46 protein-coding genes and 4 rRNA genes (2 of these 50 cut by a window edge) are annotated in these 57,671 nt (G+C 56.5%); 26 read left to right on the top strand and 24 right to left on the bottom strand.

From position 1 onward, the window contains the following. A protein-coding gene (locus N7D90_RS24055; protein WP_261740299.1) for a cation:proton antiporter crosses the window boundary here: on the top strand, positions 1–1,309 show its 3' portion. Its footprint begins 452 nt before the window's first position; only the last 1,309 of its 1,761 coding nucleotides appear in the window; its start codon lies off the left edge, out of view; the stop codon is at positions 1,307–1,309. A 39-nt stretch (positions 1,310–1,348) separates the two neighbouring features. On the opposite strand, the gene N7D90_RS24050 is transcribed toward N7D90_RS24055, so the two are convergent. The 3 genes from N7D90_RS24050 to uvrD all read right to left on the bottom strand — a co-directional run bounded on the left by N7D90_RS24050 (position 1,349) and on the right by uvrD (position 5,111). Next, positions 1,349–1,756 carry an SMI1/KNR4 family protein gene (locus N7D90_RS24050; RefSeq protein WP_016782918.1) on the bottom strand — a complete coding sequence of 136 codons (408 nt, stop codon included), beginning with the start codon at positions 1,754–1,756 and terminating at the stop codon, positions 1,349–1,351. A gap of 134 nt (positions 1,757–1,890) precedes the next feature. After that, the gene (locus N7D90_RS24045; protein WP_261740298.1) at positions 1,891–2,745 is read right to left on the bottom strand and encodes a Tim44 domain-containing protein; all 855 of its coding nucleotides are present in this window, start codon (positions 2,743–2,745) and stop codon (positions 1,891–1,893) included. Between the two features lie 182 nt (positions 2,746–2,927). Then, complete coding sequence (uvrD, locus tag N7D90_RS24040; RefSeq protein ID WP_261740297.1) at positions 2,928–5,111, bottom strand: DNA helicase II; 2,184 nt, start codon at positions 5,109–5,111, stop codon at positions 2,928–2,930. Positions 5,112–5,324: 213 nt separating this feature from the next. Between uvrD and N7D90_RS24035 the strand changes: the two genes are divergently transcribed. The 3 genes from N7D90_RS24035 (at position 5,325) to N7D90_RS24025 (ending at position 8,327) form a co-directional block, all read left to right on the top strand. Next, positions 5,325–6,860 carry a putative bifunctional diguanylate cyclase/phosphodiesterase gene (locus N7D90_RS24035; RefSeq protein ID WP_261740296.1) on the top strand — a complete coding sequence of 512 codons (1,536 nt, stop codon included), beginning with the start codon at positions 5,325–5,327 and terminating at the stop codon, positions 6,858–6,860. Between the two features lie 157 nt (positions 6,861–7,017). Continuing rightward, entirely contained in the window at positions 7,018–7,884 is an 867-nt protein-coding gene (hexR, locus tag N7D90_RS24030) for a transcriptional regulator HexR (RefSeq protein ID WP_048362251.1), read from the top strand. A gap of 230 nt (positions 7,885–8,114) precedes the next feature. Further along, the gene (locus N7D90_RS24025) at positions 8,115–8,327 is read left to right on the top strand and encodes a PA3496 family putative envelope integrity protein (protein ID WP_261740295.1); all 213 of its coding nucleotides are present in this window, start codon (positions 8,115–8,117) and stop codon (positions 8,325–8,327) included. On the opposite strand, the gene N7D90_RS24020 is transcribed toward N7D90_RS24025, so the two are convergent. Then, entirely contained in the window at positions 8,284–9,231 is a 948-nt protein-coding gene (locus N7D90_RS24020; RefSeq protein ID WP_315968132.1) for a LysR family transcriptional regulator, read from the bottom strand. The two genes, N7D90_RS24025 and N7D90_RS24020, sit on opposite strands and share 44 nt — an antisense overlap. 190 nt (positions 9,232–9,421) lie before the next feature. On the opposite strand from N7D90_RS24020, the gene N7D90_RS24015 reads away from it, so the two are divergent. The 3 genes from N7D90_RS24015 to N7D90_RS24005 all read left to right on the top strand — a co-directional run bounded on the left by N7D90_RS24015 (position 9,422) and on the right by N7D90_RS24005 (position 13,098). Further along, positions 9,422–10,837, top strand: coding sequence for an acetyl-CoA carboxylase biotin carboxylase subunit (locus tag N7D90_RS24015; RefSeq protein ID WP_019826929.1), 1,416 nt, complete (start codon positions 9,422–9,424; stop codon positions 10,835–10,837). 11 nt (positions 10,838–10,848) lie between these two features. Then, positions 10,849–12,657, top strand: coding sequence for a sodium-extruding oxaloacetate decarboxylase subunit alpha (gene oadA, locus N7D90_RS24010; RefSeq protein ID WP_261740293.1), 1,809 nt, complete (start codon positions 10,849–10,851; stop codon positions 12,655–12,657). A 165-nt stretch (positions 12,658–12,822) separates the two neighbouring features. Further along, the gene (locus N7D90_RS24005) at positions 12,823–13,098 is read left to right on the top strand and encodes a helix-turn-helix domain-containing protein (protein WP_261740292.1); all 276 of its coding nucleotides are present in this window, start codon (positions 12,823–12,825) and stop codon (positions 13,096–13,098) included. A 55-nt stretch (positions 13,099–13,153) separates the two neighbouring features. On the opposite strand, the gene N7D90_RS24000 is transcribed toward N7D90_RS24005, so the two are convergent. Genes N7D90_RS24000 through N7D90_RS23990 form a run of 3 tightly spaced genes read right to left on the bottom strand, consistent with a single transcriptional unit; the run spans position 13,154 to position 14,934 of the window. Continuing rightward, on the bottom strand, positions 13,154–13,834 hold the full coding sequence (locus tag N7D90_RS24000) for a GNAT family N-acetyltransferase (protein ID WP_261740291.1): 681 nt from the start codon (positions 13,832–13,834) through the stop codon (positions 13,154–13,156). A gap of 14 nt (positions 13,835–13,848) precedes the next feature. Then, a complete protein-coding gene (locus N7D90_RS23995) occupies positions 13,849–14,298 on the bottom strand; it encodes a GNAT family N-acetyltransferase (RefSeq protein ID WP_261740290.1) in 450 nt (149 codons plus the stop codon). A 6-nt stretch (positions 14,299–14,304) separates the two neighbouring features. Next, the gene (locus N7D90_RS23990; RefSeq protein WP_261740289.1) at positions 14,305–14,934 is read right to left on the bottom strand and encodes an FMN-binding negative transcriptional regulator; all 630 of its coding nucleotides are present in this window, start codon (positions 14,932–14,934) and stop codon (positions 14,305–14,307) included. Positions 14,935–15,023: 89 nt separating this feature from the next. Between N7D90_RS23990 and N7D90_RS23985 the strand changes: the two genes are divergently transcribed. Next, on the top strand, positions 15,024–16,571 hold the full coding sequence (locus N7D90_RS23985; RefSeq protein WP_261740288.1) for a PLP-dependent aminotransferase family protein: 1,548 nt from the start codon (positions 15,024–15,026) through the stop codon (positions 16,569–16,571). 111 nt (positions 16,572–16,682) lie between these two features. On the opposite strand, the gene N7D90_RS23980 is transcribed toward N7D90_RS23985, so the two are convergent. The 5 genes from N7D90_RS23980 to aspA form a co-directional block, all read right to left on the bottom strand. After that, on the bottom strand, positions 16,683–17,720 hold the full coding sequence (locus tag N7D90_RS23980) for a histone deacetylase family protein (protein WP_261740287.1): 1,038 nt from the start codon (positions 17,718–17,720) through the stop codon (positions 16,683–16,685). Positions 17,721–17,845: 125 nt separating this feature from the next. After that, entirely contained in the window at positions 17,846–18,838 is a 993-nt protein-coding gene (locus N7D90_RS23975; RefSeq protein ID WP_261740286.1) for an AraC family transcriptional regulator, read from the bottom strand. A gap of 166 nt (positions 18,839–19,004) precedes the next feature. After that, a complete protein-coding gene (locus N7D90_RS23970; RefSeq protein ID WP_261740285.1) occupies positions 19,005–20,009 on the bottom strand; it encodes an asparaginase in 1,005 nt (334 codons plus the stop codon). A 57-nt stretch (positions 20,010–20,066) separates the two neighbouring features. Further along, on the bottom strand, positions 20,067–21,488 hold the full coding sequence (locus tag N7D90_RS23965; protein WP_261740284.1) for an alanine/glycine:cation symporter family protein: 1,422 nt from the start codon (positions 21,486–21,488) through the stop codon (positions 20,067–20,069). 543 nt (positions 21,489–22,031) lie between these two features. After that, positions 22,032–23,456 (bottom strand): aspartate ammonia-lyase, encoded by a 1,425-nt coding sequence (gene aspA, locus N7D90_RS23960; protein ID WP_261740283.1) that lies wholly within the window; start codon positions 23,454–23,456, stop codon positions 22,032–22,034. 180 nt (positions 23,457–23,636) lie between these two features. On the opposite strand from aspA, the gene N7D90_RS23955 reads away from it, so the two are divergent. From N7D90_RS23955 to N7D90_RS23935, 5 genes are all read left to right on the top strand, one after another. Next, positions 23,637–24,554, top strand: a complete 918-nt coding sequence (locus N7D90_RS23955) for a LysR substrate-binding domain-containing protein (RefSeq protein ID WP_261740282.1) — start codon at positions 23,637–23,639, stop codon at positions 24,552–24,554. A gap of 231 nt (positions 24,555–24,785) precedes the next feature. Beyond that, positions 24,786–25,277 carry a 5-(carboxyamino)imidazole ribonucleotide mutase gene (gene purE / locus N7D90_RS23950; protein WP_016782937.1) on the top strand — a complete coding sequence of 164 codons (492 nt, stop codon included), beginning with the start codon at positions 24,786–24,788 and terminating at the stop codon, positions 25,275–25,277. Between the two features lie 11 nt (positions 25,278–25,288). After that, a complete protein-coding gene (locus tag N7D90_RS23945; protein ID WP_261740281.1) occupies positions 25,289–26,374 on the top strand; it encodes a 5-(carboxyamino)imidazole ribonucleotide synthase in 1,086 nt (361 codons plus the stop codon). A 105-nt stretch (positions 26,375–26,479) separates the two neighbouring features. Further along, positions 26,480–26,728, top strand: a complete 249-nt coding sequence (locus tag N7D90_RS23940) for a GlsB/YeaQ/YmgE family stress response membrane protein (protein ID WP_261740280.1) — start codon at positions 26,480–26,482, stop codon at positions 26,726–26,728. Positions 26,729–26,809: 81 nt separating this feature from the next. Then, positions 26,810–27,346, top strand: a complete 537-nt coding sequence (locus N7D90_RS23935) for a DUF3299 domain-containing protein (protein WP_261740279.1) — start codon at positions 26,810–26,812, stop codon at positions 27,344–27,346. Positions 27,347–27,464: 118 nt separating this feature from the next. On the opposite strand, the gene N7D90_RS23930 is transcribed toward N7D90_RS23935, so the two are convergent. Both N7D90_RS23930 and N7D90_RS23925 read right to left on the bottom strand, forming a co-directional pair. Next, positions 27,465–28,364: a D-hexose-6-phosphate mutarotase gene (locus N7D90_RS23930; protein WP_261740278.1), complete on the bottom strand. Its 900-nt coding sequence runs from the start codon at positions 28,362–28,364 to the stop codon at positions 27,465–27,467. A 31-nt stretch (positions 28,365–28,395) separates the two neighbouring features. Further along, positions 28,396–28,797 (bottom strand): acyl-CoA thioesterase, encoded by a 402-nt coding sequence (locus N7D90_RS23925; protein ID WP_003438129.1) that lies wholly within the window; start codon positions 28,795–28,797, stop codon positions 28,396–28,398. 375 nt (positions 28,798–29,172) lie between these two features. Between N7D90_RS23925 and N7D90_RS23920 the strand changes: the two genes are divergently transcribed. The 7 genes from N7D90_RS23920 to N7D90_RS23890 all read left to right on the top strand — a co-directional run bounded on the left by N7D90_RS23920 (position 29,173) and on the right by N7D90_RS23890 (position 38,573). Beyond that, entirely contained in the window at positions 29,173–30,462 is a 1,290-nt protein-coding gene (locus tag N7D90_RS23920; RefSeq protein WP_261740277.1) for an MFS transporter, read from the top strand. A gap of 164 nt (positions 30,463–30,626) precedes the next feature. After that, entirely contained in the window at positions 30,627–31,613 is a 987-nt protein-coding gene (locus N7D90_RS23915) for a phosphate ABC transporter substrate-binding protein PstS (RefSeq protein ID WP_016782943.1), read from the top strand. Positions 31,614–31,831: 218 nt separating this feature from the next. After that, positions 31,832–34,117 carry an ABC transporter permease subunit gene (locus N7D90_RS23910; RefSeq protein WP_261740276.1) on the top strand — a complete coding sequence of 762 codons (2,286 nt, stop codon included), beginning with the start codon at positions 31,832–31,834 and terminating at the stop codon, positions 34,115–34,117. Positions 34,118–34,132: 15 nt separating this feature from the next. Further along, positions 34,133–35,803 carry a phosphate ABC transporter permease PstA gene (pstA, locus tag N7D90_RS23905; RefSeq protein ID WP_261740275.1) on the top strand — a complete coding sequence of 557 codons (1,671 nt, stop codon included), beginning with the start codon at positions 34,133–34,135 and terminating at the stop codon, positions 35,801–35,803. Between the two features lie 110 nt (positions 35,804–35,913). Beyond that, entirely contained in the window at positions 35,914–36,747 is an 834-nt protein-coding gene (pstB, locus tag N7D90_RS23900) for a phosphate ABC transporter ATP-binding protein PstB (RefSeq protein WP_261740273.1), read from the top strand. 111 nt (positions 36,748–36,858) lie between these two features. Then, on the top strand, positions 36,859–37,620 hold the full coding sequence (gene phoU / locus N7D90_RS23895; RefSeq protein WP_261740272.1) for a phosphate signaling complex protein PhoU: 762 nt from the start codon (positions 36,859–36,861) through the stop codon (positions 37,618–37,620). Between the two features lie 77 nt (positions 37,621–37,697). After that, the gene (locus N7D90_RS23890) at positions 37,698–38,573 is read left to right on the top strand and encodes a response regulator (protein WP_261740271.1); all 876 of its coding nucleotides are present in this window, start codon (positions 37,698–37,700) and stop codon (positions 38,571–38,573) included. A 175-nt stretch (positions 38,574–38,748) separates the two neighbouring features. On the opposite strand, the gene N7D90_RS23885 is transcribed toward N7D90_RS23890, so the two are convergent. From N7D90_RS23885 to N7D90_RS23840, 10 genes are all read right to left on the bottom strand, one after another. Then, the gene (locus tag N7D90_RS23885) at positions 38,749–40,710 is read right to left on the bottom strand and encodes a DUF4105 domain-containing protein (RefSeq protein WP_261740270.1); all 1,962 of its coding nucleotides are present in this window, start codon (positions 40,708–40,710) and stop codon (positions 38,749–38,751) included. Next, positions 40,707–41,027: a DUF2388 domain-containing protein gene (locus N7D90_RS23880; protein WP_019826982.1), complete on the bottom strand. Its 321-nt coding sequence runs from the start codon at positions 41,025–41,027 to the stop codon at positions 40,707–40,709. The genes N7D90_RS23885 and N7D90_RS23880 overlap by 4 nt, the downstream gene beginning before the upstream one ends. 26 nt (positions 41,028–41,053) lie before the next feature. Beyond that, positions 41,054–41,347 carry a DUF2388 domain-containing protein gene (locus N7D90_RS23875; RefSeq protein WP_261740269.1) on the bottom strand — a complete coding sequence of 98 codons (294 nt, stop codon included), beginning with the start codon at positions 41,345–41,347 and terminating at the stop codon, positions 41,054–41,056. A 128-nt stretch (positions 41,348–41,475) separates the two neighbouring features. Next, positions 41,476–41,793, bottom strand: a complete 318-nt coding sequence (locus N7D90_RS23870; protein ID WP_261740268.1) for a DUF2388 domain-containing protein — start codon at positions 41,791–41,793, stop codon at positions 41,476–41,478. A gap of 300 nt (positions 41,794–42,093) precedes the next feature. Then, complete coding sequence (locus N7D90_RS23865) at positions 42,094–42,309, bottom strand: DUF1127 domain-containing protein (protein WP_019826986.1); 216 nt, start codon at positions 42,307–42,309, stop codon at positions 42,094–42,096. Between the two features lie 317 nt (positions 42,310–42,626). After that, a complete protein-coding gene (locus N7D90_RS23860; protein WP_261740267.1) occupies positions 42,627–44,117 on the bottom strand; it encodes an acetyl-CoA hydrolase/transferase family protein in 1,491 nt (496 codons plus the stop codon). A gap of 181 nt (positions 44,118–44,298) precedes the next feature. Beyond that, the gene (locus tag N7D90_RS23855) at positions 44,299–45,735 is read right to left on the bottom strand and encodes an NAD(P)(+) transhydrogenase (Re/Si-specific) subunit beta (RefSeq protein WP_261740266.1); all 1,437 of its coding nucleotides are present in this window, start codon (positions 45,733–45,735) and stop codon (positions 44,299–44,301) included. Continuing rightward, a complete protein-coding gene (locus N7D90_RS23850) occupies positions 45,732–46,055 on the bottom strand; it encodes an NAD(P) transhydrogenase subunit alpha (protein ID WP_261740265.1) in 324 nt (107 codons plus the stop codon). The genes N7D90_RS23855 and N7D90_RS23850 overlap by 4 nt, the downstream gene beginning before the upstream one ends. 11 nt (positions 46,056–46,066) lie before the next feature. Further along, on the bottom strand, positions 46,067–47,188 hold the full coding sequence (locus N7D90_RS23845; protein WP_261740264.1) for a Re/Si-specific NAD(P)(+) transhydrogenase subunit alpha: 1,122 nt from the start codon (positions 47,186–47,188) through the stop codon (positions 46,067–46,069). Positions 47,189–47,624: 436 nt separating this feature from the next. After that, positions 47,625–48,521 carry a LysR family transcriptional regulator gene (locus N7D90_RS23840; RefSeq protein ID WP_261740263.1) on the bottom strand — a complete coding sequence of 299 codons (897 nt, stop codon included), beginning with the start codon at positions 48,519–48,521 and terminating at the stop codon, positions 47,625–47,627. Positions 48,522–48,679: 158 nt separating this feature from the next. On the opposite strand from N7D90_RS23840, the gene N7D90_RS23835 reads away from it, so the two are divergent. The 6 genes from N7D90_RS23835 to N7D90_RS23810 all read left to right on the top strand — a co-directional run. Continuing rightward, on the top strand, positions 48,680–49,861 hold the full coding sequence (locus tag N7D90_RS23835) for an acyl-CoA dehydrogenase (protein ID WP_261740262.1): 1,182 nt from the start codon (positions 48,680–48,682) through the stop codon (positions 49,859–49,861). 14 nt (positions 49,862–49,875) lie between these two features. Beyond that, on the top strand, positions 49,876–51,096 hold the full coding sequence (locus N7D90_RS23830; RefSeq protein WP_261740261.1) for a CaiB/BaiF CoA transferase family protein: 1,221 nt from the start codon (positions 49,876–49,878) through the stop codon (positions 51,094–51,096). Positions 51,097–51,646: 550 nt separating this feature from the next. Next, positions 51,647–53,183, top strand: a 16S ribosomal RNA gene (locus N7D90_RS23825). A 327-nt stretch (positions 53,184–53,510) separates the two neighbouring features. Next, positions 53,511–56,402: ribosomal RNA gene (locus tag N7D90_RS23820) — 23S ribosomal RNA — on the top strand. 161 nt (positions 56,403–56,563) lie between these two features. Next, a 5S ribosomal RNA gene (gene rrf / locus N7D90_RS23815) occupies positions 56,564–56,679 on the top strand. A gap of 470 nt (positions 56,680–57,149) precedes the next feature. Further along, positions 57,150–57,671: ribosomal RNA gene (locus tag N7D90_RS23810) — 16S ribosomal RNA — on the top strand (it continues 1,015 nt past the right edge of the window). The 16S, 23S and 5S rRNA genes sit together here, the layout of an rRNA operon.

Genomic DNA, 57,671 nt, shown 5'->3' with positions numbered 1-57,671 from the left:
TTTTGGTGTGCTGATCGTTGAAGATATTTTGGGTATCGGCATTATTGCCCTGCTGTCGAGTATCGCTGTCAGCGGCAGTGTCAGCCCCGAAGAGGTTTTTTCGACGGTCGGTAAATTATCGTTGTTCATGATTGTGGCGCTGGTCATCGGTATTTTGCTGGTGCCGCGGGTGCTGGCGTACGTAGCCAAATTCGAAAGCAATGAAATGCTGCTGATCACTGTGCTTGGGCTGTGTTTTGGCTTCTGCCTGCTGGTGGTCAAACTTGAATACAGCATGGTTCTGGGTGCGTTTTTGATCGGTGCGATCATGGCCGAGTCGCGGCAGTTACTGAAAATTGAGCGCCTGATTGAGCCTGTACGTGATCTGTTCAGCGCGATTTTCTTTGTCGCTATCGGGCTGATGCTGGACCCGGCCATCCTGCTGGAATATGCGCTGCCAATTGTGGTGATTACCGTCGCGGTAGTGCTTGGCAAGATGCTTTCCTGCGGGCTGGGAGCGTTTATCGCAGGCAATGACGGGCGCACTTCGTTGCGGGTCGGGATGGGGCTGTCTCAGATCGGGGAGTTTTCTTTCATCATCGCGGCGCTGGGTATGACATTACAGGTCACCAGCAGCTTCCTGTACCCCGTAGCGGTGGCTGTATCCGTATTGACCACCCTGATGACGCCTTACCTGATTCGCGCCGCAGACCCGCTCTCGCTCAAGCTGGCACAGGTAGTCCCTGATCGCCTGTCACGGGTCTTCGGGTTATATGGCGAATGGTTGCGTAACATTCAGCCACAGGGCGAAGGGGCGTTATTGGCGGCCATCATCCGAAAAATCTTGATGCAGGTTGGCGTCAATCTGGCTTTGGTTATCGCTATTTTCTTTGCGGGTGGGTATTTCGCCCCTCGGATCAGTCGTTATCTACAGGGCTGGATTCTGGAGCCTAGCTGGCAAAAAGGGATGATTTGGGGGGCTGCCTTGCTGCTGTCGCTACCATTCCTGATCGCGGCCTATCGCAAGCTCAAGGCACTGTCGATGCTCCTGGCCGAGATGGGGGTCAAGCCGGAAATGGCTGGGCGCCACACGCAGCGCGTGCGCCGAGTGATCTCTGAAGTGATTCCGATTCTGTCGCTGCTGGTGATTTTTCTGCTGTTGTCGGCATTGTCGGCGAGCATCTTGCCCACCAATGAATTGCTGGTGGTAATCGCAGTAGTGGCGGCGGGGGTGGCGGCGGTGTTGTGGCGCTGGTTTATCCGGATTCATACGCGCATGCAAGTTGCACTGCTGGAGACGCTGGATAATCACAAGGAGGCGGGGCATTGATAGCCCGCTGACCAATGGCTGGAAAGCGGGCGAGAGGTATCAGCTTTCCAGCCAGACGTCGCGCGCCCAGTGCCAGACCGATTCCCACGTTTCTTCGGTGACGAGTTCTTCTTCGCCGGACCACAGCACCACGGTGCCGTCTTCTTCGACGCAGTAGTAGTCGTCGCCGTCCTGGCAAATAGGGATCAAGCTGCGATCAACGCCGGCATCCCAGGCGTTGGCCGCTACTTCCGGCAGGTAGGTGTGCGATTGCGGATCGGTTACGGTGACCGGCTCCAGGCTGCCATACACCACGTCACTGACGGTCAGCAGAAACTCTCTGAAGACAAACGGGATATCAATGAACAGCTGTTCTTCGATTTCCACCAACTGGTCTTCTTCAGGCAGCTCCAAAGGAACTGGTACAGGCTCGTTTTTTTCGCGTAGCTCTTCGATGATCTCTTCCACGACCTCAATCCTCATGCTCTATGGCGCGGTTTATATGACGCGCTTTATACAGTAGCTCGTTATAAGTGCAATCGTGAAATGCAAAGCCCCGGACAAGTCCGGGGCTTTGGTTAACGCATGTGTTGCTCTCGGGATCAGCCGTTCTGGCGGATACCTGCAACCAGCCAAGGCTGGTTGTCACCTTGCTGACGTTCCATGTTCCAGCTTTCGCTGAAGGCTTCGCCCTGGTCAAAGCGCGAGTTTTTCGACACGCCGCTGAAGGTCAGGGTTGCGATGGTTTTGTCTGCGCGATCATCCAGGCCGTCCAGTTGTACGGTCAGGTTGTCGATGTAGGTGGACTGGAAGCCATCACCCAGCTCAGCGCGTTCACGCTTGAGGAAGTCGAGCATCTGCGGTGTTACGAACTCGGCAATCTTGTCCATTTCGTTGGCATCCCAATGCTGTTGCAGGGATTGGAAATGGTTGCGCGCAGCTTCAAGGAAGTTTTGTTCGTTGAACCAGGCCGGAGCATTGATCACCGGACGGGCTGCAGGTGCCGCCGAGCCACCACCGAAAATCGATGCGGTCGCTGGCTTGGCGTCGAAGCTTTCACGCTGCATTGGCGCGTGACCAGCTGGGGCCATCATGTCAGCTTGTTGCTTGCGACGACGGGCAGCAATGAAGCGGAAGATCAGGAAGGCGATGACCGCCATGATCAGAATGTCGAAGAACTGCATGCCCTGGAAGCCACCGCCCATGAACATGGACGCCAGCAGGCCGCCGGCTGCGAGGCCAGCCAGAGGGCCGAGCCAGCGCGAAGCACCACCGGCTTTAGCGGCTGCGCCTGCAGCACCGGCAGCCGCAGGGGCTGCGGCTGGAGCCGCCTGACGCGTTTGGTGGGTCGGTGCCGCACCAGCGCTTTTGCCGCCGCCGAAGCGCTTGGCGTTCGCGTCGAGGCTCATCGTCAAGCCGATGCACAACGCCATGGCGATGCTAAGAAAACGTTTCATAAGGGGTTCCCATTTGTGGATATCACGCGCGCCATGTTGCACAGGTGAGTTGTGACTGGCTAGCGGTGAAGTGTTTCGGGCTTTTGCCTGTTTTGCTGTAGGACTTGGATTTGTTTGGGGTAGGAGGCTCGCTCCCACAGGGAGCTGCCCCACCTTATCCCCAAAAAGCTGTCGGGTTGCTGTCAGACCGCTTCAAGTTTGGCGTAGCCCATCATCAGCCACTTGCTGCCTTCCGAGAAGTTGACCTGGACTCGCGCCTGCGCGCCCGCACCCTCGAAATTGAGGATAACGCCTTCACCGAAGACAGCGTGCTTGACCATCTGGCCGAGTTTGAATTCGGTTTCCGGAATCTCCGACCCCCCAAACAGGCTGCTGGCGCTCTGCTTTTGACCGCCGCCGAAAGGACGACTGACACTATTGGACAGTCGAACTTCCTGGATCAGGCCTTTTGGTACTTCGCGAACGAAGCGCGAAACCTTGTTGTAGGTTTCGCTGCCGTAAAGGCGTCGGGTTTCGGCGTAAGTCATGACCAGATTTTGCATTGCACGGGTAATGCCCACGTAAGCCAGGCGCCGCTCCTCTTCAAGGCGGCCGGGTTCTTCCAGGCTCATCTTGTGCGGGAACAAACCTTCTTCCATGCCGACCAGGAACACATACGGGAACTCCAGGCCCTTGGCGCTGTGCAGCGTCATCAGCTGAATACCGTCTTCATGCTCTTCGGCCTGGGTATCGCCTGCTTCCAGTGAGGCGTGACCAAGGAAGGCGGCCAATGGCGACAGTTCTTCGTCTTCGTCATTGTTTTCGAAGTTGCGCGCCGCGCTGACCAGTTCCTCAAGGTTTTCTACCCGAGCCTGGCCTTTTTCACCTTTTTCCGCCTGATGGTAGGCAATCAGCCCACTTTGCTCGATCACGGTTTGGGTCATCAGATGCAGTGGCATATCCATGACTTTTGCCGCGAGGTTTTCGATCAGCTCAATAAAACCGGCAATGGCGCCTGAAGCACGACCCGGCAGGGCTTTATTGGCGATCAGCTGGCGCATCGCTTCCCACATCGACACATCGCTGTGACGTGCGTGATCGCGAATGGCTTCGACAGTTTTTTCGCCGATGCCACGGGCTGGTACGTTAATGACCCGCTCCAGTGCCGCATCGTTGCCACGACCTTCGAGCAGGCGCATGTAAGCCATGGCATTTTTGATTTCAGCGCGTTCGAAGAAGCGCTGGCCACCATAAATACGGTACGGGATGCGCTCGCGCAGCAGGGCTTCTTCAAGCACTCGCGACTGGGCGTTGGAACGGTACAAAATAGCGATGTCGCTGTGGGCCAGCCCGGTTTTTAGCGCGCTCTCGATGGTCTCGACCACGTAGCGTGCTTCGTCGTGTTCGTTGAATGCGGCGTACAGGTTAATGGCTTCGCCTTCACCGCCGTCGGTCCACAGCTCTTTGCCCATGCGCCCGGTGTTGTTGGCAATCAGGGCATTGGCTGCCTTGAGGATACCTGCCGTGGAGCGATAGTTTTGCTCCAGGCGAATGGTTTCGGCGTCCGGGAAGTCGGTCGAATACTGATAAATATTCTCGATTTTCGCGCCGCGCCAGCCGTAGATCGACTGGTCGTCATCGCCCACCACCATCAGGCTGTCGCCACCCTGGGCCAGCAGTCGCAGCCAGGCATATTGAACGGCGTTGGTGTCCTGGAATTCGTCCACCAGAATGTGCCGGAAGCGTTTCTGGTAATGCGCCAGCAAGCCGGGATTGTCGCGCCACAGATCAAGGGCGCGCAGCAGCAGCTCGGAAAAGTCGATGACACCTGCGCGTTGGCACGCGACCTCGTAGGCCTCGTAAATGTTGCGCATGGTGGCCAGGAACAAGTCACCGCTGGCCTGGATATGTTTGGGACGCAAGCCTTCGTCTTTTTGGCCGTTGATAAACCACTGCGCCTGACGCACTGGCCAGCGTTGTTCATCGAGCCCAAGTTCGCGGATCACGCGCTTGACCAAGCGTTGCTGGTCATCGCTGTCGAGAATCTGGAAGGTCTGGCTCAGCCCGGCTTCCTGCCAGTGAGCCCGCAACAGACGGTGCGCCAGGCCGTGGAAGGTGCCAACCCACATGCCGGCCGGGTTGATACCCATCAGCTGTTCGATGCGATGGCGCATCTCGGCGGCGGCCTTGTTGGTGAATGTCACCGACAGGACTGAATGTGGTGACGCGTTCTCGACCTGGATCAACCAGGCGATACGGTGCACCAGCACACGGGTTTTGCCGGAACCTGCGCCGGCCAGAACCAACTGACGCCCCACACTGGCCGTGACGGCCTGACGTTGGGCATCGTTGAGAGAATTTAACAAGAGAGAGAGATCATCGCGCATCGGGGCATTTTAGGGGCTGTTGGCGTTTCATTGCTAGCCGCGTAGCGGTCTTGGGCCGAGTGGTCAAAAAGGCTGCACGTACGGCACAAGGGGCGCGGGTAAATTTACCCTGCCGGTTTCAGCTATTTAATGGCACCTGTGCGTTTGGTCGCAGGCGCAGCTTGTGTATGCTCGGACGACTTTTTGGCTCATCTACTGATAAGAATTTTGCCGATGGTTCAGAGTTTAAATTCGCCGGGTAATTTTTACGGCATAGGGTTCGGGTTGCTTGTGCTAGTGGGTGTGCTGGGTTGGCAAGTCAAACGGATCAATCAGCGCCGTGAAGTGCGCCGTCTACGCCGTAAGGGTTTATTCGACGACTTGCAGCAAGCCAAAGTGCGCTCCGAGCAACTGAACACCGAGCTTGCGCAGGCAGTGGAACAACGTCGTCTGGTTGAGGCGCGGGTGCATCACCTTACCCACTTCGATGAGCTGACCGGTCTGGCCAATCGTCTCTTGTTCAAGGAACGTCTGGAGGAGGCCAATCAACGTGTGCGCCAAGGCTCGTGCAACCTGACGTTGCTGCACATCAACCTTGATCGCTTCAAACTGCTCAATGACAACCTTGGGCACGAGATGGCGGATCATGTGCTGCAAAAAATGGCTGAACGCATCACCAAGGCTCTGCCTGAGGCCGACACCATTGCGCGATTATCGGGCGATGAATTTGCTGTGCTGTTTGATGCATATAACAGCCTGACCAGTCTGGCGCGGGTAGCGACACGGCTATTGGGCAAACTCGGCCGGCCGTTGGTGGTGGACGGCCATGAGTTGATTATCAGTGTTTCCATCGGCATCAGCCTGTTGCCCGGCAGCGCACGTGACATTGCCACACTGGTTCATCAGGCCAACAAAGCCATGCAGTTGGCCAAGCACCTGGGGGGTGGCACTTTTCAGTTCTACAGTCACAGCCTGCAACACAGCACTCTTGAACGTTTGCAGTTGGAGAACCAACTGCGCAAAGCCATTGCCGAGCGTCAGCTCAACGTTTTTTATCAACCCAAGTTATGTCTGGCGACGGGGCGTCTGCACGCGGCTGAAGCCTTGGTGCGTTGGGACCATCCGCTATTGGGTAGCGTGCCGCCGAGCGAATTTATTACCTTGGCCGAAGAGACCGGCCTGATCAGCGCCATCGGTGAATTTGTGCTGCGCGAAGCCTGTCGGCAAGCCTGCGAATGGCAGAGCGCAGGGCTGGCGCCAATACGGGTATCAGTGAACCTTTCGGGGCATCAACTACGGCAGGGCAAGCTGGTCAGCTTGGTGCGCCAGGTACTCGAAGAAACCGGGCTGGCGCCGCAATATCTGGAGCTGGAACTGACGGAAAGCCAGTTGCTCGACAATGTTGAATACGTGATCACGACCTTCCAGCAGCTTCATGAGTTAGGGGTGAGGTTGGCGATAGATGATTTTGGCACCGGTTTTTCATCATTCAGTTACCTCAAGCGTTTTGCTGTGGACTACGTGAAAATCGACAAGACATTTATTCACGGCCTGGGGCGTAGCAGCGAAGACGAGGCTATCACCACCGCGATTATCTCCATGGCCCACAGCCTGGACCTGAAAGTGGTCGCCGAAGGTGTTGAAAACGAGGCGCAGCTGGCATTTCTCAAGGCTCGCCAGTGTGACGAAGTGCAGGGTTACTTGATCAGCCATCCGGTCAACGCTGTGGAGTTGGGTGACTTATTGCGGACCGGTGTAGTTATTTTGTAGTGTCAAAAAGGGCTACACAGCCCCGAAGCTGCTTGATTTAAGGGCGAGAGCGGGAGCCGAGATCGCGTATTGGGTGGGCAGAAAGCGAATTCTTGTAGTATAACTACAAGATTGCTACATCCCCGGCGCCCGCCGCTTACAGACCGAGTCTTGCCCTTTGAACCTGCTGCAACATATTGCCCAGTCACGCCACCTGTTACGTAAATCGGAACTCAAGGTCGCCGATCACGTGCTGCTTGATCCTGCGGCTGTAATGCACAGTTCAATGGCGGACCTTGCCCATAGCGTTGGTATCAGTGAACCGACCATCGTACGTTTTTGCCGGGCGATAGGCTGTTCCGGTTTCCAGGACTTGAAGCTCAAGCTGGCGCAAAGCCTGGCAGCAGGTGCCAGTTTTGGTCAGTTCGCGATCCATGAAGATGATTCGGTTGCGGACTACAGCCTGAAAATTTTCGACACCACGCTGCACACCCTGATGGACGTGCGCGAGAAGCTTGACCCGGTCGCGCTGCAGCGTGCGGTGACGGCCATGTCGCAAGCGCAACGGGTCGAATTTTATGGTTTTGGCGCCTCGGGTGCAGTGGCGGCGGATGCGCAGCACAAATTTTTCCGCCTGTTGCTGACAGCCGCCGCGTACTCGGATCCACATATGCAAGCGATGTCGGCTGTGACCTTGAAGCCTACCGACGTGGCGATCTGCATCTCCCAGTCGGGCCGTTCCAAAGACTTGCTGATCACTGCCAATCTGGTGCGTGAAAGCGGCGCGACCCTGATTACTCTGTGTCCGAGCCAAACGCCATTGGCGGAGCTGGCGACCGTCAATCTGGCGATCGATGTACACGAAGACACCGAAATCTACACCCCGCTGACCTCGCGTATCGCCCACCTGGTGGTGATTGACGTGTTGGCGATGGGCGTTGCCATGGCTCGTGGCCCGAGCCTGGTCAACCACCTCAAGAGCGTCAAGCGCAGCCTGCGCAGCTTGCGTCTGTCGCCTAAATCGCTGAAAAACCACGACGACTGAGCTCCCACAAGCGATTTCAGGTTAGAGGCAATGCCTGTGGGAGCCGGGCTTGCCCGCGATAGCATCACCGTGGTCATTCAGAGATACCGAGTTGCCGGCATCGCGAGCAAGCCCGCTCCCACAGGTATGTAGATACCTCCAGGGTTCATTCCCCTGTAATCCCTTCTTCACCAAGTCGTCATAAACAAAGGGCATCTTGAAACTCCCGTACACGCCTTGGGAGACTCGAAATGGCTCAGCCTTACGAAGAACGCAATAGCGCCGTCAAAACCCGCCGCCAGCAAGAAGACCAGCGCCGCATGGCCTTCCGTCGTGCGATTGAAGACCATACGAGCCAGCGCCAACTGCGCCTGGAAACCTCTGATTACCCGGATCTGGGTTCGATCAATTACTGGCAGGCTACGTCGGCAAGTGACCGTCGAAGCGTTCAACCAGCGCGCTGATTTGCAGGCGCTCAGTGCGTATAAACCCCAGAAATGCATGCGCCACCGGTGACAGGCGCTTGGCCTTGGCCTGTACCACGCACCAGCTGCGATACAGCGGCAACTCTTCGACCGGCAGCTCGCGCAACAGGCCGGTCGCCAGCTCCAGGCTGACGGCGTGACGTGTTAACAACGCCACGCCCAATCCGGCCACTGCACATTCGCGCTGCGACTCGTTAGACGACACTTCCAGGGTTTGGCTGAAGTGCACGCGCTTTTCTTTGAAATACTCCTCACATGCCATGCGCGTGCCCGAACCTTGCTCGCGCATCAGCAACGTATACGGTTCAAGATCCTGCAAGTGCAGCGGGCCACGGTTGCACAGCGGATGGTCTGTCGGTGCGACGGCAACGATCGGATTATTCAGAAACGGCAGAAATTCCAGGCCCATGTCCTGCGGCACCATCGACATGATCACCAGGTCGTCGCGGTTATCTGACAGTCGACGAACGGCTTGTGCTCGATTGACCACCGTAAGCTGCAAGTTGACTTCCGGGTGCTGGCGCTTGAAGGCCGCAAACAGATGCGGGACGAAATATTTCGCACTCGACTCAACTGCCAATTTCAACTGGCCTTGCAGCGACCCGAGCATGTCCGAGAGCTGCATATCGAGGTTTTCCAGGCGTCCGAAAATATCTCGACTGGCTAACTGAAGCGCTTCAGCGGCCTCGGTCATGTACAGCTTTTTGCCGACATAATCGAATAAAGGCTGCCCAATCAGCTCTTCTAGCTGTCGAATTTGTAGGCTAACGGCAGGCTGCGTGAGAGACATTTCCTCAGCAGCACGGCTGTAAGAGCGTAAATCGCACACTTCGTTGAACACTTGAAGTTGTCGAAAAGTTATACGCATCAATGACTTACGCATTTTTTATTAATTATCCAGGTCGGCAAGTGGATCAACTATAAGTCGTTGCTTATGCACAACCCAAGAATTATTGATTTTTGTTTATCGCTGCGTGGGTCTAGTGTGACGACACAACGGTTCAGACACATTTGGACACGTGCCGACCTGGTCTAGCAGGTCGTTTGTTCCATAGGCTTTAGGGAAAATCCAAGTGATAAAAAAGATCCTGATCGCCAACCGCGGAGAAATTGCCGTCCGCATCGTGCGTGCCTGCGCCGAGATGGGTATTCGTTCTGTGGCGGTCTACTCCGAAGCGGATCGCCATGCGTTGCACGTCAAGCGCGCTGATGAAGCCCACAGCATTGGCGAAGACCCGCTGGCCGGTTACTTGAACCCGCGCAAGCTGGTGAACCTGGCTGTTGAAACCGGTTGTGATGCTCTGCATCCCGGTTACGGCTTTCTGTCAGAAAACGCCGAACTGGCTGATATCTGCGCCGAGCGTGGAATCAAGTTCATCGGTCCGTCCGCTGAAGTCATCCGCCGTATGGGCGACAAGACCGAAGCGCGTCGCAGCATGATCAAGGCCGGTGTGCCGGTCACGCCGGGTACTGAAGGCAACGTTGCCGATATCCATGAAGCGTTGCTCGAAGGTGAGCGCATTGGCTATCCGGTCATGCTCAAAGCCACCTCGGGTGGTGGCGGTCGCGGGATTCGTCGCTGCAACAGCCGTGAAGAACTGGAACAAGCCTTCCCTCGAGTAATCTCTGAAGCGACCAAAGCCTTTGGCTCGGCAGAAGTGTTCCTCGAAAAATGCATCGTTAACCCCAAGCACATCGAAGCGCAGATCCTCGGTGACAGCTTTGGTAACGTGGTGCACCTGTTTGAACGCGACTGCTCGATCCAGCGTCGCAACCAGAAGCTTATCGAAATCGCCCCAAGCCCTCAGTTGACCCCGGAACAGCGTGCCTATATCGGCGACCTGTCTGTGCGCGCAGCCAAGGCCGTGGGTTACGAGAACGCCGGTACTGTGGAGTTCCTGCTCGCCGAGGGCGAGGTGTACTTCATGGAGATGAACACCCGGGTGCAGGTGGAACACACCATCACCGAAGAAATCACCGGCATCGATATTGTTCGTGAACAAATTCGCATCGCCTCCGGCCTGCCATTGTCGATCAAGCAAGAAGACATTCAGCACCGTGGCTTTGCCCTGCAATTTCGGATCAACGCTGAAGACCCGAAAAACAACTTCCTGCCCAGCTTCGGCAAGATCACCCGTTACTACGCGCCCGGCGGTCCAGGCGTGCGTACCGACACGGCGATCTACACCGGCTACACCATCCCACCGTATTACGACTCCATGTGTCTGAAACTGGTGGTGTGGGCCCTGACCTGGGAAGAAGCGATGGACCGTGGTTTGCGCGCCCTCGACGACATGCGTCTGCAAGGGGTCAAAACCACCGCCGCGTATTACCAGGAAATCCTGCGTAACCCGGAATTCCGTAGCGGCCAGTTCAATACCAGCTTCGTAGAAAGCCATCCAGAACTGACCAACTACTCGATCAAGCGCAAACCCGAAGAGCTGGCCCTGGCCATCGCTGCTGCCATCGCCGCCCACGCAGGCCTGTGAGGAATATTTCAATGTCCAAGAAGATCTTTGTAACCGACACCATCCTGCGTGACGCCCACCAGTCGCTGCTGGCCACCCGCATGCGCACTGAAGACATGCTGCCGATCTGCGACAAGCTCGACAAAGTCGGCTACTGGTCGCTGGAAGTCTGGGGCGGCGCTACCTTTGACGCCTGCGTGCGCTTCCTTAAAGAAGACCCGTGGGAGCGTCTGCGCCAACTGCGTGCGGCCTTGCCTAACACTCGTCTGCAAATGCTGCTGCGCGGCCAGAACCTGCTGGGCTATCGCCATTACAGCGACGACGTGGTCAAAGCCTTCGTCGCCAAGGCGGCGGTTAACGGTATCGACGTGTTCCGCATCTTCGATGCCATGAACGATGTGCGTAACCTGCGCGTAGCCATCGAGGCGGTCAAAGCTGCCGGCAAGCACGCTCAGGGCACCATCGCCTACACCACCAGCCCGGTGCATACCACTGAAGCGTTTGTGGCTCAGGCCAAGCAAATGGAAGCCATGGGCTGCGACTCGGTGGCCATCAAGGACATGGCAGGCCTGCTGACCCCGTACGCCACTGGCGAACTGGTCAAGGCGCTGAAGGCGCAAATCAGCCTGCCGATCTTTATTCACTCGCATGACACCGCGGGCTTGGCTGCCATGTGCCAGCTCAAGGCGATCGAAAACGGCGCGGAGCATATCGATACCGCGATCTCCAGCTTCGCGTGGGGCACCAGCCACCCGGGCACCGAGTCGATGGTAGCGGCCCTTAAAGGCAGCGAGTACGACACCGGTCTTGACCTGTCGCTGCTGCAGGAAATTGGCATGTACTTCTACGCAGTGCGTAAGAAGTACCACCAGTTTGAAAGCGAATTCACCGCCGTCGACACCCGCGTTCAAGTCAACCAGGTGCCGGGCGGGATGATCTCCAACCTCGCCAATCAGCTCAAAGAGCAGGGCGCCCTGAACCGCATGAGTGAAGTGCTGGCCGAAATCCCGCGTGTACGTGAAGACCTCGGTTATCCGCCGCTGGTGACCCCGACCTCGCAAATTGTCGGCACCCAGGCGTTCTTCAACGTGTTGGCTGGCGAGCGCTACAAAACCATCACCAACGAAGTGAAGCTGTATCTGCAAGGCGGCTATGGCAAGGCGCCGGGCGTGGTCAACGAGCAACTGCGCCGTCAGGCTATCGGTAACGAAGAACTGATCGACGTACGCCCTGCAGACCTGCTCAAGCCAGAAATGGTCAAGCTGCGTGCTGAGATAGGTGCCTTGGCCAAGTCGGAAGAAGACGTACTGACCTTCGCCATGTTCCCGGACATCGGTCGTAAATTCCTTGAAGAGCGTGCAGCAGGCACCTTGAGCCCGGAAGTGTTGTTGCCGATTCCTGAAGCAGGCGGCGTTACCAAGGCTAGCGGTGAAGGCGTACCGACTGAGTTCGTGATCGACGTGCATGGTGAAAGCTATCGCGTTGACATCACCGGTGTAGGCGTCAAGGCAGAAGGCAAGCGTCACTTCTACCTGTCCATCGACGGCATGCCGGAAGAAGTGGTGTTCGAACCGCTCAACGAATTCGTCGGCGGCTCCGCCAGCAAGCGCAAGCAAGCCAGTGAGCCGGGCCACGTCAGCACTGCCATGCCGGGCAACATCGTTGATGTACTGGTTGCTGTTGGCGATGTCGTCAAGGCTGGGCAATCGGTGCTGATCACCGAAGCAATGAAAATGGAGACCGAAGTACAGGCCTCCATCGCAGGCAAAGTTGTCACCATTCACGTAATCAAGGGCGACCGCGTTAACCCGGGCGAAATTCTGATCGAAATCGAAGCCTGATACCGCCTTTGATGTAAACGCTTTAAACCTCGGGGGAGCATGTGCTCCCCTTTTTTTTGCCTGCATTTTGATGCAGATACTGTGGTCTGCTTGGCGCTTAATATGCATTTAAATGCAGTTTGTCAGAGGGAATTATATTGCAGGTGAAAGCATGTGGGGCTTGAAATGACCCTGACCATTGATACGCGTCAGCTGATAATCGAAAGCATTGAGGCTGATCTGGCTCAAGGCAAGATCACGTTAGGTGGAGCCGTTAAGCGATTTAGGATAGATGTTACTCAGCTGCAGCAAACCCAATTCGCCCGCATGTGCAAAATATCGGTCCGCACCTTGATTCAAATCGAGCACGGCGAAGGTAATCCCACGCTTAAATCCCTGAATGCAGTTTTCAACCCCTTTGGTCTGCAAATGGGTGTGGTTCGCTTGTCGCGAAATTTTTGACCCCCTTCTGACACAAAAACGCCCAGCAGTCCTTGCTGGGCGTATTGATCAAATTTTATACAGCTGATGCTCTGCATTCTTCCAGGGACTTTATTTGGCCGCTTTTTGGCTGGTTATCCAGTGCCAGCCATTTTTCAAAGCCTGCAGCTATAGCGGGCCATTCCGTACTGATAATACTGTACCACGTGGTATCACGATTTTTGCCTTTGACCACCATATGTTGGCGAAAAACGCCTTCGTATGTGTACCCTAATCGTACTGCAGTACGTTTTGATCTTGCATTGTCGTTGTTGCACTTCCACTCCAGGCGTCGGTTACCCAGTGCGAAGGCTTCCTTGGCCAGCAGGTAGACCGCCTCGGTACTTTTCGGCGAACGCTGCATCGGGGCACCGAAGGTGACGTGGCCGATCTCGATGCGGCCATGTTCCGGAACGATGCACATCAGGCTGATCAAGCCTTGTGCCGCACCGCTCGGCTGGTCGATAACGGTATAAAAGTGCGGATCGCGGCTGGCGGCATGGTTTTGCAACCAGGCATCAAATGCCGGACGCTCGTTGAAAGGTCCGTAAGGCAAGTAGTCCCAGAGCTTGGGGTCGCTGCCCGGCCCTTGTAAGGCTAACCATAGTTCATCGCCATGACGTGTCGGGTCGAGCTTTTCCAGACGAATGAAATGCCCTTCGAGGGTGCGGGTATCTGGTGTTTTGGCCGCCAGCCATTGATCTAGAGAGTCGGGCATTGCGCGTTCCTTATTTATGACAAGGTTTTGCGAAACTGAATAAAACCAGGGCGCTCGGCAATGCGCTCATACAACTGGATCGCCGTGGCGTTGGTTTCCTGAGTCATCCAATAGACTTTGGCACAGTCTTTATCACGAGCGACGGCATATACGTGTTCAATCAGTTGGCGGCCAACGCCCTTGCCGCGCACTTCGGGGCTGACAAACAGGTCTTGAAGGTAGCAGGCGTTTTTGATGCTCCAGTTGGTGCGGTGATAAACACACTGGACCATGCCCACGGCTTTATCGCCTTGCCAGGCAAGAGCCAGTGACGTTGGTTCCGCGGGATCAAGAAAGCGCGTCCAGCTGGACTGGGTGATTTCGTCGGACAGCTCGGTTTTGTAAAAGCGCAAATACGCTTGCCAAAGAGGTAGCCACTGCTCGCGATCGGCGGCGGTGGCGGGTTTGATCTGGATTTGAGTCATTTTCAGCTATTCCTTAACCATTAAATGAGCGAGTGCGTGGTCTTGCGGGTTACTGCTGGCCAAAAGTCCTTGGCGTACGCCTGTCTGGTCGGCGGCATCGCGGTTCTGGCTGAGTTTGCGTTTACCGTTCAAGCGGGTGATGGGCAGGCGAAAACCCACAATTGCCTTGAGCATGCTGTCGATATAGTCGCCAGGCGCGTCGCTGACCGCCCAAGGTTTTGGGCGATTGGCTTCGTGTTTGTTGCTCAGGCGGCTGACCAGCGCCAGCAGGCGCTCGGCATCATCGAAGACTTGCGCGTTGCCATAAGCGTGCACGGCGAGGTAGTTCCAGGTGGGCACCGCTTTGCCGTGTTCGGCCTTGCTGGGGTAGAAGGACGGGCTGATATAGGCCTGCTCACCCGCAAAAATCACCAACGCCTCGGCGCCTTCAGCCAGGTCGTTCCAATGCGGGTTAGCGCGGGCAAGGTGCCCGTATAGCGTGCCGTACGCGCCTTCGTCCGGGTTCAGGAGCAAGGGCACATGGCTGGCGATCAAGCCTTGGCTGCCATGGGTGACCAGTACGGGCAGGGCCGTGGCCTGCATCTGCTGATGCAGGATTTGAATGTCGTTTTCTGCGAAGGCACGGGGTACGTACATAGAAATTATCCTTGGCGAATGGCGACATCCTAGGCAGGCTATTGGTTTGTTGTAAGAGCCATTAATGGTCATTTTAATAGGTCCAATCCATGACGGATTCAGAGCTGTCCATCGCCTTCAACCCAGCCGGAATTGAGCTTGATCCGAAAAAAGGCCTAAGCCGCCAGCTGTATCAGGCATTGCGACTGCGTGTGCTGGATGGTCGCTTGAGTGGGGGGGCGCGCTTGCCAGCCAGTCGTGACCTGGCCGCAGCTCTGGGTATTTCGCGTAATAGCGTGGTGCGGGCTTATGACCAGTTGTATGCCGAAGGTTTTATTGAGGGGAGAGTTGGGGATGGTACTTATGTCGCCAAATTACCTGAAAAAGCCCTGCCGCTAAAAAAGTTGTCCACCAACTTATCCACAGGGTTTTCAACAGGCTTATCCCCAGGGTTATCCACAAAACAGGCAGAAATACCTGTAATTACATCCAGTAAAGTTATCCACAGCACTGCTCTGAGCAGGGTTGCAAAGCACGCACTTGACCTACCTCCAAGCGGAGTTCCTCGCGCTTTTCGAGTGGGGGTTCCGGCTTTTGACTTATTCCCTTTCGAGGTATGGAGCAAGCTGCAGGCGGCTTTTTGGCGTAAGCCGGACTTGCAGCAACTGTGTTACGGCGACCCGGCCGGAGATGAGCGCTTGCGTGGATTAATTGCTGCGTATTTGCGCACCTCGCGGGGTTTGTCGTGCACGGCTGAGCAAATTTTGATCACCAGTGGCGCGCAGCAGGGAATTAGCCTTTGTGCACAGCTGCTGGTAGAGCCGGGAGAGGGGGTGGCTGTGGAAAACCCCGGCTACCGCGCAGCCGCCTATGCGTTTGCGATTGCCGGAGCGCAGGTACAGGGTGTGGCGGTGGATCAGGACGGTATGGATTGCTCGGCATTGGCCCGCCTGAGCAACTGTCGGCTGGCCTATGTGACGCCTTCTCATCAGTATCCGACCGGTGTCACCCTGAGCCTGGCCCGCCGCCTTGAGCTGCTCGCCTGGGCCGAGCGCACGCAAGGCTGGATTGTCGAAGACGACTACGATGGCGAATACCGCTACAGCGGTGCGCCACTGGCCCCACTGGCGGCATTGGACCGTAACGGGCGGGTGATTTATGTCGGCACCTTCGGCAAGGTGGCCTTTCCGGCGCTGCGTCTGGGTTATCTGGTATTACCCATAGGGTTGACCGAGCCATTTGCCCGCCGCCGTTCTCTGGATATGCGCCATTCGGAAGTCAGCACCCAGGCGGTGATGGCCGAGTTTATGGTAGCGGGGCATTTTCAGCGGCATATCCGCCGGATGCGTCGCGCAGCCCTGAGCCGTCGCGATGTATTACTGGCCAACTGGCCGCAGGGTTTGGCGGGGGTTGGGCCTGTACCGGGTATTGCCGCAGGGTTGCATGTGGCGGTGCCGGTGACGAGTTTGGCCCGCGAGCAGGAGTTGTTGGAGCAAGCCAAGTCGGTGGGCGTGGAGATTAACGGGTTAAGCAGTTATTGGTTGCAGGACTCGAGCGAGCCTGTGGATAACCGTGCAGGCCTGGTGTTGGGTTTTGCGGCGGTGCCGCAAGCGGATATCAAGGCGGCATTGGAGCGTCTGGGCACAGTTTGGAAATAATCTTCATTTATGCGGGATCTGTGGGAGCGGGCTTGCTCGCGATGCGGGCACTGCGGTTTGTCAGGTAGACCACAGTTTTGCAATCGCGAGCAGGCCTGCTCCCAGCGTGAATTACGCGCAGCTAATGCCTTCAAAGCCCTCCAGCACATTCACCGCATTCACGCCGATTTCTTCTACCGCATAACCACCTTCCATCACAAACAGCGTCGGTTTGCCCAGGCGAGCGATGCGCTCGCCCATGCGCAGGTAGTCCGGACTGTCGAGTTTGAACTGGGAAATTGGATCGTTCTTGAACGTATCCACACCCAGTGAAACCACGATGATGTCAGCGTCGTAACCTTCGATTTCAGCGCAAGCCAATTCCAGAGCTGCGCTCCAGCGGTCCCAGGCCGAGCCTGCGGCCAGTGGGTAGTTGAAGTTGAAACCTTCGCCCGGCCCTTCACCCAGCTCGTCTTCGTAGCCCAGAAAGAACGGAAACTCGGCTTCAGGGTGACCGTGGATCGAGGTGAACAATACGTCGCTGCGCTTATAGAAAATCGACTGTGTGCCATTGCCGTGGTGGTAGTCCACGTCGAGGATCGCCACCTTGCTGCGGCCTTGATCGAGGAACGCCTGCGCTGCAATGGCCGCATTGTTCAGGTAGCAGTAACCGCCCATCAAGTCACTGGCGGCATGATGGCCCGGCGGGCGGCAAAGTGCGAAAGCGCTGTGGGCGCCGTTTTGAATTTCGGCCTGGGCGGTCAGGGCTACTTGCGCTGCGCTGTAGGCCGCTTGCCAGGTGCCGGCGGTAATGGGCGCGCCGCCGTCGAAACTGTAGTAACCAAGCTGGCCGTGCAGGCTGGTGGGCAGAACGGCGCGCAGGGTGCGGGCTGGCCAGGTGTAGGGCAGCAAGTCGCCGTCGCGGCCATGTTCGGTCCAGCGGTCCCAGGCGCCGTGGAAAAAGTCCAGATACGCCGCGCTGTGGACGCGCTCGATTGGCCCGCGGCCGAAGTCTTGCGGGGCGTGAACCGGGCCTAGTTCGCGGGTTTGAACGCGTTGCAGAATATGGTCGGCGCGTGAGGGCATTTCGAAACAGGGCATCAACTGCCCGTCCATTAGCTCACAGCGGCCATGATGCAGGTGATGATCGTCCGAGTAGATCGTCAGCATTTTCTTGTTCTCCCAAGGCTTGAGCGGTGGCCTACAGTTTTGCTGCGCTGGGTGTTTGAGAGAACGGCAGGAGCGGCCAAAAGGAGATAGTTATGGCCAATACAATTGACCGAAATTCGCCTCTTTTAAGCGCGGAACTGGCTGGGGGCGACCCCGCTCCAGCGTACAAAGGCATGACGAAAGCTCGCGGTTTCACTGAAGCCCAGGGTTTCGGCAATCCGGTAAATGGGCCATTCGGTTTCGTTGAGCAACAACTTGGCCCGCTCAAAACGCAGGTCATCGAGCAATGTCTGGTAGCTGCAACCTACATCGTGTAAATGGCGACGCAGGGTGCGCGGTGAACAGTTCATTTGTTCGGCCAGGCCCTCAAGCCCTGGGGCCGCGTGCAGTTGTGCGGCAAGTAGCTGGCGAATGCGTTCCAGCCAGGTTTGGCGCCCGGTGAATTCCAGATTCTGTTTGCGGCAACGCTCGGCCATCGCCTGATGGGTGACGGCATCGGCCAGTGGCAAGGGCTGGTCGAGCCAACTGGTCGCGAAGGCGAAAGCATTGCTGTCGGCCCCGAACAGGCGCGGGCAATCGAAGCTTTGCGCGTAGCTGGCGTGATAATCCGGTGCGCTATGGCCAAAACGTGCTCCCAATAGCGGCAGTGGCAGGCCAAGCAGGTCTTCGCAAATGACCTTGAGCGAGACCAGGCATAGCTCGGCATTGAACACCGCCAATTGGGGGCCTTCGCCGTAGCCATTGGCGCAGAACCACACTTGATCCCCTTCGACCTCAAGACTCAGTTCGAAAAGTGTTCCCAGCAACGCCGGGTAGCGCAAGGCCAGGCGCAATGCGTCACCTAAGGTGGCACTAGTGAGTAGGGCGTAACCGAGCATGCCGTAGGACGACACATGCATGCGCCGTCCCAGCTCCAGGCCGATCTCGGGACGCAAGGCCACGGCGTTGGCGCACACGCGCATTTCTTGATTGGTGGTGATGCGAGTGTCTGCACGGCTCAAGTCCGCCGCCCGTATGCCGCTGCCCGCCAACAGCGCTTCGCTGGGCAAGCCTTCGGCATTGAAGGTGCTGAGCACCAGCGAAACGGCGTTGAGCGTTGTGAGATGAGAGTGGAGCATGCTCACTTCCTGTGTGAAGGTTCAGGAAGTGAGCAAGTTATGTGCCGCAGAATATTCTGTGAACCTGTAGCCGCTGCCGCAGGCTGCGATAAGGGCCGCAGGACCTTCACTCAAAGCGGGCCTACCGCGCAGTCCATCGCAGCCTGCGGCAGCAGCTACAAGTCGGTCAGACCAACTCCCCGCACACGTCCAGTTCGATCAGGCGCCGTACCTCGGCCAGTGGCAAGTCTGCACCGAGCAAGGCATGCAGTTTGCCGAACACCGCTTCGCGGGTCATGCCGCCGCCCGACAGTACGCCAACTCCACGCAAGCGACTGCCTGCTTCGTACACATCCAGCTCCACGCCGCCTTCATGGCATTGGGTAATGGCCACGACGACAATGCCGTTTTCCTGCGCCCGTTGCAGGCTGGCGAGAAAATCCGGGTTATCACTGGGGCCGGTCCCGCTGCCGAAGCATTCGAGCACCAGTGCTTCGATTCCGCTGTTGAGCAGGGCATCGAGCTGGGCGGCGCCAATCCCCGGCACCAGCGGCAATACACCGACGCTGGCTTGGTGTTTTGGATGGTTGTACGCCAGTTCACTCGGCAGTGAGGTGGCCTTGGCCGCGCCACCATTGCGCGTCAGCGTTACAAACGGGTTACGCCCAAAGCTGCGGACTTTGGCGCAATGTGTCGGTGCCATCAGCTTGCCGTGGAAGTACAGCTGAACGCCGTGAGGCTGACCTTGGCCAAGCGCCTGCAAGGCACCGCTGACGTTTTCCCAGGCATCACTGTCGGGCACGCCTGCCGGTAGCATGGAGCCGGTGAACAGCACTGGCGCCGGCAAGCCCAGCAATTGAAAGCACATTGCGGCCGCGCTGTAGGCCAGTGTGTCAGTGCCATGCAGGACCAGGACTGAATCGCAGCCATCCTGCTCGACAGCGTCGATGATCGCGCTGCGCAGGCGCAGCCAGTAGGCGGGCGTCATGTTGGCACTGTCGATCAGCGGGCTCATCTCGCGAAAGCACCATTGCGGCACTTGCAACTGCGGCTGGCTGGCGAGGTGTTCGCTCATGCGCGCTTCAAAACCCGATGCTGGCGCCAGGCCGCTGGCGCTGGCCTGCATACCGATGGTGCCGCCGGTGTAGAGCACCATGACGCGTTGGGCAGTGTGATGAGTGGCTGCGGTCATTGTTGAGTCCCCATAAGCAAAAACGCGGCGGTTCTGGTCAGAACCGCCGCGTGAGTGTCAGCGTTTTGTTTCTTCGACCTTGGCGGCCGGTTTTGGCGGCCAGGCCTTCAGATCTAGATCCAGATCCGGAAATTTACTGGAATCGAACACCGGTGTCTTGATCCCTGCGCGGCGCTGGTCATCGTAGTCCTTGAGCACGCGCATGCAGATCTTGAACAGCATCGCCAGGGCAACAAGGTTAACGAAGGCCAGCATGGTCATGGCGATGTCGGCGAAGGCGAAGACGGTTTGCAGGTTTTCGATCGAACCCCAAAAAATCAATACCAGCACCAGCGCGCGGTAGCCAATCAGCGCCTTGCGGTTTTCACCGACCAGGAAGCGCAGATTGTTCTCGCCCAGGTAGTAGTTGTAGAGCATCGAGGTGAACACGAACAACGCCAGGGCTACGCTGATAAACACACGGCCCCATTCGCCAACTACGGCCGCCAGGGAGTTCTGGGTCAGGGCAATGCCGTCGCCTTCAAAGCCCGGGGTGTAGAAGCCCGACAGCAGGATCAGCAAGGCGGTGCAGGTACAGATCACGAACGTGTCGAGGAAGACGCTGAACGCCTGAACCACGCCTTGAGCGATAGGGTGTTCCACATCGGCCACAGCGGCCACGTTCGGGGCGCTGCCCAGACCGGCTTCGTTGGCGAATACGCCACGTTTGACGCCCATCACGATTGCGCTGCCGATCAAGCCGCCAAACACCGGGTCGAGGCCGAAGGCGCTCTTGACGATATGGCCCAGCATGGCTGGTACGTGATCGAATTGCAGCACGATCACATACAGGGTGACCGCGATGTAGGCCAGGGTCTTGACGGGTACCAGCAGGTCAGCCACCGAAGCAATACGTTTGATACCACCGACAAATACCAGACCCAGCAGGATGGCAATGGCCAGGCCTGAGTAGCTGACCTCGAAACCAAAGGCATCTTGCAGTGAGTGGGTTACGGCGTGGGCTTGCAGGCCCATAAAGGCAAAGCCGAAGGTGATCAGCAACAACACGGCCATTAGCTGGCCCATCCACAGTTTGCCCAGACCGTGCTTCATATAGAAGGACGGACCGCCACGGAGTTGGCCTTCAGCGTCGCGACGCTTGTACAGCTGGCCCAGGGAGCATTCGATCAGGCTGCTGGACATGCCGACCAGCGCGGTCACCCACATCCAGAACACGGCACCGGGGCCGCCCAGGGTTACTGCGATGCCGACGCCGGCAATGTTACCCGCACCTACACGGCCCGCGAGGCTGAGCATCAGTGCCTGGAACGAACTCAGTTGCCCGGCGCTGCTGCGCAAGCTGTCTTTGAAAACCGCAAACATGTGCAGGAAGTAACGGAACTGAACGAAACGCGAGCGGATCGTGAAGTAGCCACCGAGCCCAACCATGAGCACGATTAGTACTTTCCCTGAGAGGAAGTCATTGATGACTTCAAGCATGGATTATTCCTCGCTGTTTTTATCTGATGGCAACACGGGCGGATCGAAATATCGCGTTACACCCGCTTGAGACGGGCATAAACGTAGGCGATCAAGGCGACCCTGGCCATGTTGATGCTTGGTTTACGATGCTGTTTCCGTGCTGACGATGGCCGCAGGGGCTGGGGCCAAGCGCAGGAAGAGGGCGGGCACTATACCTATGAGTATTAGAGGCGTCTGCATAAGTGATTGATTTTTCATGTACGTGTCGGTTTTAAGAGCAAGTCGTTCGTAGCAGCTGCCGAAGGAACGAGGCTGTGTTCGGCGGCGAAGCCGTCGTAAATCAGGCAGCTTGGTGTGTCAGATATATTGAGTGCTCAGGTTTCGCGACGACTACGTCGCCGAACGCAGCCTCGTTCCTTCGGCAGCTGCTACGCAATATAGAAACTCGCGAAGGCCTCGAATCGCGGGCAAAAAAAAGGGCCTGCAGACGTGTCTGTAGGCCCTCAAAAGGTGAGAGGTGTCTAGTCCCTCGACCTGGTGAGCGTTAAGCGTGTTACAGCATCAGGCCTTAAGAGGCACCAGACGCGGGGCAATCATGTTTTCCGGGCGCAGGATGTCGTCGAGCATGGCGTCGTCGAGCAAGCCTTCTTCGCGCACCAGTTCCAGCACGCCGCGGCCGCTTTCAAGGGCGATACGGGCGATGCGGGTGGCGTTTTCATAGCCGATGTACGGGTTCAGTGCGGTTACCAGACCAATCGAGTGCTCGACCAGTTCGCGGCAGCGCGCTTCGTTAGCAGTGATGCCGACGATGCAGTGTTCGCGCAACATGTCCATGGCGCGTTGCAGCAGGCGGATCGAGTCGAAGATCTTGAATGCGATCAGCGGCTCCATCACGTTCAGTTGCAACTGGCCGCCTTCGGCAGCGATGGTCAGGGCCAGGTCGTTACCGATGATCTGGAATGCCACCTGGTTAACGGCTTCCGGGATAACCGGGTTGACCTTGCCTGGCATGATCGAGCTGCCCGGCTGACGCGCTGGCAGGTTGATTTCGTTGATGCCGGTGCGTGGGCCGCTGGACAGCAGGCGCAAGTCGTTGCAGATCTTCGACAGTTTGACCGCGGTACGCTTGAGCATGCCGGAGAACAGGACGAAGGCGCCCATGTCGGAGGTGGCTTCGATCAAGTCGGCAGCCGGTACCAGCGGGTGACCGCTGATGGTTGCCAGACGGTTTACAGCCAGCATCTGGTAACGCGGGTCAGCGTTGATGCCAGTACCGATGGCGGTGCCGCCCAGGTTTACTTCGGTCAGCAGCTCTGGCGCCAGTGTTTTCAGGCGGGCCAGATCTTCACTCAAGGTGGTGGCGAACGCACGGAACTCTTGACCCAGGGTCATAGGCACGGCGTCTTGCAGCTGGGTACGGCCCATTTTCAGGACGTGGCTGAACTCGACGCCTTTGGCCGCGAACGACTGGATCAGGCTGTCGAGGCTGGCCAGCAGCGCGTCGTGACCCAACAACAAGCCCAGGCGGATGGCCGTCGGGTAGGCGTCGTTGGTCGACTGCGCCATGTTCACGTCGTTGTTAGGGTGCAGGTACTGGTATTCGCCTTTCTGGTGGCCCATGGCCTCCAGCGCGATGTTGGCGATCACTTCGTTGGCATTCATGTTGGTTGAAGTGCCAGCGCCGCCCTGAATCATGTCCACCACGAACTCTTCGTGGAAATCGCCGCGGATCAGACGGGCACAAGCTTCGCTGATGGCAGCGTGCTTGGCGTCGTTCAGATGACCCAGCTCGCGGTTGGCATCAGCAGCGGCTTGTTTCACCATTGCCAGGCCCACAACCAGCTTCGGGTAGTGCGAGATCGGAACGCCCGAGAGACGGAAGTTATTCACCGCTCGCAGGGTCTGGATGCCGTAATACGCTTGAGCTGGTACTTCGAGTACGCCAAGCAGGTCTTTTTCGGTACGGAAAGATGCAGCGGAGGACATGATAGAAATCATCTCGATAAGAACCCGGTCTGGGCCGGAACGCTTAGAATCCTAGGCTTGCGGACTATTTTGGGCCAATGCCTTTAAACACTATCCTATGCAGAAACGGCATAATGACGACGTGACGCGACAAGCGCGTCGAGCGTGTGACCCAATTTGGTGCGCGTCCGGGAGGACTCGATGAATCTCGAAAGTAAATGGTTAGAGGACTTCAGTGCCCTGGCTGCTACGCGCAGTTTTTCCCAGGCGGCAGAGCGTCGCTTTGTCACTCAGCCAGCCTTTAGCCGACGTATTCGCAGCCTTGAAGCGGCGCTTGGGCTGACCTTGGTGAATCGTTCCCGCACCCCGGTGGAGTTGACTGCGGCCGGTCAGCTGTTTTTGGTTACGGCGCGCACCGTGGTTGAACAGTTGGGCGAAGTGTTGCGCCATCTGCATCACCTCGAAGGCGGGCAGGGCGAGGTCATGCAAGTGGCTGCTGCACACTCCTTGGCCTTGGGTTTTTTCCCGCGCTGGATCGCCCAATTGCGTAATGAAGGGCTGAATATTGCGACACGTCTGGTTGCGACTAACGTCGGAGACGCGGTGCATGCCTTGCGTGAAGGCGGATGCGATTTGATGCTGGCTTTTTACGATCCAGACGCTGCTTTGCAGATGGATCCGGAAATTTTTCCGTCCTTGCACCTGGGCAATACTGAAATGCTCCCGGTGTGCGCCGCCGATGCTGACGGCAAGCCGTTGTTTGATCTTGAGGGCGAAGGCAGTGTGCCGCTGTTGGCCTACAGCGCTGGCGCTTTTTTGGGTCGCTCGGTGAATTTGCTGCTGCGTCAGCGCAGCCTGCGCTTTACCACTATTTATGAGACGGCGATGGCCGACAGCCTTAAAAGCATGGCGCTAGAGGGGCTGGGCATCGCCTGGGTGCCGCACTTGAGCGTGCGCGCCGAGCTGGCGCGGGGTGAACTGGTGGTGTGTGGAGGGCCGCAATGGCACGTACCGCTGGAGATTCGCCTGTACCGTTGCGCGCTGGTACGCAAGGCTAACGTGCGGTTGTTGTGGCGCAAGCTGGAGAATCCAACCGGTCAGGCGCCAACGCCGACCTGAGCCGATTTTATCGCCTGACCTAAGAGTCAATAAAACCGGGCGTCCGGGCTGTTTTTGTCGTGCAAGACAGATGGTCGCCAAAGGTGCTTTCAAGGCACATCTTTGGGGTATACTGCGCGGCCTTCGGCTGGCTTGACCGGCCTTAATTCCTATAACAAGCCACGTCGGATCCTCCACGTGGCTTGTTGTTTTTTGACGCGCCTGCGGGCGCCCAAGAGAAGAGGCGCGACGATGAGTGCACTGGTAGGCGTGATCATGGGCTCCAAGTCCGATTGGTCCACCCTCAGCCACACCGCCGATATGCTGGAAAAACTCGGCATTCCTTACGAAGTGAAAGTGGTCTCTGCCCACCGCACTCCGGATCTGCTGTTCCAGTATGCCGAAGAGGCCGAAGGCCGCGGGATCGAGGTCATCATCGCTGGTGCCGGTGGCGCAGCCCACTTGCCAGGCATGTGTGCGGCCAAAACCCATTTGCCAGTACTGGGTGTTCCGGTGCAGTCGGCCATGCTGTCGGGTGTCGACTCGCTGCTGTCGATCGTGCAGATGCCAGCGGGCATTCCGGTTGCAACCCTGGCCATCGGCAAAGCGGGCGCGATCAACGCGGCTTTGTTGTCGGCGAGCATCCTGGGTGCCAAGCACCCGCAGTTCCACACCGTTTTGAAAGCATTCCGTGCTGAACAGACTGACAGCGTGCTGGACAATCCAGACCCGCGCGTAGCCTGAGGTTTCTGACGATGAAAATCGGTGTAATCGGTGGCGGCCAACTGGGCCGCATGCTGGCCTTGGCGGGTACTCCGCTGGGGATGAACTTTGCTTTCCTTGATCCGGCACCTGATGCCTGCGCTGGCGCATTGGGCGAACACCTGCGTGCGGATTACAGCGATCCGGATCATCTGCGCCAGTTGGCTGATGAAGTCGACCTGGTGACATTCGAGTTCGAAAGCGTTCCGGCTGAAACCGTGGCTTTCCTGTCGCAATTCGTCCCGGTGTACCCGAGTGCCGAAGCGCTGCGCATTGCTCGCGACCGCTGGTTCGAAAAGAGCATGTTCAAGGATCTGGGGATTCCGACCCCGGCGTTTGCCGACATCCAGTCCCAGGCTGATCTGGACGCGGCGGTGGCCAGCATTGGCCTGCCTGCCGTGCTCAAGACCCGCACTCTGGGTTATGACGGCAAGGGCCAGAAAGTGCTGCGTACGCCTGCTGACGTAGTGGGTACGTTTGCCGAGCTGGGCAGTGTGTCGTGCTTGCTGGAAGGTTTTGTACCGTTTACCGGCGAAGTGTCGCTGATCGCCGTGCGCGGTCGTGATGGTGAAACACAGTTCTACCCGTTGGTACACAACACTCACGACAGTGGCATTCTCAAGTTGTCGATTGCCAGCACCGATCACCCGCTGCAAGCCTTGGCTGAAGACTACTCCAGCCGTGTGCTCACGCAGCTGGATTATGTTGGCGTGATGGCGTTCGAGTTCTTTGAAGTCGACGGTGGCCTTAAGGCCAACGAAATTGCCCCGCGTGTGCATAACTCCGGGCATTGGACCACTGAAGGCGCCGAGTGCAGCCAGTTTGAAAACCACTTGCGGGCCATCGCTGGCTTGCCGCTGGGTTCGACGGCCAAGGTCGGTGAAAGCGCCATGCTCAACTTCATCGGCAGCGTGCCGCCAGTTGAGAAGGTGATTGCGATTGCCGACTGCCATTTGCACCACTACGGCAAGGCTTTCAAGATCGGCCGTAAAGTCGGTCACGCCAACCTGCGCTGTGCAGATATGGCGACGCTCAAAGCGCAAATCCTCAAGGTTGAAGCGTTAATCGACGAAGCGTAAATCGCTTTCGCCGGGAACCATTGGGTTGTCGCTACTCTCTGATGGCGTGATGCCAAAGTGCTGACTAGGCTTTGGCTTACGCCATCTAATCGAGAGGAAGCGTCCATGGGCATCATCGGAACCATTTTTATCGGCTTGATCGTTGGTCTGCTGGCTCGTTTCCTGAAACCGGGTGACGACAGCATGGGCTGGATCATGACCATCCTGCTGGGTATCGGCGGTTCGCTGGCGGCTACCTACGGTGGCCAGGCGCTGGGTATCTACAAGGCGGGTGAGGGTGCCGGCTTTATCGGTGCGGTGGTTGGTGCTGTGATCTTGCTGGTGATCTACGGCATTGTGTCGAAAAAGTCCTGATTAAACGCCTTGGCTCTCTCTGCGCCAGCCGCAGAGAGCGCTAAACTGCGTGCGTTTAACTCCTCTTTTATCGAGCCTTGCATGCGCCGTTTTCTACTGACATTCCTTTTGCTTGGCGCAGGCCTGGCACACGCGGCAGAACTGCCCGAAACCGACTGGCTTGAACTGATGCCTATGTCGGACCAAAAAGCCCTCGAACAAATGCCTGAAATTGACCATGACTCGCCCGAGGCTAACGGTACGTTTACCGACAAGGGCGGTTTGAAGCAGAGCAAGGGTTTGCCGGCTGTGATGTATTCCAGCAAAACCGTGGCGGGCATGAACGGTAAAAATATCCGTCTGGGCGGTTACCCCGTGCCATTGGAAACGGACGCCAAGGGCCGCAGCACGCTGTTTTTCCTGGTGCCGTACCCGGGGGCCTGCATCCATGTGCCGCCTCCGCCGCCCAATCAGCTGGTGCTGGTGCGCTATCCAAAAGGCCTGAAGCTGGACGACATCTACACCCCGTTATGGGTGATGGGCACGCTGAAGGTTGAGAAGGTCAGCAATGACCTGGCCGATGCGGCCTATGCGCTGGATGCGAGCAAGGTGCGGGTGGTGGTTGAGGCAGATTTGTAGGGATTGGAACACAGCCTGTAGCCGCTGCCGCAGGCTGCGATAAGGTCCAAAGGCGCTTCAAACAGCAGGGCCGCTGCGCAGCCCATCGCAGCCTGCGGCAGCGGCAACAGGTTGCGTATCAGACCTTTAGCCGTTTACTCGCAATACTCACGCCCATTGAATGGCTGGCGCCCGGTTGCAGGGTGATCACGTCATTCATCACGTTGGCGGTTTCGATGCACAACATGCGTTGCCAGCCGTCTGCAGCCATGTCGCTGAAGCTGGCGGTCTTGTCGATCCACGGGTTCCAGATCACCGCTGTACGCGAGCCGTGGCTGGTCAGCTCAAGGGTACGCGACCAGTCCGGATCTACGATGCTCAGTTGTTGCGGGGTATCGAGGTAGATACGGTCGGTTTCGCCACTAAAGGTCAAATCGCCCGTCTGCTTGATATGTTCCCAGTCTTTGAGCGTGTCGATGTAGGTCAGGCCCTCTACGCCTTGAACCTGAACCTTGCGCACGTCGCTGACCGCGAAGTAGCTGTGCAGCGCCTGGCTGATGCTGGCCGGGATGTCGCTGCGGTTATGGCTGGTGAGGCTGATATGCAGTTGGGTGTCGAGGCGAATGCTCAGGGTTAGCGCCACATCGTGGGGCCAGCCGGGCAGGCCGCCGTCGATGTGAGGCAGGCCCAGTTCAATATGCAGGGCTTCGCCCGCGTCATCGATTTCCAGCACTTCCCATTCGCGGGTGCGGACCAGACCGTGGGCGGTGGCAGGCTCGTCGCTGTGGCGCATGGCCTGCACGCTTTGCGGGTTCAACGCCAAATTACCGAACCATGGCCAGCACACCGGCACGCCAGTACGGATACCCTTGCCTTGCTTGTACTGGGCTTTTTCGTTGAGCCAGATAATGGGTGGCTCATCGCCTAGCTGGTAGCTGAGGACTTGCGCACCCTGCTTGGCGACCAGCAGTTGGGCCTGACCATGCTGGAAGTGCCAGCACTCCAGTTCATCCAGGGTGACTGACTCTATATGGTGCATGGCAGGCTCTCTATTTCAGTGCTGTGGAAGGTTAACGGCGGGGCGGAACGGAACGGGTGCGGCCGCTGCCATCAATGGCAACAAATACAAAGACGGCTTCAGTCACCTTGCGCCATTCGCTGGACAACGGGTCGTCACTCCACACTTCAACCATCATCTGGATAGAGCTGCGGCCGATCTCAAGTGCCTGGGTGTAGAACGACAATTGCGCACCCACTGCCACAGGAACCAGAAACGCCATACGATCAATAGCGACTGTGGCTACACGGCCACCGGCAACCTTGCTGGCCATTGCGGTGCCAGCCAGGTCCATTTGTGAAACCAGCCAACCGCCAAAAATATCGCCGAAACCATTGGTCTCGCGAGGCAGCGCAGTGATTTGCAAGGCCAGGTCGCCTTGCGGGATTGGATCTTCTTGTTCGAGCTCTAACATGCCAAAGGGCCTCTGACCCGTGATTCTTCATAAGTACTGCGGGTGAATAAGCGTCTTTAGAAAAACGATTCAGCCCGAACATACTACGTTCGTCACGTTCTTCATAAGCCGCACCAAGGGGAAACTCTGCGAAATCGGCTGAAGCCATCCAGCGGGCGTTTTCGCACAGCAACCTGGAAGTTACCAAGTGTTTCTTACGGTTTGTGAGTATATCGGGCGATGACTCAGCCGACGACCTCCGGATTCCGCTTTTTGAGTGCTCTGCGCGTCTAGCTCTGTGCTTTTGCAAACAATTTGTTATCTTTCAAAACCTGCCCAGCCCCTGCCGGCGAAGTTGCAGCTTTTTGCCGAGCCTAATAAGAGAAGCAAGACCCCATGATCACAGAGCCTTCCAGTGCAGCGCCGCCTTCGCGGCCGTTAACCCGTAATGACTATAAAACCTTGTCGCTGTCTGCCCTGGGTGGTGCGCTGGAGTTTTACGATTTTATTATTTTTGTGTTTTTTGCCACGGTAGTCGGAAAGCTGTTTTTCCCGGCGGACATGCCCGAGTGGCTACGCCTGATGCAAACCTTCGGTATTTTTGCTGCGGGTTACCTGGCGCGCCCTCTGGGCGGCATCGTCATGGCGCACTTTGGCGACCTGCTGGGGCGCAAAAAGATGTTCACCCTGAGCATCTTTATGATGGCAGTGCCGACCTTGATCATGGGTCTGTTGCCAACGTATGCGCAGATTGGCATGTGGGCACCGATTCTGTTGCTGCTGATGCGCGTGATTCAGGGCGCGGCCATTGGTGGTGAGGTGCCGGGGGCTTGGGTGTTTGTGGCCGAGCACGTCCCGCCCCGGCATGTTGGCTATGCCTGCGGCACTCTGACGTGTGGTCTGACAGCGGGTATTTTGTTGGGTTCGTTGATGGCCACCGCCATCAATACGATCTACACACCGGCTGAAGTGTCTGATTTCGCATGGCGGATTCCTTTCCTGATGGGTGGTGTCTTTGGCTTGTTCTCGGTGTACCTGCGCCGGTGGCTGCACGAAACACCGGTGTTCGCCGAGTTGCAGTTGCGCAAGGCATTGGCAGCTGAAGTCCCGCTCAAGACCGTATTGCGTGATCATCGCGGCGCGATTGTGATCTCGATGTTGCTGACCTGGTTGCTGTCTGCCGGGATCATCGTAGTGATCCTGATGACGCCGACGGTGCTGCAAACCATCTACGGCTTCTCTGCCACCACCTCGTTGCAGGCCAACAGCCTGGCAATCGTATTTCTGAGCCTGGGTTGCATCGCCTCGGGTGCCCTGGCTGACCGCTTTGGTGCGGGCAAGGTATTTGTGTTGGGTTGCGCCGGGTTGCTGGTGTCGTCGTGGACGTTCTATCACAGCCTGCTGCAACACCCAGACTGGCTGTTCCCGCTATATGCCTTGAGCGGTTTGTTTGTAGGCACCATCGGCGCCGTACCTTATGTCATGGTCAAAGCTTTCCCGGCCGTGGTGCGCTTCAGCGGCCTGTCGTTTTCCTACAACCTGGCCTACGCCATCTTTGGCGGCCTGACCCCAATGGCCGTGACCTTGTTGCTTAAGGAAAGCCCGATGGGCCCGGCCTACTACGTGGCTATCATTTGCACGATGGGCTTGGTGGTGGGTGCTTATCTATGGAAAAAGGGCCGCTGAACAAGCCCTGATCCGTCGTAATACCTCGTCAGTCTCCCAGAAGGCCATCATTTGTAACGAGTGATGGCCTTTCATCTAATTGTCACAATCGGTTCATAGAGTGGTCATATGGCCTGCAGATACTGGCCCCCGATTCATCTAACCCCGTTTGTTAGGAGTAAGGCATGAAACTGAAGCGTGTTATGGCGGCCCTGACTTTTGTCGCCGCAGGCGTTGCAACTGCCAATGCGGTTGCCGCTGGTGTTGACCCGGCTATTCAGCCCTACGTGAAGACCACTGGTGTGTCGGGTAACCTGTCCAGCGTTGGTTCTGACACCCTGGCGAACTTGATGACATTGTGGGCCGAGGCTTACAAAAAAGAATATCCAAACGTAAACATCCAGATTCAAGCTGCCGGTTCTTCGACCGCGCCGCCTGCGATTACTGAAGGCACCGCTAACCTGGGCCCGATGAGCCGCAAGATGAAAGACAACGAACTGGCTGCTTTCGAGCAGAAGTACGGCTACAAGCCAACCGCTATCCCGGTGGCAGTGGATGCCTTGGCCGTGTTCGTGCACAAGGACAACCCGATCAAGCACCTGACCATGGAACAGGTCGACGCGATTTTCTCCTCGACTCGTCTGTGTGGCGCCAAAGCTGACGTTAAAACCTGGGGCGACCTGGGTGTGACCGGCGACCTGGCCAACAAGCCAGTCCAACTCTTCGGTCGTAACTCGGTGTCCGGGACCTATGGCTACTTCAAGGAAGAAGCCCTGTGCAAAGGCGATTACAAGCCTAACGTGAACGAACAGCCAGGCTCGGCTTCGGTTGTGCAGTCGATCAGCAGCTCGCTGAACGGCGTGGGTTACTCGGGCATCGGTTACAAAACCGCCAGCGTGAAGACCGTGCCTTTGGCTAAAAAAGGCAGCACCGAGTTTATTGAGGACACCGAAGAAAACGCACTGAACGGCAAATACCCGCTGTCGCGTTTCCTCTACGTGTACGTGAACAAGGCGCCGAACAAGCCGCTGAACCCGCTGGAAGCCGAGTTCATCAAGTTGGTTCTGTCCAAGCAAGGCCAGGAAGTGGTTGTCAAAGACGGCTACATTCCTCTGCCAGCCAAAGTCGCTGCCAAAGCCTTGGCTGACCTGGGCTTGAAAGAAGGCGCATAAACTTTGTAGCCGCTGCCGCCTGGCTGCGATAAGGGCTGCAGGACCTTCAGAAACGAGGGTCGCTGCGCAACCCATCGCAGCCTTCGGCAGCGGCTGCAGGTTTAGCGTTGTTGCAGATACACCTAATTTCCATTCCGCTGCCGGCACCGTCGGGCGGCGGATTTTTTGCGTCACCGTTTTGTCATCTTTCTGTCATACAGGACCGCTAGGGTGTGCGCATGAATGATCTGGCCAATTCCTCAATGACTACGACATCCGCTCCCAAGCGCATTGATTTCAATACGCCTGAACTGCAACGCAAGCGCCGCATCCGCGCGTTTAAAGACCACCTGACCCGCTGGTATGTATTTATCGGCGGTCTTGCCGTGCTCGGCGCGATCACGCTGATTTTCTTCTTCCTGGGCTATGTGGTTTACCCTTTGTTCCAGGGCGCGGACCTGAATCCCAAGCAGGCGATTACGCCGGTCTGGATGCAGGACGCCGGCAAGCCGCTGATGCTTTCCATTGAGGAGCAGAATCAGGTCGGTATGCGCGTATCAGACAAGGGCATGGTGTTGTTCTTCAATGCGAAGAACGGTGACGAACTGTCGCGGGTCAACTTGCCGCTGCCAGCCGGTACGCATGTGACTGCATTGGGCGAGGACCAGCCAGGCAACCCGGTGGTGGTGCTGGGTCTGTCCAACGGTCAGGCGCTGGTGTTCCGTCATAGCTATAAAGTCAGTTACCCGGATGGCAAAAAGACCATTAGCCCGGCGATTGAATACCCGTATGGCGAAACGCCGATCGTGCTCGACCCTACAGGTGGCGCACTGGATCACGTGAACCTCAGCGTGAATGATTCGACGCTGGTAGTGGCGGGTACGACGGGCGCGCAACTGAACGTTGTGTCGCTGGCCCGCGAAGAAAACATGATGACCGAAGAGGTCACGAATACTGAAACCCGCATCGACCTGCCGCAGATGACCAATCAGGTCAAAGCGCTGTACATCGACCCGCGTCAGCAGTGGTTGTATGTGATCAATGATCGGGCCCAGGCCGATGTGTTCAGCCTGCGCGACAAGAGCCTCAACGGTCGCTATAAGCTGGCCGATGAGGCGACGACTGAAATCACTGCCAGTACGCAGTTGGTGGGGGGGATCTCGCTGATCTTTGGTGATTCCAAGGGCGGTCTGAGCCAGTGGTTCATGGCCCGTGATCCGGATGGCGAACAGCGCTTCAAGCATATCCGCAGCTTCCAGATGGGTACCTCGCCGATTGTTGAAATCACCGCTGAGCAACGTCGCAAGGGCTTCCTGGCCCTGGACGCTGCCGGTGATATCGGCGTGTTCCACAGCACCGCACACCGCACCCTGCTGGTCGAAAAAATTGCCGAAGGCCCTGGCATCATGGCGTTGTCGCCGCGTGCCAACCGCATCATTGTTGAAGAGGGCGGCAAGTTGCTGCCGCTGACCTTGAAGAACCCGCACCCGGAAGTGTCCTGGAGCGCGTTGTGGAGCAAGGTCTGGTACGAGAACTACGACGAACCTAAGTACGTCTGGCAATCGACGGCCGCCAACACCGACTTCGAACCCAAGATGAGCCTTGCGCCATTGACCTTCGGTACGTTGAAGGCTGCTTTCTACGCCATGTTGCTGGCTGCACCGCTGGCCGTTGCTGCTGCGATTTACACCGCTTACTTCATGGCGCCAAGCCTGCGCCGCAAGGTCAAGCCGGTGATCGAGCTGATGGAAGCGATGCCGACGGTGATCCTGGGTTTCTTCGCCGGTCTGTTTCTGGCGCCGTATGTGGAAGGGCACTTGCCGGGTATTTTCAGCCTGTTGATGTTGATGCCGGTCGGTATTCTGGTCGCGGGTTTTACCTGGAGCCGCCTGCCTGAGTCGATCCGGCTGCGCGTACCGGATGGCTGGGAGAGCATGATCCTGATTCCGGTGCTGCTGTTTGTAGGCTGGTTGTCGCTGTACATGAGCCCGTTCATGGAAGCCTGGTTTTTCGGCGGCGATATGCGGATGTGGATCTCCCACGATCTGGGCATCACCTACGATCAGCGCAACGCACTGGTAGTTGGCCTGGCGATGGGTTTTGCGGTTATTCCCAACATCTACTCGATTGCTGAAGACGCCGTGTTCAGCGTGCCCCGCGGCCTGACCCTGGGTTCGCTGGCGTTGGGTGCCACGCCGTGGCAAACCATGACCCGCGTGGTCATCCTGACTGCCAGCCCGGGGATCTTCTCGGCACTGATGATCGGTATGGGGCGTGCGGTCGGCGAGACGATGATTGTGTTGATGGCCACCGGTAACACCCCGGTCATGGAAATGAACCTGTTCGAAGGCCTGCGGACCTTGGCGGCGAACGTGGCGGTAGAAATGCCAGAGTCGGAAGTGGGCGGTAGCCATTACCGTGTGCTGTTCCTCTCGGCGCTGGTGCTGCTGCTGTTTACCTTCATCATGAACACTCTTGCCGAGCTGATTCGTCAGCGTCTGCGCAAGAAATATTCGTCGCTTTAAGGAAGGTAGAAGTCTGTGAAACAGAATTCCCTCAAAGGCTGGTTCAAGAGCGGCGCTCCTGGCGTCTGGATCAGCGGTGGTGCAGTGTCCATCGCCGTCATCATGACCATCGGCTTGCTGTCGGTGATTGCCGTTCGTGGCCTGGGTCACTTCTGGCCCGCTGACCTGATACATGCCGAGTACAACGTGCCGGGTGATGCCAATCACCTGGTGATCGGCGAAGTGGTGCAAAAGGAAGAGGTGCCCCGCGAGCGCCTGAAAAGCGCGGGCTTGCCAGTACCTGAACAAGGCCCTGAGTTCATGACTCGCGAGCTGATCAAGGTCGGCAACCGCGACTTGAACGGTAACGACTTTACCTGGGTGGTGGGCGAGTGGCTGACCAACCAGAGCATGCCGCCAGAGTTGATGGCCATCGAGCGTCGCGAGTGGGGCAACTTTTACGGTTACCTGGTTAACGTGAAAGAAAACGGCAAGGTGGTGGCAGAAGGTGCCGCTGCCTGGCCAGAGCTGCAAGCCCGGGTCAAGCGAGTGAATGATCTGGCATCGCAACTGAGCCAGCTTGAGAAGAAAGACATCGGTGCGATCAACCATGGGTTGGAACGCATCCGTCTGCATGGCCGCAAGCTGGAGCTGGAAGGCAAGCTGACCCCGCAGGCACAAGCCGACATGGAGTCTGAGCGCGCCGAGTTGAATGCACGTTACAAGGCTATTGAAGACCGCCTTGGCGATCTGCATGCGCAGTTCAATCGCGACAGTCTCACGGCCCGCGATGCCAATGGCAAAGAGCTGGAAATCGGCATCGGCAAAGTGGTCAAGGCCTACCAGCCGAACGCCATGAACAGCTGGCAAAAACTGGGCATGTATTTCAGCAACATCTGGGAGTTCCTGAGCCAGGATCCGCGCGAAGCCAACACCGAAGGCGGGATCTTCCCGGCGATTTTCGGCACCGTGATGATGACCCTGATCATGGCCATAATCGTGACCCCGTTCGGCGTACTGGCGGCGGTCTACCTGCGGGAATATGCCAAGCAAAACACCCTGACCCGGGTGATCCGTATCGCGGTAAACAACCTGGCGGGTGTGCCTGCGATTGTTTACGGCGTATTTGGTCTGGGCTTTTTTGTGTATGTGCTGGGTGGCTCGGTTGACCGCCTGTTCTTTGCCGAAGCATTGCCGGCGCCGACCTTTGGTACGCCGGGCCTGATGTGGGCCTCGCTGACCTTGGCGCTGCTGGCGGTTCCGGTCGTGATCGTGGCCACCGAAGAAGGGTTGGCGCGGATTCCGCGTACGGTTCGTGAAGGCTCGCTGGCGCTGGGTGCGACCAAATCGGAAACTCTGTGGAAGATCGTGCTGCCGATGGCCAGCCCGGCCATGATGACCGGCATGATCCTCGCCGTGGCCCGTGCTGCCGGTGAAGTGGCGCCGCTGATGCTGGTGGGTGTGGTCAAGCTGGCGCCGTCGCTGCCGCTGGATGGCAACTACCCGTACCTGCACCTTGACCAGAAGATCATGCACCTGGGCTTCCATATTTATGACGTGGGTTTCCAGAGCCCGAACGTCGAAGCTGCACGACCGCTGGTTTACGCCACGGCGCTGCTGCTGGTGCTGGTGATCGCGACCCTGAACCTGTCGGCAGTGTGGATTCGTAACCACCTGCGCGAGAAGTACAAGGCGCTGGAAAGCTAAAAGATAGCCACAAGCGGCAAGCTACAAGCGGCAAGTCAATGCCGCCTCCGCTTTTGCTCAAAACTTGCAGCTTGCAGCTAGAAGCTTGCAGCTACGAACGGAGTAAGACCATGCAGCATGAATCCACTGCCCACGGCATCAACATGTCAGCCTTGGGTCGCACCAAACAAAGCTTGAAGCTGGAAAACGAAGAAGTCGCCATCGAAGTGCCGGGCCTGAATCTTTACTACGGTGAAAAACAGGCGCTGTACGACGTGAGCCTGAATATCCCGAAACAACGGGTAACGGCGTTTATCGGTCCGTCCGGCTGTGGCAAGTCCACGCTGCTGCGCACCTTCAACCGCATGAACGACCTGGTGGATGGTTGCCGCGTCGAAGGCGAGATCAACCTGTACGGCAACAACATCTACCGTAAGGGTGAGGATGTGGCTGAGCTGCGTCGCCGCGTCGGGATGGTGTTCCAGAAGCCTAACCCGTTCCCCAAGACCATTTACGAGAACGTGGTTTACGGTCTACGGATTCAGGGCATCAACAAAAAACGCGTCCTAGACGAAGCCGTTGAGTGGGCACTCAAAGGCGCGGCATTGTGGGATGAGGTCAAGGACCGCCTGCACGAATCGGCATTGGGCCTGTCCGGTGGTCAGCAGCAGCGTCTGGTGATTGCTCGCACCATTGCGGTGGAGCCTGAAGTGTTGCTGCTCGATGAGCCATGCTCGGCACTCGATCCGATTTCAACGCTGAAAGTCGAAGAGCTGATCTACGAACTCAAGTCCAAGTTCACCATCGTCATCGTGACGCACAACATGCAACAAGCAGCCCGGGTTTCGGACTACACGGCGTTCATGTACATGGGCAAAATGGTTGAGTACGGCGACACCGACACGCTGTTCACCAATCCGGCGAAGAAGCAGACCGAAGACTACATCACCGGGCGGTATGGTTAGTAGCAGCTGCAAGCCGTTAGCTTCAAGCGGCAAGTAAAGGCAGTTTGGCGTAACGACACAATCAACTTGCAGCTTGAAGCTTGTCGCTTGAAGCTTTTGCGGAGCAAAACCATGATTTCAAAGGATGGCCTCACCCATCACATTTCCGCGCAGTTCAACGCGGAACTCGAGGACGTGCGCAGCCACCTGCTGGCGATGGGCGGCCTGGTCGAGAAACAGGTCAACGATGCCGTAACAGCGTTGATCGAGGCCGACTCGGGTCTGGCTCAGCAGGTGCGCGAGGTCGATGAGCAAATCAATCAGATGGAGCGCAACATCGACGAGGAGTGCCTGCGCATTCTGGCCCGTCGCCAGCCTGCGGCGTCTGACTTGCGCTTGATCATCAGCATCTCCAAGTCGGTAATCGATCTTGAGCGCATCGGTGACGAAGCGACCAAGATCGCTCGCCGTGCCATCCAGTTGTGCGAAGAGGGTGAAGCGCCACGTGGTTACGTTGAAGTGCGCCACATCGGTGATCAGGTGCGCAACATGGTGCGTGATGCACTGGATGCCTTTGCCCGCTTCGATGCTGACCTTGCGTTGTCGGTCGCGCAGTACGACAAAATCATCGACCGCGAATACAAGACCGCGCTGCGTGAATTGGCCACTTACATGATGGAAGACCCGCGTTCGATCTCGCGTGTGTTGAGCATTATTTGGGTGCTGCGTTCGCTGGAGCGTATCGGTGATCACGCGCGTAATATCTCGGAACTGGTGATTTATCTGGTGCGCGGTACTGACGTGCGTCACATGGGCCTTAAGCGCATGCGCGAAGAAGTTCAGGGTCCTGATGTTGATAACGCTAATGTTGCGCCGCCGCCTGACGATAAATAAGACAGCCTGATTCAAAAGACGCCCGGCTCATTGCCGGGCGTTTTGCTTTTTGGGCTTTCATATCCAAGGAGCAGTCGATGAGCAAGGTGAGTGTGCTGGTGGTGGATGACGCGTCGTTTATTCGTGATCTGATTAAAAATTGCCTGCGTAACTATTTTCCGGGCATCAGGATCGAAGACGCAGTCAACGGCCGCAAAGCCCAGACTCTGCTGACCCGCGAAGCGTTTGATTTGGTGCTGTGCGACTGGGAAATGCCAGAGATGTCCGGCCTTGAGCTGTTGAGCTGGTGTCGCGAGCAGGACAAGCTGAAAACGTTGCCCTTTATCATGGTCACCAGCCGTGGTGACAAAGAGAACGTGATCCAGGCCATTCAGGCGGGGGTTTCGGATTTTGTCAGCAAGCCGTTCACCAACGAACAGCTCCTGTCCAAGGTGAAGAAGGCGTTCACCAAGGCCGGTCTGCTCGACTCAGTAATGGCCAGCGCGCCGACCCGTATGAGCTCGGCGTTTGGCAATGATTCGCTGAATGCGTTGACCGGTGGCAAGGCGCAAGTGGTGACTTCTGCCCCAGTTGCTCCTGCACCACGTCCAGCACCTGTAGCGGCACCTGCACTGACCAGTCGTGGGCAAGGGCAACTGCGTTTGCCCAGCGGCACACAGACGTGCGTGATCAAGGCGCTGAGCCTCAAGGAGGCGCTGCTGGTGGTGCGTCGCGGCGAAGTGCTGCCTCAGGTGCTGGACAGCGCCGTATTGGACCTTGAGCAGGGCGAGAGCGCCGAGGTGGCGCGATTGAATGGTTATCTGCATGCCATCGTGGCATTTGAGCCAAAGCCGGACAGTGCCTGGTTGCAACTGACCTTCCGCTTTGTCGACCAGGATGCCGACAAAATGAACTACCTCTCGCGGCTGATTGCCCACGGTACGGCGCAGAAGCATTTTGTGCCGGGTGCGTAAGCGGTCGTGATACTCCCTGTAGCAGCTGCCGCAGGAACGGGGCTGCGTTCGGCGACGGAGTCGTCGCAAAATCAGACACTGCGGTGTGCCAGACAAATCCGGCTCTCATGATTTACGACGGCTTCGCCGCCGAACGCAGCCTCGTTCCTTCGGCAGTGCTACAGTTTTTTGACCGTCAGGGCAGTTGCAACCCGCCGGATGCCTTGTGAATTGCCCGCAAGTGTTCGCCGATCTGTTTGACGTTGGCTTCAGTAGCTGCAATTTCAGCTGCGCGGGCCGGTTCCAGCAGGCTGCGAACTTCCTTGTCCAGGTCAGTGGTCAGGCGCAGTAGCTGCTGCTGGCGCTGGCTGCTTTCGGACTCCAGCATTTCCCACTCCTTGGCTTGCGGCAGACCGTAGCCGCTGCTGCCGAGCAGTTCGGCCGGGCGACTGAGGAAGCCGCTGCTGGCGAGGATTTCCTGCAGGGTCTTGTTGGCTTTGTCCATGCCGCCATCCTTGAGTCCGCGTGCGCCCAGGTACTTTTGTTTGACCTCATCCTGGGCCAATAGCAGCTGGCGACGAAAGCTGGCTTGCTCCAGTAGCAATAATGCCGCGCTGGCCCGCAAGTCTGCTTGCTCAAACCATGGTCGGCGCTCGTCGGCACTCAGGGCCAGCCAGTCTTCGACAGTGGTTTGCTTGATCGGCAAGCGGGTCTTGAGCACGTCGAACATCGCTTGGTAGCGATCGCGGTAGGAATCAAAGCGATAACCCAGGCGCAACGCTTCTTTCGGGTTGTCCAGCACGCTGGTGTCCGCCAGTCCCCGGGCCTTGAGCACTTCAAGCAGGCCATTGGGTACGATGCTGTCCAGACCCTTGAGCTGGGCATTGTCGCTGCCGCTGCGCAGCAGCTTCAGGGTTTCCACCGCGCAGTTATTGGAGATGAAATAGTAGTCGCCGTCATAGCTCCAATGCATTTCGGCGGCGTGTTCCACCACTTCCTCGATTTCAGGGCGGCTCAGTTTGAGCGGCACGGAAGCCAGGCTGCGCAATTCGGTCTTGGTGTATTCGTCGATCACCTGAGCCAGCGGCAATACAAACAGGCGCGAAGGGTAGGCCCCGGTCAGGCCGTCCCAGCTTGAGAGCTGTACGTCATTGACGAACGCCCGGTAAGACAGCACCAAGTGTTCTTGCAGATCGAGGCGACAGTCCGGCCCGCGCGGACGACCGGGAGCACAGATCACCAAGCGCAGCATGCTGTGACCCCAGCGGCTGGCCCATTCCTGATTGGCCTCGGCCAGCAGATAGTCGACGGCGTACACCCGCTCCGGGTCTACGGTGCCGAGCGGTGTTTTGCCGAAATCGTTGCCAGCATTGAGGAATGCAAAGCCCTTTGGGCATTCATCCTTGGCTGCAGGTGCCCAGCCGAAATGTTCTTTGTAGTAGCGATACAGAGCCGGGCGGCGGCAGGCGTAGGCCGGGTCGAGGAGGAAGTACTCCATATTGACCGCGACAAACTCCTTGGGGCTGCTGACTTCATACAGGTCCGGGCTGCGTACAACCTGGTGGTTGTCTTGCTCGCGTTCGCCCCGTCGGCCCACGTATTGCTGCCAGCCTGCCAGGTCGAGCAAGCGCGGATCATCACTGAGGGTGAAGCGCCGCTCAGTCTGCCCGCGACATTGATCGGGGATGCCAATCAGGCCTGTGTTGCTGCTTTGCCGGGCACAGCGGCGGATTAGCGTGCGCTCGGCTGCGGGCCAGAGGCGGGCGCGGTCGTAGATATGGGTCAGCTCGTGCAAGACGGTGGCGAGCATTTCCCGGCGCACAGTGCCGTGGGGGCGGTTGGTCTGCTGGGTGGCGGCAGAGCCATCGGTCAGCCCGGCCAGTAGATTGCGGTTGAGGTCCAGCTCGGAGGTCAGTGATGCCTGGCCGTAAGCGTTGCTGGGCATGTCATCGGTCCAGCCCACCAGAATCTGTCGATCCAGTTGCTCGATAAAACGCGGTGGCAGGCTCTGCATGGCTTCATCGAGCAGGGCTTGGCTGGCCTGTTGTTCGGCCGGGCTCAGGCCCTCGGTCTTGAGTTGCAGATGCAGCGCGGCCTGGGCGCTGCTGGTAATCAGCAGCAGGCCACAGGCGGCGAGCCAGCGCGTTAGCGGCCTCACAGTGCGAGGATGGCTTCGGCGAGATCCTGGTCGCTGGCGTTGCGGGCTTCAGGCACGCGGTCGCGCAGGGTGCTGAAAGCTGCTTCCAGTTGCACGCCGCGAATATCACCTTGGCTGGCGACGAAGGTGGCAGCGTCGTCGTGGGCTTCGCGCACAACTTTAGAGTCGCGGATGGAAGTAGTGGTGTCGGATGTGAAGTCAATGGTGCGGCCAAAAGCGCGCACGATGATGTTACTGGTCTGCACGACGGTTTGTGCCTGTGCCACATCGGCGAGCAGCAAAAGGCCAAGGGTGGCGACGATTAGAGGGCTACGCATGAAAAATCTCCGGAAAAAGCGGGTACTTATTGGACGAGAATTGTCTGTGCCAGTTCAAGGTCGCTGGCACTCAATTTTGGCTGGTTCAAGCGCAGATAACGCAGGGCAGACTCCAGCTGTGCGCCTCTCATTTGGCCATCACTGGCAATAAAGACGGCGGCGTCGTCCTGTGCGGCACGTATCAGTTTGTGATCAAAAGGCGCGGACGTCACTTTACTGGTGACGTAACCACTGAGCACCACATTCTGGGTGGTCATGTCGAAGGCGTTGGCTGATTTAGTCCAGCAGAGTACGAGTAGAACAATTAGGGGAAAGCGCATGGGTCTCGAGGCTGTTTGAATGAGGCTCAAGGCTAGCGTAATGGTCGGGGGAGGGCCAGCGTGGTTCAAAACACTGCCGCAGGCTGCGATTCGCAGCCTGCGGCAGTGGCTACAGGATGTGTGCCTGATCAGATGGTCAGGATGGCCTGAGCCAGTTGTGCATCAGTGGCCTGCAATTGAGGCGCTTGTTGGCGAATGGCTTCGAAGGCGCTTTCAAGTTTTACCCCACGAATGGTTCCTTCGCTGGCCACGAAGCTGGCGGCGTCGTCACGGGCTGCACGCACGATCTTGTTGTCACGAAACGAGCCAGTGGCATCGGATGTCAGATCGGATGTGGCTTTTAGAGTGCCCACGATGCCGTCGGTGGTAACGATGAAGCTTGAGGCGTTGGCGCTTGCAGCAACGACCAGCAGAGCAGCCGCGCTAAGTAGGCGAAGTGTGGACATGGTAAGACTCCTGAATGTGAACGTATGAAAATAGACGGTTATGGGCCGAATAGTAGGCTGAGGGTCGCATCAGGCAAAGGATGTTTTGTCTGGAACCGTAGCCAGGGTGCTCTGGATCAGGTATTTCACAAACTGTACCTGCCTTATTTTAATATATTTAGAACTGTACCTGTTGGCTTGCAAGCTACCAAAACGATAGCCCATAACGACAAAACCCGTCAGCGGTAATCCGCGACGGGTTTTGTTTTTTCAATTCAGGGTGCTGGCGGTGGACCGGTGGTCAGGGCCAGCGAGCGCTAGTTAGCGCCAGAACGGCTTGCTCAGCTCTTCGTAACGCTGTGCTTCGCTAATCCCGGCATCAGCCAGAAGACGCGAGTCCAGGCGAGCCAATTGATGGCGGCTGGAGATGCGGCGCTGCCACAACATCAGGTTGGCAAGTACGCGCAAAGGCATGGAAGCCTGGGTGTTTACAGAGTTGCTTTCGCTGAACAGTTCGGAACTGAGTGTACGTTCCATGGTGACATCCTTCCGCTTGTGGCGGCATTGGCTAGTGGTTTAACTGATGCCAATGATCCTCCTCTTTGTCCAGGGTCTCTAGATACAGTTCATCTGTATTGCAATGGGCCAGTTAACTGTTTAAGAGGGCTGTACGGCTAGAAATGAGCACAACTGTACCTGTGCGCACTTTAATGGTGCGAAATTGGCAAAAATGGTAGGGGAAGTGTGTTTCAGGGAGAGAAATTGACCAGTACAGCAGTACAGTTTTTGAAATTACAGGTATAAAAAAGCCGCTGACGAAACAGTTTTCGGTCAGCGGCTGTCTAGCTCGCGTGTTACGGCAACATTTTCCCGGTTTCTTCCAGGTTGATATGCCAGCTCAGGGCTTCACGCAGGATGTGCGGTGTGTGACCGCCAATTGCGCAGGCCTTGGTGAAGTAGTCATTCAGGGCTTCACGGAAGTCAGGGTGCACACAGTTGTCGATAATCACGCGTGCGCGCTCACGCGGAGCCAGACCGCGCAAATCAGCCAGGCCTTGCTCGGTGACGAGGATGTCGACGTCGTGCTCGGTGTGGTCGACGTGGCTGACCATTGGCACCACGCTGGAGATTGCCCCGGCCTTGGCAATCGATTTGGTAACGAAGATTGCCAGATGCGCGTTGCGGGCGAAGTCGCCTGAACCGCCGATGCCGTTCATCATCCGTGTGCCACAGACGTGCGTGGAGTTAACGTTGCCGTAGATGTCGAATTCCAGCGCGGTATTAATCCCGATGATGCCCAGGCGGCGAACCACTTCAGGGTGGTTGGAGATCTCTTGCGGGCGCAGCACCAACTTGTCCTTGTAGCGCTCCAGGTTGCCGAACACGTCCGAGTTGCGACGTTCCGACAAGGTGATGGAGCTGCCCGAAGCGAAGGTCATCTTGCCCGCGTCGATCAGGTCAAAGGTCGAGTCCTGAAGTACTTCGGAGTACATGGTCAGGTCTTCGAACGGCGAGTCGATCAGGCCGCACATCACGGCGTTGGCGATGTTACCGATACCGGCTTGCAGCGGGCCGAGCTTGTTGGTCATGCGCCCGGCTTCAACTTCCTGTTTGAGGAAATTGATCAGGTGAAAGGCGATGCCGTCGGTTTCGCTGTCCGGCTCGGACACGGTGGACGGCGAGTCCGGCTTATTGGTGATCACGATAGCGACGATTTTTTCCGGCGGGATCGGGATCGCGGTGCTGCCGATACGATCGTCGACTTTCACCAGCGGAATCGGCGTACGCGTCGGGCGGTAGGTCGGGATATAGATGTCGTGCAAACCTTCCAGGTTCGGGTTATGCGCCATGTTGATCTCGATGATCACCTGTTTGGCGAAAATCGCGAAGCTGGCGGAGTTGCCCACGGAGGTCGTCGGAACAATATGACCTTGCTCGGTAATAGCGACGGCTTCGATAACTGCAATGTCGGGTAGCTTGAGCTGATTGTTGCGCAGTTGCTCAACGGTTTCGGACAAATGCTGGTCGATAAACATCACTTCGCCGGCGTTGATCGCCTTGCGCAGGGTGCTGTCTACCTGAAATGGCATGCGGCGGGCCAGTACACCGGCTTCGGTCAATTGCTTGTCGAGGTCGTTACCCAGGCTGGCGCCGGTCATCAGGGTGATTTTAAGTGGCGACTTTTTAGCCCGCTCGGCCAGGGCCTGCGGGACGGCTTTGGCTTCACCGGCACGGGTAAAACCGCTCATGCCGACGGTCATGCCGTCTTGGATAAGGGCGGCGGCATCTTCGGCGCTCATGACCTTATCGTGCAGGGAGTTCAGGCGAATACGTTCACGGTACATGGATTGTTATCTCGGGCAACGGAAGCAAGAGGCGCAGTCTATTCATTTTCAGAGCCTTTCGTCCCGCTACCATGGTCGAATGCCAGCGGCCGATTTAGAGCCTTTGGTCGGGTTCTTTGGAAAAAGAAAAACCCCGGCCATTACCGCGCCGGGGTTCTCGATATTGCGATGATGCGGGATGTTACTCGACGGCTTTGACCATATCTTCAATAACTTTTTTGGCGTCGCCGAAGACCATCATGGTTTTATCCAGATAAAACAGTTCGTTATCCAGACCTGCATAGCCACTGGCCATTGAGCGTTTGTTAACGATGACGGTTTTGGCTTTATAAGCTTCGAGGATCGGCATGCCTGCAATTGGCGATTTCGGATCGTTCTTGGCTGCGGGGTTGACCACGTCGTTGGCGCCCAGCACCAGCACTACGTCGGCTTGGCCAAACTCGGAGTTGATGTCTTCCATCTCGAACACTTGGTCGTAAGGCACTTCGGCCTCGGCCAGCAGCACGTTCATATGGCCAGGCATGCGACCTGCAACCGGGTGAATCGCATACTTCACGGTTACGCCGCGATGGGTCAGCTTTTCGGTCAGCTCTTTGAGCGCATGTTGTGCCCGTGCTACCGCCAGGCCATAGCCCGGAACAATGATCACGGTGTCGGCGTTCATCAGCAGGAAGGTGGCATCGTCAGCCGAGCCGGATTTAACCGGACGAGCTTCTTGTGCGCCCGCCGGGCCGCCAGTGTCAGTTGCGCCACCAAAGCCGCCGAGGATCACGTTGAAGAACGAACGGTTCATCGCCTTGCACATGATGTACGACAGGATCGCACCCGAAGAACCTACCAGCGAACCGGCGATGATCAGCATCGAGTTGTTCAGTGAGAAGCCGATACCGGCTGCAGCCCAACCTGAGTAGCTATTAAGCATCGATACCACGACCGGCATGTCAGCGCCGCCAATCGGGATGATGATCAGCACACCCAGCACAAACGCCAGAGCCAGCATCAGCGCGAAGGCGTTGAGGTTGCCGGTCAGCATAAAGGTGATGCCCAGGCCCAACGTAGCCAGGCCCAGTACCAGGTTCAGCTTGTGTTGGCCGCTGAACTGTACCGGTGCTCCCTGAAACAGGCGGAACTTGTACTTGCCCGAGAGTTTGCCGAAGGCGATCACTGAGCCGGAGAAGGTGATTGCACCAATGGCCGCGCCCAGGAACAGTTCCAGACGGTTGCCCGCAGGGATGGCGTCGCCCAGGTGTTTGACGATGCCCAGCGACTGCGGTTCGACCACGGCCGCGATCGCAATGAATACCGCCGCGAGGCCAATCATGCTGTGCATGAAAGCCACCAGCTCAGGCATTTTGGTCATTTCGACGCGTTTGGCCATGATCGAGCCAGCGGTGCCGCCGACCAGCAGGCCGACAATCACATAGCCAATACCGGCGGTGGCGATCTCGGCGCCTAACTTGTAGATCAGGCCGACGGTGGTAATGATCGCCAGACCCATGCCAAGCATGCCGAACAGGTTGCCGCGACGTGAGGTAGTGGGGTGTGACAGACCTTTGAGGGCCTGAATAAAGCAAATGGATGCAACCAGATACAGAACAGTGACCAGGTTCATGCTCATGGCTTGCGCACCTCTTCTTTGGCTTTAGGTGCTTTCTTCTTGAACATTTCCAGCATGCGCCGGGTGACCAAAAATCCACCGAATACGTTTACGGCAGCCAGCGCGACCGCCAATGTGCCCATGGTTTTACCCAGTGGGGTAACAGTCAGTGCGGCGGCGAGCATGGCGCCCACGATGACAATCGCCGAAATGGCGTTGGTAACGGCCATGAGTGGAGTGTGCAGCGCCGGGGTAACGTTCCAGACCACGTGATAGCCCACATAAATGGCCAGCGCGAAGATGATCAGGTTGTAGATACCGGGGGAGATGAGTTCTTCCATTATTTTTATCCTCAGCCGTTTTTGCGCACGACTTGACCGTCGCGGCACATTAGGCACGCGGCGACGATGTCGTCTTCAAGGTTGATCTGGAACTGCCCTTCGGGGGTGAAGACCAGCTTGAGGAAGTCCAGCAGGTTGCGGGCGTAAAGCGCCGAGGCGTCAGCGGCAACCATGGCGGGCAGGTTGGTGTGGCCGACGATGGTCACTCCATGTTCAACCACCACTTGGTCGGCGACGGTCAGCGGGCAGTTGCCGCCCTGGGCAGCAGCCAGGTCGATGACCACCGAGCCTGGTTTCATCTGGGCCACGGTTTCAGCGCTGAGCAGAACAGGCGCTTTACGGCCCGGGATCAGGGCGGTGGTGATCACGATATCCGCCTGCTTGGCGCGTTCGTGAACGGCCAAGGCCTGGCGCTGCATCCAGCTTGCTGGCATCGGGCGGGCATAACCGCCTACGCCAACGGCGCATTCGCGTTCTTCGTCGGTTTCGTAAGGTACGTCGACAAATTTGGCGCCTAGGGATTCGATCTGCTCTTTAACCGCAGGTCGCACATCGGAGGCTTCGATTACTGCACCCAAACGCTTGGCGGTGGCAATGGCCTGCAAGCCGGCAACACCAGCGCCCAGAATCAGCACGCGAGCGGCTTTAACGGTCCCGGCGGCAGTCATCAGCATCGGCATAAAGCGCGGATAGTGGTGAGCCGCGACGAGGACGGCTTTATAGCCAGCAATGTTGGCTTGGGATGACAGCACATCAAGACTTTGCGCACGAGAGGTTCGTGGAGCAGCTTCGAGAGAGAAGGCGGTGATCCCACGCTCGGCCAGTTTGGCAATGGTTTCATTGCTGAACGGGTTAAGCATACCAATCAGCACGGTGCCGGTTTTGATCAGGGCCAGTTCGCTATCGCTGGGAGCGACAACCTTGAGAATCAGCTCTGCGCCGAAAGCATCTGTAGCGTTGCCAATAGTCGCGCCGGCGGCTTCATAAGCACTGTCGATAACACTGGCATTAATGCCAGCGCCGCTTTGAACAGTCACTTTATGGCCTTGGCCGATCAGCTTCTTGATGGTTTCCGGGGTTGCAGCAACCCGCGTTTCACCCGTATGGGTCTCGAGAGGAACACCAATGTGCACGTCATATCTCCTGCGTGATCTTTTATAAGAAAGCCAGCGCACTACGGATGGTGCGACTGGGGCGGCCGATCAGCACGATCCCACCAAAGTATGGGTGGGGCGGGGCATTCTGCTGGCAATTTTTTTGCCCTTCAAGGACTTATGGAGGATGACGAGATCTAAACTACAAGTCATGCAGTGACCGAATGTCGCAACGCTTGGCTGCACGCCTTTAAAAACGTGGCTTTCAGGAGATTTACCTGTTTTTTGAGTTTTTTTCACATTTCTTTTGGTTATCGCTGCATAACTTTGAGAAATACCCTGCAGGCCGCGTGGTTACTGGCCTTCAGGTTTGTCCAGTTAGACCAAAGTACAGAGTGTTTAAAAGCGACATTTCCTTATATATGTAGTGCTATTTTTTGAGGCACTACATAGTTTATCTGGACGATGCGGTGCATTAAATCAGGCTGTATCCCTTGGCCTGCGTGATCAGCCAGTCCTGGAAAGCTTGCAGTGAAGCTGATTCAATTTTTCGTTCAGGGATCATCAGGTAGTAAGCCTTGGTGCTGGACAGGGCGCAATCATTGGCAATCACCAGGCGTTTTTCGGCCAGTTCGCGCTGAATCAGGAAGGGCGGGATCAGGGCTACTCCCATTTCATGCATGGCGGCCTGGGCCAGCATCGAGAACAGTTCGTAACGTGGGCCGGTCATGTCTCGTGGCACATTCATGTCCTGGGCGTTAAACCATTGGCGCCAGGCGTAGGGGCGGGTGGTTTGTTGCAGTAGGGGCAGTTCTGCGAGCGCTTGAGGGCTGAGGTTCTGCTGTGCGCCTAATAATGCGGGGCTACACACGGGGACCGGGTTTTCGCCCATCAGACGGTAGGACGATGTGCCGGACCAATCGGCATCGCCGAAATAGATGGCGGCATCAAAATCGGTATCGGCAAACAGGAAGGGGCGTGTGCGGTTGGTCAGGTTTACTGTGACGTCCGGGTGTTGTTGCTGGAAGTCCTTGAGGCGAGGTAATAGCCATTGCGTGCCGAAAGTGGGCACTACGGCCAGCTCAATCACGTTGGCACCTTGTTGGCCCATGACGGACAGCGTATCCCGTTCTACGGCATCCAACTGGGTGGCAATGCGCCGGCTGTAGGAAAGCCCTGCTTCAGTCAGCTTTACGCCGCGCTTGGAGCGTCGGAAGAGTTCTACACTCAAGAACTCTTCCAGGCCGGCAATCTGTCGGCAAATAGCCCCTTGAGTGAGGGATAGCTCATGTGCTGCCTTGGTAAAGCTTTCGTGACGTGCAGCGGTCTCGAAGCTGATGAGAGCTGTTGTACTAGGGATCTTGCGGCGCATGTACGGCTTCCTCACTAAATACAGTCAGAAATGGCTTTCTTGAGGGCTACGGAGTGATAAATTATCACAAGATGGTGTCGAATCCTCGTTTGTCCTTCTATATAGAAGGGGCCTAGGATTGGCCCACGATATTTGACCTATTACACGAGGGTTCTCTCATGGCGGGTAAAGCAAGCTTCAACTGGATTGATCCACTGTTGCTGGATCAGCAGCTCACTGAAGAAGAGCGCATGGTGCGCGACAGTGCTGAGCAATTTGCTCAGGACAAGTTGGCGCCGCGTGTGCTTGAGGCTTTCCGTAATGAGAAGACTGACCCTGCGATCTTTCGCGAAATGGGCGAAACCGGTCTGCTGGGTGCAATGATTCCTGAGCAGTACGGTGGTAGTGGCCTTAACTACGTCAGCTACGGCCTGATTGCGCGTGAGGTTGAGCGTGTCGACTCAGGTTATCGCTCGATGATGAGTGTGCAGTCGTCTCTGGTAATGGTGCCGATCAATGAGTTCGGTACTGAGGCGCAAAAGCAAAAGTATCTACCCAAGCTGGCGTCTGGCGAGTGGATTGGCTGTTTTGGTCTGACAGAGCCTAATCATGGTTCTGATCCAGGCGCGATGATCACTCGTGCCCGTTCGGTAGATGGCGGCTACAGCCTGACGGGTAGCAAGATGTGGATCACCAACAGTCCTATCGCTGATGTATTTGTGGTGTGGGCCAAGGACGATGAAGGCGACATTCGTGGCTTTGTTCTGGAAAAAGGCTGGAAGGGTCTGACTACGCCTACGATTCACGGCAAGGTTGGCTTGCGTGCTTCCATTACAGGTGAAATCGTTATGGATAACGTGTTTGTGCCGCAAGAGAACATCTTTCCGGATGTGCGCGGCCTGAAAGGTCCTTTTACCTGCCTTAACTCTGCTCGTTATGGCATCTCCTGGGGTGCGCTTGGTGCCGCTGAGTTTTGCTGGCACACGGCGCGTCAGTACACCCTGGATCGTCATCAGTTTGGTCGGCCTTTGGCGGCAACTCAGTTGATCCAGAAAAAGCTGGCTGATATGCAGACCGAGATTACGTTGGCTCTGCAGGGTTGCCTGCGTCTGGGGCGGATGAAGGACGAAGGTACTGCGGCTGTTGAGATTACTTCAATCATGAAGCGCAACTCATGCGGCAAGTCCTTGGATATCGCACGTATGGCTCGCGACATGCTGGGCGGTAACGGTATCTCGGATGAGTTCGGGGTAGCTCGTCATCTGGTCAATCTGGAAGTTGTTAACACCTATGAAGGCACGCATGACGTGCATGCCTTGATCCTTGGTCGTGCGCAGACTGGTCTTCAGGCGTTCTATTAACAGGAGCTCGGCTCATGGGTGCTTTATCGCATTTGCGGGTGTTGGATTTGTCTCGTGTGCTGGCGGGGCCGTGGGCGGGGCAGATACTGGCGGACCTGGGGGCTGAGGTGATCAAGGTTGAGCGCCCGGGTAATGGTGATGACACTCGTGCCTGGGGGCCGCCCTTCCTTAAAGATGCCTATGGCGAGAGTACCGGGGAGGCTGCCTATTACTTGTCGGCCAACCGCAACAAGCAATCGGTAACTATTGATTTCACCAAGCCTGAGGGGCAGCAGCTGGTTCGTGAGCTGGCGGCCAAGTCCGACATCCTGATCGAGAACTTCAAGGTGGGTGGTCTGCAAGCTTACGGCTTGGACTACGCGTCGCTAAAGGCATTGAATCCCGATTTGATCTACTGCTCGATTACAGGGTTCGGTCAAACCGGTCCCTATGCCAAGCGGGCAGGTTATGACTTCATGGTTCAGGGCTTGGGCGGTCTGATGAGTCTGACCGGGCGGCCAGAGGGGGAGGAGGGCGCAGGTCCGGTAAAGGTTGGAGTTGCGCTCACGGACATTTTGACCGGGCTCTACTCCACGGTCGCGATTCTGGCAGCTCTTGCACATCGTCAGCATGACGGCGGTGGTCAGCATATTGATATGGCACTGTTGGATGTGCAGGTGGCCTGCCTGGCGAATCAGGCGATGAACTATCTAACTACAGGTGTTGCCCCTCAGCGTCTGGGCAATGCTCATCCGAATATTGTGCCTTATCAGGATTTTCCGACGGCAGATGGTGACTTCATCCTTACCGTGGGGAATGACAGCCAGTTCCGCAAGTTTGCAGAGGTGGCAGGTCGGTCTGAGTGGGTGGATGATCCGCGCTTTGCTACCAACAAGCTGCGTGTCGCTAATCGCGGGGTGCTGGTGCCGCTTATCAGGCAGGCGACGGTGTTCAAGACCACGGCTGAGTGGGTAGCGCAGCTGGAGGCGGTTGGTGTTCCCTGTGGGCCGATCAATGACCTGGCTCAGGTGTTTGCTGATCCTCAGGTACAGGCTCGGGGGCTGGCGATGCAGTTGCCCCATGCGTTGGCGGGACTGGTGCCGCAAGTGGCCAGCCCTATCCGGTTGTCCGAAACGCCGGTGGAGTACCGTAATGCCCCTCCTTTGTTGGGTGAGCATACTCAGCAGGTGTTGGAGCGGGTGTTGGGGATGCAGGCGGGTGCGGTGCAGGCTTTGCGGTTGTCGGGTGTGTTGTAGCTATATAGAGGGGTGCGCCAGCACCCCTCTATATAGGTGTAATTTGGGGGCTTTCGGACTAATTGATAGTTTTGCTCAATTAAGCCTTGACCTAAAATTGTAACGGCCTATAATTCGCCCACTTCCGGCGCAGTCGAAACGGAAAACTCCTTGAGTTTCAATGAGTTGGATTGGTTTTCGGCAGTGTCAGCTTCAAGTCATCGAAGCAGGAAATGAGGTGTTGACAGCAGCGTGTAACGCTGTAGAATTCGCCTCCCGCTAACGAGAGATCGAAAGCGCAAGTGGTTGATGTTACAGAGGAAACTTTGAAAACATCTTAAAATAACCACTTGACAGCAACAGAGGCTGCTGTAGAATGCGCGCCTCGGTTCAGCGAAAGCTAACCAACCGCTCTTTAACAACTGAATCAAGCAATTCGTGTGGGTGCTTGTGGAGTCAGACTGATAGTCAACAAGATTATCAGCATCACAAGTTACTCCGCGAGAAATCAAAGATGTAACCAACGATTGCTGAGCCAAGTTTAGGGTTTCTTAAAAACCCAAAGATGTTTGAACTGAAGAGTTTGATCATGGCTCAGATTGAACGCTGGCGGCAGGCCTAACACATGCAAGTCGAGCGGTAGAGAGAAGCTTGCTTCTCTTGAGAGCGGCGGACGGGTGAGTAATACCTAGGAATCTGCCTGATAGTGGGGGATAACGTTCGGAAACGGACGCTAATACCGCATACGTCCTACGGGAGAAAGCAGGGGACCTTCGGGCCTTGCGCTATCAGATGAGCCTAGGTCGGATTAGCTAGTTGGTGAGGTAATGGCTCACCAAGGCTACGATCCGTAACTGGTCTGAGAGGATGATCAGTCACACTGGAACTGAGACACGGTCCAGACTCCTACGGGAGGCAGCAGTGGGGAATATTGGACAATGGGCGAAAGCCTGATCCAGCCATGCCGCGTGTGTGAAGAAGGTCTTCGGATTGTAAAGCACTTTAAGTTGGGAGGAAGGGCAGTTACCTAATACGTGACTGTCTTGACGTTACCGACAGAATAAGCACCGGCTAACTCTGTGCCAGCAGCCGCGGTAATACAGAGGGTGCAAGCGTTAATCGGAATTACTGGGCGTAAAGCGCGCGTAGGTGGTTTGTTAAGTTGAATGTGAAATCCCCGGGCTCAACCTGGGAACTGCATCCAAAACTGGCAAGCTAGAGTATGGTAGAGGGTAGTGGAATTTCCTGTGTAGCGGTGAAATGCGTAGATATAGGAAGGAACACCAGTGGCGAAGGCGACTACCTGGACTGATACTGACACTGAGGTGCGAAAGCGTGGGGAGCAAACAGGATTAGATACCCTGGTAGTCCACGCCGTAAACGATGTCAACTAGCCGTTGGGAGTCTTGAACTCTTAGTGGCGCAGCTAACGCATTAAGTTGACCGCCTGGGGAGTACGGCCGCAAGGTTAAAACTCAAATGAATTGACGGGGGCCCGCACAAGCGGTGGAGCATGTGGTTTAATTCGAAGCAACGCGAAGAACCTTACCAGGCCTTGACATCCAATGAACTTTCTAGAGATAGATTGGTGCCTTCGGGAACATTGAGACAGGTGCTGCATGGCTGTCGTCAGCTCGTGTCGTGAGATGTTGGGTTAAGTCCCGTAACGAGCGCAACCCTTGTCCTTAGTTACCAGCACGTAATGGTGGGCACTCTAAGGAGACTGCCGGTGACAAACCGGAGGAAGGTGGGGATGACGTCAAGTCATCATGGCCCTTACGGCCTGGGCTACACACGTGCTACAATGGTCGGTACAAAGGGTTGCCAAGCCGCGAGGTGGAGCTAATCCCATAAAACCGATCGTAGTCCGGATCGCAGTCTGCAACTCGACTGCGTGAAGTCGGAATCGCTAGTAATCGTGAATCAGAATGTCACGGTGAATACGTTCCCGGGCCTTGTACACACCGCCCGTCACACCATGGGAGTGGGTTGCACCAGAAGTAGCTAGTCTAACCCTCGGGAGGACGGTTACCACGGTGTGATTCATGACTGGGGTGAAGTCGTAACAAGGTAGCCGTAGGGGAACCTGCGGCTGGATCACCTCCTTAATCGACGACATCAGCTGCTCCATAAGTTCCCACACGAATTGCTTGATTCACTGTAAAAGACGGTAGAAGCCACTTAAGTTGTACGGCTTCTCTATCGTAAAGCTTAGAAATGAACATTTTCTCGAAAGAGAGTGAATGTTGATTTCTGATCTTTTGATTAGATCGTTCTTTAAAAATTTGGGTATGTAATAGAAAGTTAGACTGGATAACACTTTCACTGGTGTTTATTCAGGCTAAGGTAAAATTTGTGAATAAGTTCTTAATTGAACATGCGAATTTTCGGCGAATGTCGTCTTCATAGTATAACCAGATTGCTTGGGGTTATATGGTCAAGTGAAGAAGCGCATACGGTGGATGCCTTGGCAGTCAGAGGCGATGAAAGACGTGGTAGCCTGCGAAAAGCTTCGGGGAGTCGGCAAACAGACTTTGATCCGGAGATGTCTGAATGGGGGAACCCACCTAACATAAGTTAGGTATCTTAAGCTGAATACATAGGCTTAAGAAGCGAACCAGGGGAACTGAAACATCTAAGTACCCTGAGGAAAAGAAATCAACCGAGATTCCCTTAGTAGTGGCGAGCGAACGGGGACCAGCCCTTAAGCTGTATTGATGTTAGCGGAACGCTCTGGAAAGTGCGGCCATAGTGGGTGATAGCCCTGTACGCGAAAACATCTTTGCAGTGAAATCGAGTAGGACGGAGCACGAGAAACTTTGTCTGAATATGGGGGGACCATCCTCCAAGGCTAAATACTACTGACTGACCGATAGTGAACTAGTACCGTGAGGGAAAGGCGAAAAGAACCCCGGAGAGGGGAGTGAAATAGATCCTGAAACCGTATGCGTACAAGCAGTGGGAGCCTACTTTGTTGGGTGACTGCGTACCTTTTGTATAATGGGTCAGCGACTTATTTTCAGTGGCAAGCTTAACCGAATAGGGGAGGCGTAGCGAAAGCGAGTCTTAATAGGGCGTCTAGTCGCTGGGAATAGACCCGAAACCGGGCGATCTATCCATGGGCAGGTTGAAGGTTGGGTAACACTAACTGGAGGACCGAACCGACTACCGTTGAAAAGTTAGCGGATGACCTGTGGATCGGAGTGAAAGGCTAATCAAGCTCGGAGATAGCTGGTTCTCCTCGAAAGCTATTTAGGTAGCGCCTCATGTATCACTGTAGGGGGTAGAGCACTGTTTCGGCTAGGGGGTCATCCCGACTTACCAAACCGATGCAAACTCCGAATACCTACAAGTGCCGAGCATGGGAGACACACGGCGGGTGCTAACGTCCGTCGTGAAAAGGGAAACAACCCAGACCGTCAGCTAAGGTCCCAAAGTTATGGTTAAGTGGGAAACGATGTGGGAAGGCTTAGACAGCTAGGAGGTTGGCTTAGAAGCAGCCACCCTTTAAAGAAAGCGTAATAGCTCACTAGTCGAGTCGGCCTGCGCGGAAGATTTAACGGGGCTCAAACCATACACCGAAGCTACGGGTATCACTTAGGTGATGCGGTAGAGGAGCGTTCTGTAAGCCTGTGAAGGTGAGTTGAGAAGCTTGCTGGAGGTATCAGAAGTGCGAATGCTGACATGAGTAACGATAATGGGTGTGAAAAACACCCACGCCGAAAGACCAAGGTTTCCTGCGCAACGTTAATCGACGCAGGGTTAGTCGGTCCCTAAGGCGAGGCTGAAAAGCGTAGTCGATGGAAAACAGGTTAATATTCCTGTACTTCTGGTTATTGCGATGGAGGGACGGAGAAGGCTAGGCCAGCTTGGCGTTGGTTGTCCAAGTTTAAGGTGGTAGGCTGGAATCTTAGGTAAATCCGGGATTCTAAGGCCGAGAGCTGATGACGAGTTAACTTTTAGTTAACGAAGTGGTTGATGCCATGCTTCCAAGAAAAGCTTCTAAGCTTCAGGTAACCAGGAACCGTACCCCAAACCGACACAGGTGGTTGGGTAGAGAATACCAAGGCGCTTGAGAGAACTCGGGTGAAGGAACTAGGCAAAATGGCACCGTAACTTCGGGAGAAGGTGCGCCGGTGAGGGTGAAGCATTTACTGCGTAAGCCCACGCCGGTCGAAGATACCAGGCCGCTGCGACTGTTTATTAAAAACACAGCACTCTGCAAACACGAAAGTGGACGTATAGGGTGTGACGCCTGCCCGGTGCCGGAAGGTTAATTGATGGGGTTAGCTAACGCGAAGCTCTTGATCGAAGCCCCGGTAAACGGCGGCCGTAACTATAACGGTCCTAAGGTAGCGAAATTCCTTGTCGGGTAAGTTCCGACCTGCACGAATGGCGTAACGATGGCGGCGCTGTCTCCACCCGAGACTCAGTGAAATTGAAATCGCTGTGAAGATGCAGTGTATCCGCGGCTAGACGGAAAGACCCCGTGAACCTTTACTATAGCTTTGCACTGGACTTTGAATTTGCTTGTGTAGGATAGGTGGGAGGCTTTGAAGTGTGGACGCCAGTCTGCATGGAGCCAACCTTGAAATACCACCCTGGCAACTTTGAGGTTCTAACTCAGGTCCGTTATCCGGATCGAGGACAGTGTATGGTGGGTAGTTTGACTGGGGCGGTCTCCTCCTAAAGAGTAACGGAGGAGTACGAAGGTGCGCTCAGACCGGTCGGAAATCGGTCGTAGAGTATAAAGGCAAAAGCGCGCTTGACTGCGAGACAGACACGTCGAGCAGGTACGAAAGTAGGTCTTAGTGATCCGGTGGTTCTGTATGGAAGGGCCATCGCTCAACGGATAAAAGGTACTCCGGGGATAACAGGCTGATACCGCCCAAGAGTTCATATCGACGGCGGTGTTTGGCACCTCGATGTCGGCTCATCACATCCTGGGGCTGAAGCCGGTCCCAAGGGTATGGCTGTTCGCCATTTAAAGTGGTACGCGAGCTGGGTTTAGAACGTCGTGAGACAGTTCGGTCCCTATCTGCCGTGGACGTTTGAGATTTGAGAGGGGCTGCTCCTAGTACGAGAGGACCGGAGTGGACGAACCTCTGGTGTTCCGGTTGTCACGCCAGTGGCATTGCCGGGTAGCTATGTTCGGGAAAGATAACCGCTGAAAGCATCTAAGCGGGAAACTTGCCTCAAGATGAGATCTCACTGGAACCTTGAGTTCCCTAAAGGGCCGTCGAAGACTACGACGTTGATAGGTTGGGTGTGTAAGCGCTGTGAGGCGTTGAGCTAACCAATACTAATTGCCCGTGAGGCTTGACCATATAACACCCAAGCAATTTGCGCCCTTGAATACAAGAGCCTGCAAGTTGCGGTGTGTGAAGACGATACAAACCGAAAGTTTGCGACTCACAAAACACCACTCTATTACATACCCATTCGCTGGAGCGTAAGCCGAAAGGCAAACGACCTGGCTACAGAATTTCTTGACGACCATAGAGCATTGGAACCACCTGATCCCATCCCGAACTCAGTAGTGAAACGATGCATCGCCGATGGTAGTGTGGGGTTTCCCCATGTGAGAGTAGGTCATCGTCAAGATTAAATTCCAAAATCCCTGTCTGCTCACGCAGTCGGGGATTTTGTTTTTGTATAAGTACAAGCTTTGTAAAAAGCGTGTGCTGTTAACCAGGCCATTTGCCTGGCTAACAAGTAGATTGAACGTAGCAGGAAATAAGGTGTTGACAGCAGCGTGTAACGCTGTAGAATTCGCCTCCCGCTAACGAGAGATCGAAAGCGCAAGTGGTTGATGTTACAAAGGAAACTTTGAAAACATCTTAAAATAACCGCTTGACAGCAACAGAGGCTGCTGTAGAATGCGCGCCTCGGTTCAGCGAAAGCTAACCAACCGCTCTTTAACAACTGAATCAAGCAATTCGTGTGGGTGCTTGTGGAGTCAGACTGATAGTCAACAAGATTATCAGCATCACAAGTTACTCCGCGAGAAATCAAAGATGTAACCAACGATTGCTGAGCCAAGTTTAGGGTTTCTTAAAAACCCAAAGATGTTTGAACTGAAGAGTTTGATCATGGCTCAGATTGAACGCTGGCGGCAGGCCTAACACATGCAAGTCGAGCGGTAGAGAGAAGCTTGCTTCTCTTGAGAGCGGCGGACGGGTGAGTAATACCTAGGAATCTGCCTGATAGTGGGGGATAACGTTCGGAAACGGACGCTAATACCGCATACGTCCTACGGGAGAAAGCAGGGGACCTTCGGGCCTTGCGCTATCAGATGAGCCTAGGTCGGATTAGCTAGTTGGTGAGGTAATGGCTCACCAAGGCTACGATCCGTAACTGGTCTGAGAGGATGATCAGTCACACTGGAACTGAGACACGGTCCAGACTCCTACGGGAGGCAGCAGTGGGGAATATTGGACAATGGGCGAAAGCCTGATCCAGCCATGCCGCGTGTGTGAAGAAGGTCTTCGGATTGTAAAGCACTTTAAGTTGGGAGGAAGGGCAGTTACCTAATACGTGACTGTCTTGACGTTACCGACAGAATAAGCACCGGCTAACTCTGTGCCAGCAGCCGC

Origin of the sequence: Pseudomonas fragi, from assembly GCF_025426255.1 — a bacterium.
GTDB lineage: Bacteria > Pseudomonadota > Gammaproteobacteria > Pseudomonadales > Pseudomonadaceae > Aquipseudomonas > Aquipseudomonas kulmbachensis.
The sequence above is the reverse complement of the archived record's forward strand: the minus strand, read 5'-3'. Positions and strand labels throughout refer to the sequence as shown.

Bases quoted from the DNA above. Each gene is read 5' to 3' on its own strand.
- N7D90_RS24045 (WP_261740298.1), bottom strand. From the start codon at position 2,745: ATGAAACGTTTTCTTAGCATCGCCATGGCGTTGTGCATCGGCTTGACG.
- uvrD (WP_261740297.1), bottom strand. From the start codon at position 5,111: ATGCGCGATGATCTCTCTCTCTTGTTAAATTCTCTCAACGATGCCCAA.
- N7D90_RS24035 (WP_261740296.1), top strand. From the start codon at position 5,325: ATGGTTCAGAGTTTAAATTCGCCGGGTAATTTTTACGGCATAGGGTTC.
- N7D90_RS24025 (WP_261740295.1), top strand. From the start codon at position 8,115: ATGGCTCAGCCTTACGAAGAACGCAATAGCGCCGTCAAAACCCGCCGC.
- N7D90_RS24020 (WP_315968132.1), bottom strand. From the start codon at position 9,231: ATGCGTAAGTCATTGATGCGTATAACTTTTCGACAACTTCAAGTGTTC.
- oadA (WP_261740293.1), top strand. From the start codon at position 10,849: ATGTCCAAGAAGATCTTTGTAACCGACACCATCCTGCGTGACGCCCAC.
- N7D90_RS24005 (WP_261740292.1), top strand. From the start codon at position 12,823: ATGACCCTGACCATTGATACGCGTCAGCTGATAATCGAAAGCATTGAG.
- N7D90_RS24000 (WP_261740291.1), bottom strand. From the start codon at position 13,834: ATGCCCGACTCTCTAGATCAATGGCTGGCGGCCAAAACACCAGATACC.
- N7D90_RS23995 (WP_261740290.1), bottom strand. From the start codon at position 14,298: ATGACTCAAATCCAGATCAAACCCGCCACCGCCGCCGATCGCGAGCAG.
- N7D90_RS23990 (WP_261740289.1), bottom strand. From the start codon at position 14,934: ATGTACGTACCCCGTGCCTTCGCAGAAAACGACATTCAAATCCTGCAT.
- N7D90_RS23985 (WP_261740288.1), top strand. From the start codon at position 15,024: ATGACGGATTCAGAGCTGTCCATCGCCTTCAACCCAGCCGGAATTGAG.
- N7D90_RS23980 (WP_261740287.1), bottom strand. From the start codon at position 17,720: ATGCTGACGATCTACTCGGACGATCATCACCTGCATCATGGCCGCTGT.
- N7D90_RS23975 (WP_261740286.1), bottom strand. From the start codon at position 18,838: ATGCTCCACTCTCATCTCACAACGCTCAACGCCGTTTCGCTGGTGCTC.
- N7D90_RS23970 (WP_261740285.1), bottom strand. From the start codon at position 20,009: ATGACCGCAGCCACTCATCACACTGCCCAACGCGTCATGGTGCTCTAC.
- N7D90_RS23965 (WP_261740284.1), bottom strand. From the start codon at position 21,488: ATGCTTGAAGTCATCAATGACTTCCTCTCAGGGAAAGTACTAATCGTG.
- aspA (WP_261740283.1), bottom strand. From the start codon at position 23,456: ATGTCCTCCGCTGCATCTTTCCGTACCGAAAAAGACCTGCTTGGCGTA.
- N7D90_RS23955 (WP_261740282.1), top strand. From the start codon at position 23,637: ATGAATCTCGAAAGTAAATGGTTAGAGGACTTCAGTGCCCTGGCTGCT.
- purE (WP_016782937.1), top strand. From the start codon at position 24,786: ATGAGTGCACTGGTAGGCGTGATCATGGGCTCCAAGTCCGATTGGTCC.
- N7D90_RS23945 (WP_261740281.1), top strand. From the start codon at position 25,289: ATGAAAATCGGTGTAATCGGTGGCGGCCAACTGGGCCGCATGCTGGCC.
- N7D90_RS23940 (WP_261740280.1), top strand. From the start codon at position 26,480: ATGGGCATCATCGGAACCATTTTTATCGGCTTGATCGTTGGTCTGCTG.
- N7D90_RS23935 (WP_261740279.1), top strand. From the start codon at position 26,810: ATGCGCCGTTTTCTACTGACATTCCTTTTGCTTGGCGCAGGCCTGGCA.
- N7D90_RS23930 (WP_261740278.1), bottom strand. From the start codon at position 28,364: ATGCACCATATAGAGTCAGTCACCCTGGATGAACTGGAGTGCTGGCAC.
- N7D90_RS23925 (WP_003438129.1), bottom strand. From the start codon at position 28,797: ATGTTAGAGCTCGAACAAGAAGATCCAATCCCGCAAGGCGACCTGGCC.
- N7D90_RS23920 (WP_261740277.1), top strand. From the start codon at position 29,173: ATGATCACAGAGCCTTCCAGTGCAGCGCCGCCTTCGCGGCCGTTAACC.
- N7D90_RS23915 (WP_016782943.1), top strand. From the start codon at position 30,627: ATGAAACTGAAGCGTGTTATGGCGGCCCTGACTTTTGTCGCCGCAGGC.
- N7D90_RS23910 (WP_261740276.1), top strand. From the start codon at position 31,832: ATGAATGATCTGGCCAATTCCTCAATGACTACGACATCCGCTCCCAAG.
- pstB (WP_261740273.1), top strand. From the start codon at position 35,914: ATGCAGCATGAATCCACTGCCCACGGCATCAACATGTCAGCCTTGGGT.
- phoU (WP_261740272.1), top strand. From the start codon at position 36,859: ATGATTTCAAAGGATGGCCTCACCCATCACATTTCCGCGCAGTTCAAC.
- N7D90_RS23890 (WP_261740271.1), top strand. From the start codon at position 37,698: ATGAGCAAGGTGAGTGTGCTGGTGGTGGATGACGCGTCGTTTATTCGT.
- N7D90_RS23880 (WP_019826982.1), bottom strand. From the start codon at position 41,027: ATGCGTAGCCCTCTAATCGTCGCCACCCTTGGCCTTTTGCTGCTCGCC.
- N7D90_RS23875 (WP_261740269.1), bottom strand. From the start codon at position 41,347: ATGCGCTTTCCCCTAATTGTTCTACTCGTACTCTGCTGGACTAAATCA.
- N7D90_RS23870 (WP_261740268.1), bottom strand. From the start codon at position 41,793: ATGTCCACACTTCGCCTACTTAGCGCGGCTGCTCTGCTGGTCGTTGCT.
- N7D90_RS23865 (WP_019826986.1), bottom strand. From the start codon at position 42,309: ATGGAACGTACACTCAGTTCCGAACTGTTCAGCGAAAGCAACTCTGTA.
- N7D90_RS23860 (WP_261740267.1), bottom strand. From the start codon at position 44,117: ATGTACCGTGAACGTATTCGCCTGAACTCCCTGCACGATAAGGTCATG.
- N7D90_RS23855 (WP_261740266.1), bottom strand. From the start codon at position 45,735: ATGAGCATGAACCTGGTCACTGTTCTGTATCTGGTTGCATCCATTTGC.
- N7D90_RS23850 (WP_261740265.1), bottom strand. From the start codon at position 46,055: ATGGAAGAACTCATCTCCCCCGGTATCTACAACCTGATCATCTTCGCG.
- N7D90_RS23840 (WP_261740263.1), bottom strand. From the start codon at position 48,521: ATGCGCCGCAAGATCCCTAGTACAACAGCTCTCATCAGCTTCGAGACC.
- N7D90_RS23835 (WP_261740262.1), top strand. From the start codon at position 48,680: ATGGCGGGTAAAGCAAGCTTCAACTGGATTGATCCACTGTTGCTGGAT.
- N7D90_RS23830 (WP_261740261.1), top strand. From the start codon at position 49,876: ATGGGTGCTTTATCGCATTTGCGGGTGTTGGATTTGTCTCGTGTGCTG.